Source organism: Bradyrhizobium sp. RDI18, from assembly GCF_043203335.1.
Taxonomy (GTDB): Bacteria; Pseudomonadota; Alphaproteobacteria; order Rhizobiales; family Xanthobacteraceae; genus Bradyrhizobium; species Bradyrhizobium retamae.
The window spans coordinates 3,062,743-3,120,413 of record NZ_JBICRN010000008.1; the positions used below are offsets into that span (position 1 = coordinate 3,062,743).

46 protein-coding genes and 3 pseudogenes (2 of these 49 only partly in view) are annotated in these 57,671 nt (G+C 63.3%); 17 read left to right on the forward strand and 32 right to left on the reverse strand.

Annotated features, from left to right (window positions below; genetic code table 11):
- From alkB to ACFXS9_RS23900, 4 genes are all read right to left on the reverse strand, one after another.
- On the reverse strand, window positions 1-320 hold the 5' portion of the coding sequence (gene alkB / locus ACFXS9_RS23885) for a DNA oxidative demethylase AlkB (RefSeq protein WP_392692625.1). 334 nt of this gene lie to the left of the window's left edge; only the first 320 of its 654 coding nucleotides appear in the window; the start codon lies at window positions 318-320; its stop codon lies off the left edge, out of view.
- Between the two features lie 12 nt (window positions 321-332).
- Complete coding sequence (locus ACFXS9_RS23890; protein WP_392692627.1) at window positions 333-1,079, reverse strand: 2OG-Fe(II) oxygenase; 747 nt, start codon at window positions 1,077-1,079, stop codon at window positions 333-335.
- A gap of 185 nt (window positions 1,080-1,264) precedes the next feature.
- Complete coding sequence (locus ACFXS9_RS23895; RefSeq protein ID WP_392692629.1) at window positions 1,265-1,951, reverse strand: DUF2848 domain-containing protein; 687 nt, start codon at window positions 1,949-1,951, stop codon at window positions 1,265-1,267.
- A complete protein-coding gene (locus tag ACFXS9_RS23900) occupies window positions 1,944-3,293 on the reverse strand; it encodes an amidase (protein ID WP_392692631.1) in 1,350 nt (449 codons plus the stop codon). The genes ACFXS9_RS23895 and ACFXS9_RS23900 overlap by 8 nt, the downstream gene beginning before the upstream one ends.
- Before the next feature lie 248 nt (window positions 3,294-3,541).
- Between ACFXS9_RS23900 and ACFXS9_RS23905 the strand changes: the two genes are divergently transcribed.
- The 4 genes from ACFXS9_RS23905 (at window position 3,542) to ACFXS9_RS23920 (ending at window position 7,514) form a co-directional block, all read left to right on the forward strand.
- Entirely contained in the window at window positions 3,542-3,955 is a 414-nt protein-coding gene (locus ACFXS9_RS23905; protein WP_392692634.1) for a Zn-ribbon domain-containing OB-fold protein, read from the forward strand.
- Window positions 3,956-3,960: 5 nt separating this feature from the next.
- The gene (locus ACFXS9_RS23910; protein WP_392692636.1) at window positions 3,961-5,100 is read left to right on the forward strand and encodes a thiolase; all 1,140 of its coding nucleotides are present in this window, start codon (window positions 3,961-3,963) and stop codon (window positions 5,098-5,100) included.
- Between the two features lie 129 nt (window positions 5,101-5,229).
- Entirely contained in the window at window positions 5,230-6,144 is a 915-nt protein-coding gene (locus ACFXS9_RS23915; RefSeq protein ID WP_213255746.1) for an SDR family oxidoreductase, read from the forward strand.
- A 434-nt stretch (window positions 6,145-6,578) separates the two neighbouring features.
- On the forward strand, window positions 6,579-7,514 hold the full coding sequence (locus ACFXS9_RS23920; RefSeq protein WP_082637907.1) for an SMP-30/gluconolactonase/LRE family protein: 936 nt from the start codon (window positions 6,579-6,581) through the stop codon (window positions 7,512-7,514).
- Window positions 7,515-7,691: 177 nt separating this feature from the next.
- Here ACFXS9_RS23920 and ppc read toward each other — a convergent pair whose 3' ends face one another.
- The 3 genes from ppc to ACFXS9_RS23935 all read right to left on the reverse strand — a co-directional run bounded on the left by ppc (window position 7,692) and on the right by ACFXS9_RS23935 (window position 13,096).
- A complete protein-coding gene (ppc, locus tag ACFXS9_RS23925) occupies window positions 7,692-10,484 on the reverse strand; it encodes a phosphoenolpyruvate carboxylase (protein ID WP_392692639.1) in 2,793 nt (930 codons plus the stop codon).
- Between the two features lie 115 nt (window positions 10,485-10,599).
- On the reverse strand, window positions 10,600-12,144 hold the full coding sequence (locus ACFXS9_RS23930) for an acyl-CoA synthetase (protein ID WP_392692642.1): 1,545 nt from the start codon (window positions 12,142-12,144) through the stop codon (window positions 10,600-10,602).
- A gap of 136 nt (window positions 12,145-12,280) precedes the next feature.
- Window positions 12,281-13,096 (reverse strand): crotonase/enoyl-CoA hydratase family protein, encoded by an 816-nt coding sequence (locus tag ACFXS9_RS23935; protein ID WP_392692644.1) that lies wholly within the window; start codon window positions 13,094-13,096, stop codon window positions 12,281-12,283.
- 90 nt (window positions 13,097-13,186) lie between these two features.
- Between ACFXS9_RS23935 and ACFXS9_RS23940 the strand changes: the two genes are divergently transcribed.
- Both ACFXS9_RS23940 and ACFXS9_RS23945 read left to right on the forward strand, forming a co-directional pair.
- Window positions 13,187-14,059: an SDR family oxidoreductase gene (locus tag ACFXS9_RS23940; RefSeq protein ID WP_392692647.1), complete on the forward strand. Its 873-nt coding sequence runs from the start codon at window positions 13,187-13,189 to the stop codon at window positions 14,057-14,059.
- A gap of 189 nt (window positions 14,060-14,248) precedes the next feature.
- On the forward strand, window positions 14,249-15,829 hold the full coding sequence (locus ACFXS9_RS23945; protein ID WP_392692650.1) for a fatty acid--CoA ligase: 1,581 nt from the start codon (window positions 14,249-14,251) through the stop codon (window positions 15,827-15,829).
- Window positions 15,830-16,004: 175 nt separating this feature from the next.
- Here the strand turns inward: ACFXS9_RS23945 and ACFXS9_RS23950 are convergent, their stop codons facing one another.
- Complete coding sequence (locus ACFXS9_RS23950; protein ID WP_392692653.1) at window positions 16,005-16,478, reverse strand: GFA family protein; 474 nt, start codon at window positions 16,476-16,478, stop codon at window positions 16,005-16,007.
- 23 nt (window positions 16,479-16,501) lie between these two features.
- Window positions 16,502-17,776, reverse strand: coding sequence for an acyl-CoA dehydrogenase family protein (locus ACFXS9_RS23955; protein ID WP_392692655.1), 1,275 nt, complete (start codon window positions 17,774-17,776; stop codon window positions 16,502-16,504).
- A 220-nt stretch (window positions 17,777-17,996) separates the two neighbouring features.
- Between ACFXS9_RS23955 and ACFXS9_RS23960 the strand changes: the two genes are divergently transcribed.
- On the forward strand, window positions 17,997-18,776 hold the full coding sequence (locus ACFXS9_RS23960) for an enoyl-CoA hydratase-related protein (protein ID WP_392692658.1): 780 nt from the start codon (window positions 17,997-17,999) through the stop codon (window positions 18,774-18,776).
- Window positions 18,777-18,943: 167 nt separating this feature from the next.
- On the opposite strand, the gene ACFXS9_RS23965 is transcribed toward ACFXS9_RS23960, so the two are convergent.
- From ACFXS9_RS23965 to ACFXS9_RS23975, 3 genes are read right to left on the reverse strand one after another with little or no spacing between them, the layout of a single operon-like run.
- A complete protein-coding gene (locus tag ACFXS9_RS23965) occupies window positions 18,944-19,324 on the reverse strand; it encodes a DUF6285 domain-containing protein (protein WP_392692661.1) in 381 nt (126 codons plus the stop codon).
- A gap of 57 nt (window positions 19,325-19,381) precedes the next feature.
- A complete protein-coding gene (locus tag ACFXS9_RS23970; RefSeq protein WP_392692663.1) occupies window positions 19,382-20,371 on the reverse strand; it encodes a phosphotransferase family protein in 990 nt (329 codons plus the stop codon).
- Window positions 20,368-21,159 (reverse strand): enoyl-CoA hydratase/isomerase, encoded by a 792-nt coding sequence (locus ACFXS9_RS23975; protein ID WP_392692666.1) that lies wholly within the window; start codon window positions 21,157-21,159, stop codon window positions 20,368-20,370. The genes ACFXS9_RS23970 and ACFXS9_RS23975 overlap by 4 nt, the downstream gene beginning before the upstream one ends.
- Window positions 21,160-21,319: 160 nt before the next feature.
- Here ACFXS9_RS23975 and ACFXS9_RS23980 point away from each other — a divergent pair, with 160 nt between their 5' ends.
- Window positions 21,320-22,099: an SDR family NAD(P)-dependent oxidoreductase gene (locus tag ACFXS9_RS23980; RefSeq protein WP_392692669.1), complete on the forward strand. Its 780-nt coding sequence runs from the start codon at window positions 21,320-21,322 to the stop codon at window positions 22,097-22,099.
- Window positions 22,100-22,438: 339 nt separating this feature from the next.
- Here ACFXS9_RS23980 and htpX read toward each other — a convergent pair whose 3' ends face one another.
- Complete coding sequence (gene htpX, locus ACFXS9_RS23985; protein ID WP_392692672.1) at window positions 22,439-23,374, reverse strand: zinc metalloprotease HtpX; 936 nt, start codon at window positions 23,372-23,374, stop codon at window positions 22,439-22,441.
- Between the two features lie 334 nt (window positions 23,375-23,708).
- On the opposite strand from htpX, the gene ACFXS9_RS23990 reads away from it, so the two are divergent.
- The 4 genes from ACFXS9_RS23990 to ACFXS9_RS24005 all read left to right on the forward strand — a co-directional run bounded on the left by ACFXS9_RS23990 (window position 23,709) and on the right by ACFXS9_RS24005 (window position 27,720).
- Window positions 23,709-24,089, forward strand: a complete 381-nt coding sequence (locus tag ACFXS9_RS23990) for a VOC family protein (protein WP_392692675.1) — start codon at window positions 23,709-23,711, stop codon at window positions 24,087-24,089.
- Window positions 24,090-24,174: 85 nt separating this feature from the next.
- Entirely contained in the window at window positions 24,175-25,509 is a 1,335-nt protein-coding gene (locus tag ACFXS9_RS23995) for an amidohydrolase (RefSeq protein ID WP_392692678.1), read from the forward strand.
- Between the two features lie 175 nt (window positions 25,510-25,684).
- Window positions 25,685-26,959: an acyl-CoA dehydrogenase family protein gene (locus ACFXS9_RS24000; protein WP_028350958.1), complete on the forward strand. Its 1,275-nt coding sequence runs from the start codon at window positions 25,685-25,687 to the stop codon at window positions 26,957-26,959.
- Window positions 26,960-27,099: 140 nt separating this feature from the next.
- Window positions 27,100-27,720 (forward strand): flavin reductase family protein, encoded by a 621-nt coding sequence (locus ACFXS9_RS24005; protein ID WP_392692682.1) that lies wholly within the window; start codon window positions 27,100-27,102, stop codon window positions 27,718-27,720.
- Window positions 27,721-27,802: 82 nt separating this feature from the next.
- On the opposite strand, the gene ACFXS9_RS24010 is transcribed toward ACFXS9_RS24005, so the two are convergent.
- The 3 genes from ACFXS9_RS24010 to ACFXS9_RS24020 all read right to left on the reverse strand — a co-directional run bounded on the left by ACFXS9_RS24010 (window position 27,803) and on the right by ACFXS9_RS24020 (window position 29,725).
- Window positions 27,803-28,564 (reverse strand): alpha/beta fold hydrolase, encoded by a 762-nt coding sequence (locus ACFXS9_RS24010; RefSeq protein WP_392692684.1) that lies wholly within the window; start codon window positions 28,562-28,564, stop codon window positions 27,803-27,805.
- Window positions 28,565-28,580: 16 nt separating this feature from the next.
- Window positions 28,581-29,474, reverse strand: coding sequence for a glutathione-dependent disulfide-bond oxidoreductase (gene yghU, locus ACFXS9_RS24015; RefSeq protein WP_392692687.1), 894 nt, complete (start codon window positions 29,472-29,474; stop codon window positions 28,581-28,583).
- A gap of 86 nt (window positions 29,475-29,560) precedes the next feature.
- On the reverse strand, window positions 29,561-29,725 hold the full coding sequence (locus tag ACFXS9_RS24020; RefSeq protein ID WP_392692690.1) for a hypothetical protein: 165 nt from the start codon (window positions 29,723-29,725) through the stop codon (window positions 29,561-29,563).
- A 33-nt stretch (window positions 29,726-29,758) separates the two neighbouring features.
- Here ACFXS9_RS24020 and ACFXS9_RS24025 point away from each other — a divergent pair, with 33 nt between their 5' ends.
- Window positions 29,759-30,907, forward strand: coding sequence for an aminotransferase class V-fold PLP-dependent enzyme (locus tag ACFXS9_RS24025; RefSeq protein ID WP_392692693.1), 1,149 nt, complete (start codon window positions 29,759-29,761; stop codon window positions 30,905-30,907).
- A gap of 103 nt (window positions 30,908-31,010) precedes the next feature.
- Here the strand turns inward: ACFXS9_RS24025 and ACFXS9_RS24030 are convergent, their stop codons facing one another.
- Window positions 31,011-32,669, reverse strand: a complete 1,659-nt coding sequence (locus ACFXS9_RS24030; RefSeq protein ID WP_392692695.1) for a flavin-containing monooxygenase — start codon at window positions 32,667-32,669, stop codon at window positions 31,011-31,013.
- A 228-nt stretch (window positions 32,670-32,897) separates the two neighbouring features.
- Between ACFXS9_RS24030 and ACFXS9_RS24035 the strand changes: the two are divergent.
- Window positions 32,898-34,030: pseudogene (locus tag ACFXS9_RS24035) on the forward strand (nitronate monooxygenase).
- Between the two features lie 176 nt (window positions 34,031-34,206).
- Window positions 34,207-35,690, forward strand: a pseudogene (locus tag ACFXS9_RS24040) (acetyl-CoA acetyltransferase).
- 156 nt (window positions 35,691-35,846) lie between these two features.
- On the opposite strand, the gene ACFXS9_RS24045 reads toward ACFXS9_RS24040, so the two are convergent.
- The 9 genes and pseudogenes from ACFXS9_RS24045 to ltnD all read right to left on the reverse strand — a co-directional run bounded on the left by ACFXS9_RS24045 (window position 35,847) and on the right by ltnD (window position 50,153).
- Window positions 35,847-37,595 (reverse strand): methyl-accepting chemotaxis protein, encoded by a 1,749-nt coding sequence (locus ACFXS9_RS24045; protein WP_392692698.1) that lies wholly within the window; start codon window positions 37,593-37,595, stop codon window positions 35,847-35,849.
- A gap of 261 nt (window positions 37,596-37,856) precedes the next feature.
- Window positions 37,857-38,825, reverse strand: coding sequence for a helix-turn-helix domain-containing protein (locus ACFXS9_RS24050; protein WP_392692701.1), 969 nt, complete (start codon window positions 38,823-38,825; stop codon window positions 37,857-37,859).
- A gap of 323 nt (window positions 38,826-39,148) precedes the next feature.
- Window positions 39,149-40,849, reverse strand: a complete 1,701-nt coding sequence (locus ACFXS9_RS24055; protein ID WP_392692704.1) for a methyl-accepting chemotaxis protein — start codon at window positions 40,847-40,849, stop codon at window positions 39,149-39,151.
- Window positions 40,850-41,061: 212 nt separating this feature from the next.
- Window positions 41,062-42,751, reverse strand: a pseudogene (locus ACFXS9_RS24060) (methyl-accepting chemotaxis protein).
- 219 nt (window positions 42,752-42,970) lie between these two features.
- The gene (locus ACFXS9_RS24065; protein ID WP_392699981.1) at window positions 42,971-44,998 is read right to left on the reverse strand and encodes a methyl-accepting chemotaxis protein; all 2,028 of its coding nucleotides are present in this window, start codon (window positions 44,996-44,998) and stop codon (window positions 42,971-42,973) included.
- A gap of 250 nt (window positions 44,999-45,248) precedes the next feature.
- Window positions 45,249-46,940, reverse strand: coding sequence for a methyl-accepting chemotaxis protein (locus ACFXS9_RS24070; protein ID WP_392692707.1), 1,692 nt, complete (start codon window positions 46,938-46,940; stop codon window positions 45,249-45,251).
- 179 nt (window positions 46,941-47,119) lie between these two features.
- Window positions 47,120-48,397, reverse strand: a complete 1,278-nt coding sequence (gene otnK, locus ACFXS9_RS24075; protein ID WP_392692710.1) for a 3-oxo-tetronate kinase — start codon at window positions 48,395-48,397, stop codon at window positions 47,120-47,122.
- Window positions 48,394-49,176 (reverse strand): 2-oxo-tetronate isomerase, encoded by a 783-nt coding sequence (gene otnI, locus ACFXS9_RS24080; RefSeq protein ID WP_392692712.1) that lies wholly within the window; start codon window positions 49,174-49,176, stop codon window positions 48,394-48,396. Before otnI ends, otnK begins: the two co-directional genes overlap by 4 nt.
- A 26-nt stretch (window positions 49,177-49,202) precedes the next feature.
- The gene (gene ltnD / locus ACFXS9_RS24085; RefSeq protein WP_392692714.1) at window positions 49,203-50,153 is read right to left on the reverse strand and encodes an L-threonate dehydrogenase; all 951 of its coding nucleotides are present in this window, start codon (window positions 50,151-50,153) and stop codon (window positions 49,203-49,205) included.
- A gap of 80 nt (window positions 50,154-50,233) precedes the next feature.
- Between ltnD and ACFXS9_RS24090 the strand changes: the two genes are divergently transcribed.
- Together ACFXS9_RS24090 and ACFXS9_RS24095 are read left to right on the forward strand one after the other, a co-directional pair.
- Window positions 50,234-50,893, forward strand: coding sequence for an aldolase (locus ACFXS9_RS24090; protein ID WP_392692716.1), 660 nt, complete (start codon window positions 50,234-50,236; stop codon window positions 50,891-50,893).
- A gap of 283 nt (window positions 50,894-51,176) precedes the next feature.
- Complete coding sequence (locus ACFXS9_RS24095) at window positions 51,177-52,130, forward strand: IS110 family transposase (protein ID WP_392692719.1); 954 nt, start codon at window positions 51,177-51,179, stop codon at window positions 52,128-52,130.
- Window positions 52,131-52,384: 254 nt separating this feature from the next.
- Here ACFXS9_RS24095 and ACFXS9_RS24100 read toward each other — a convergent pair whose 3' ends face one another.
- The 6 genes from ACFXS9_RS24100 to ACFXS9_RS24125 form a co-directional block, all read right to left on the reverse strand.
- A complete protein-coding gene (locus ACFXS9_RS24100; RefSeq protein WP_392692722.1) occupies window positions 52,385-53,089 on the reverse strand; it encodes an ABC transporter ATP-binding protein in 705 nt (234 codons plus the stop codon).
- A complete protein-coding gene (locus tag ACFXS9_RS24105; RefSeq protein WP_392692724.1) occupies window positions 53,073-53,804 on the reverse strand; it encodes an ABC transporter ATP-binding protein in 732 nt (243 codons plus the stop codon). The genes ACFXS9_RS24100 and ACFXS9_RS24105 overlap by 17 nt, the downstream gene beginning before the upstream one ends.
- Window positions 53,801-54,808, reverse strand: a complete 1,008-nt coding sequence (locus ACFXS9_RS24110; protein WP_392692727.1) for a branched-chain amino acid ABC transporter permease — start codon at window positions 54,806-54,808, stop codon at window positions 53,801-53,803. Before ACFXS9_RS24110 ends, ACFXS9_RS24105 begins: the two co-directional genes overlap by 4 nt.
- Window positions 54,808-55,686: a branched-chain amino acid ABC transporter permease gene (locus tag ACFXS9_RS24115; protein ID WP_334367758.1), complete on the reverse strand. Its 879-nt coding sequence runs from the start codon at window positions 55,684-55,686 to the stop codon at window positions 54,808-54,810. Before ACFXS9_RS24115 ends, ACFXS9_RS24110 begins: the two co-directional genes overlap by 1 nt.
- 198 nt (window positions 55,687-55,884) lie before the next feature.
- Complete coding sequence (locus tag ACFXS9_RS24120; RefSeq protein ID WP_392692731.1) at window positions 55,885-57,135, reverse strand: ABC transporter substrate-binding protein; 1,251 nt, start codon at window positions 57,133-57,135, stop codon at window positions 55,885-55,887.
- Window positions 57,136-57,217: 82 nt separating this feature from the next.
- Window positions 57,218-57,671 carry the 3' portion of a putative hydro-lyase gene (locus tag ACFXS9_RS24125; RefSeq protein ID WP_392692734.1) on the reverse strand. It continues 368 nt past the right edge of the window, so only the last 454 of its 822 coding nucleotides appear in the window; its start codon lies off the right edge, out of view — the gene reads right to left on this strand; its stop codon occupies window positions 57,218-57,220.

A 57,671-nucleotide genomic window follows, 5' to 3' on the forward strand; every position in this document is an offset into this window, starting at 1 on the left:
GCCTGCTCGGCAATTACGCAGAAGCTCGGCGGCATCTCCGGCCAAGGCTGCCCGGAATCCGGATCAATGCCGTCATAGCGATAGCCGCTGCGGTCGGTTACCCAACCGGCACTGCCGCAATTGGTCATGGCGACCGACATCTGGTGACCACCGGGCGTAAACATACGACGGAATGGCGCTCGCGCGATGATCTCGCGCAACGCCGAGACCACTTCGTTTTCGAAGGGCTTCGCATATCCGCGCAGCAATACCGCCCCCTCCGCCATCGCTTGGCGCGATGGGCGCACATCCGGCACGGCCTCGAACAAATCCGCAGTCAATTCAGTCCGCACTCACTTGGCATCGTGAAAGATCACGCCGACGGTGTGGCGATGGCCGGAGCGGATCCGGCTGACCCCATGGCGCAGATTAACGCGATAGGGCCCACGCGTCCCCTGCACCGGCCGATGATGCACAGCAAAGGCCACCGCATCGCCCTGCCTCAGCGGCACCACCTCGGGCCGCGACTGCATCCGCGGCCGCTGCTCGGTCAGCACGAACTCGCCGCCAGTGAAATCGCGCCCGGGTTCCGACAGCAGGATCGCGACCTGCAGCGGGAACACATGCTCGCCGTAGAGGTCTTGATGCAGGCAATTGTAGTCGCCCTCGCCATATTGCAGCAGCAGCGGCGTCGGCCGCGTCTGCCCGGCGTCGTGGCAGCGCTTCAGGAACGCTGCATGCTTGTCGAGATAGCGGATGTCGATCCCCATCGTTTCGTTCCAGCGATTGGCCACGCCGCAGAGCCGTGCATAGAGCGCGGGCCGCAGCTCCGCGATCAGATCAGGCAGTGGATAGTCGAAATATTTGTACTCGCCGCGACCAAAGCCGTGACGCCCCATCACGATCCGGCTACGGAAATTCTTGTCGTCGGGATAGAGCGCAGCCAGCGCAGCGCATTCGTCCGGCGACAACAATCCCTTCAGCACGGCGCAGCCCTGCGCGTCGAGATCGGCGGTTGCCTGTGTCCAGTCGATGGCATCGACGCGGGCGGCGATGTCGGCGGGCGCGGGATGTTTGAGAATTTTTGCGGTTGCTTTCATGACGGCTAGTCTCGCAAGCCATTGCGCTCTTCGCCACCCGATTTCCGACGGACCCTCGCCACGTCGTCCCTGCGAACGCAGGGACCCATAACCACAGGTCTGGGTGGTTAGCCGAGCGGTGGCTGCAGCTAGCCACAACAACGAATAAAGGTGGATATGGGTCCCTGCGTTCGCAGGGACGACGGCTAGCCCAGCACCGGCAGCGCGGTCACATCATAGCCGTGGCTAATCTTCCGCTTCAGCACGGGGTCCTCCAGTTCAAACTCGAAGCGATCAGCCGGGCGGATGCCGCCCTTGGCCGCAAACGTGCCGCCGAACATGGCGCAGCCGTCGGGCAGGCCTTTGCCGCCAAAACCGCGCTCGATCAGGTCGTTGACCGGCAGCATCGCATCCAGCGTGCCCTCCTGGTAGAGCACCCGCGCGCCGCCGATGATGGCCCAGGAGCGCAGGATCAGCCGGTCCCAGTGACCGATGACTTCCTCCAGTTCCCACAGCACCGAGGCCACCGGCTTGTCGCACATCTGTTTTGAGACGGTGACGCTGTAGCTTTCCACCTTGCGATCGGTGTGGTCGGAGCCGCAGCCGACGAAGATGCGGCCCTGCCAGCCGATCAGCACGAACTCGACCTCGCCGCTGGAATCGCCGCCCGTTACCTCGATACGATCGTCCTGGGTAATCCGCCGCGCCGAGCAGCGGTAGTAGATCGGCGTCGTCGCGGGGCGCGCGATGCCGAGCGCTTCCAGTTCGGCGATATGCTTGTCGCGCGCGACCGGATCGCGCCCGGTCCAGCCGGCGATGACGGCCTGGTCGATCGCGAGCGTCAGCGGCGTCAGCATGCCCTTGTCGTCGACGTTGAAAGTCAGATCAAACACGGATGACATTCTCCATTCCGGCGGCGAGTTCGAAGACGCGGCGATCCGATCCGCCGACGGCTGCGAGCATCAGCCCGACCGGCACCTCGCCTTCGCGATGCGCGGGCAGCGAGATCGCGCAGCCGTCGAGCATGTTGATCAGGGTACAATTGCGCAAGGCGCGCAGATTCTGCGTGGCGAAGGCCTGGTCGTCGGCGAGGTCGGCGATCCTGGGCGGCGTATTCGCGGTGGTCGGCAGCACCAGCGCGTCGTAGGGCGCGATGCGTTGTTCGGTTCGCGCAATGAACGAGCGGCGCGCCTTGAGGATGTCGATATAGTCCGCCGCGCTGATGCCTTCGCCGCGCAGGATACGGACGCGGACGCGAGGGTCGTAGACGTCGCCTTTGCCGGTGAGCAGGTAGCGGTGCCAGGCGTAGCTTTCGGCGGCGGCAAAACCGCCCTTGCTGTTCATGACGCCGACGTCGTGAAACTCCGGCACCTCAATGCGCTCGATCAACGCGCCGTGGCGCGACAGCGTCGCCAGCGCGCGCTCGAAGGTTTTGGCGACTTCCTCGTCGAGGTCATCGAGCGCGATCGTGGTCGGCACCGCGAGTCGCATGCCCTTGACGGTGCGCGGCTGCAACGGCTGCACGGCTTCATCCGCAAGCACAGCATCCAGCACCGCACAGCAAGCCACGCTACGCGCCAGCGGCCCAAAGCTGTCGAGCGAGGAGGACAGCGGCACGCCGCTGTCGAGCGGCACGCGCGCCTGCGTCGGCTTGTAACCGACGATGCCGTTATAGGCCGCCGGAATCCGGCAGGAGCCGCCGGTATCGGTGCCGAGCGCGCCATACGCCATGCGGTCGGCGATCGAGACCGCCGCGCCCGAGGACGAGCCGCCCGGCACGTGCCCGACGCTGCGGTTCCAGACGCTCTTCGGCGTGCCGTAATGCGGATTGATGCCGATGCCGGAATAGGCGAACTCGGTCATGTTGGTGCGGCCGATCACGATGAAGCCGGCCCGGCGCAGCCGCGCCACCACAGGCGCATCGGCGTCTGCCGGCGCAGAATCTTCCAGCGCGCGAGAGCCGGCGCGGGTCACCTGCCCCTTGATGTCGTAGAGATCCTTGATCGAGACGGGAATGCCGGCATAGGGCGATGGCGCGGCGTTGGCTTTACGCAGATGATCCATCGCGTCGGCTGCGGCGATCGCTGCGTCCTTGTCGACGTGGATAAAGGTCCGTGCGCCCTCGCCGGCGGGATCGGCAATCCTGGCGAGGCATTCCTCGACCAGTTTGCGCGCGGTGGTGCGTCCGGAGTCGAGCTCGGCGGCAAGACTGGCAAGCGTCGGATGGTCAGGCATGGCTCTCTTGTTCATTTCCTGTGGCGTCACTCGTGGTCCGAAGCGAGCCCGATGTCGAAAGGTGCATCGGCGATTTGCCGTGGCGCGGACTATTGCCCGAGACACGCTGGCATACAAGCGCTCTCGGGCGCGGGAATGCGGCCATGCATCTCCGTCGCCGCTCGGGCCGTTGACGGGCAATAGACAATGTCGCATCAAGACCGCAACAAGCGGGTAACGCCCGACTTCCCCAAGGAGAAACTGCCGACATGGCCGAGCGTGCGCGCGCCAAACCAAAGCCAACCCCGGAGACCCAGCATTTCTGGGATGGCACGCAAGCCGGCGAGTTGCGCCTGCAGCGCTGCGACGCCTGCGCCAACGTCTATTTCCCGCCGCGCCCGTTCTGCCCGTCCTGCGCCTCGCGCCAGGTTTCCGTCTTCAAGGCCAGCGGCAAGGGCAAGCTCTACAGCTACGTCATCAACCACCGCCCGGCCGCGCCCGGCTTCACCCCGCCTTACGCCATCGCGGTCGTCGAGCTCGACGAAGGTCCGCGCATGATGAGCAACGTCATCGATTGCCCGCAGACGCCGGAGGCGCTGGAGCTCGACATGAAGCTCGAGGTCGCGTTCGAGAAGTTCGACGACAAGATCACCCTTCCGATGTTCCGTCCGGCGAAGGCCTAAGCACCATGCGCAGGAATCAAGTTGCCGTCGTCGGTGCTGCCGAGACTACCGAACTCGGCGTTATCCCGAACATGTCGCAGATCCAGCTCCACGCGGATGCGGCGCTCAATGCGATCGCCGACGCCGGGCTAAAGCTGTCCGACATCGATGGTATCGCAACCGCCGTGGAAACCCCGCAGCAGATCGCCCATTACCTCGGCATTACGCCGACCTGGGTGGACGGCACTTCCGTCGGCGGCTGTTCGTTCATGCTGCATGTCCGCCATGCCGCCGCCGCGATCGAGGCCGGCCTGTGCAAGACCGTGCTGATCACCCACGCCGAGAGCGGAAAATCGATGATCGGCAAATTGCCGCGCTCGATCCCCGCCGACAGCCTGCAGGGCCAGTTCGAGGCGCCGTTCGGCATCTACGGGCCGCCCAGCATGTTCCCGATTCCCGTGCTGCGCTACATGAAGACCTACGGAATCACCCATGAGCAGATCGCCATGGTCGCCGTCGTGCAGCGCGAATGGGCCGCGAAAAACCCGCGCGCGACGATGAAGGACCCGATCACGGTCGCGGACGTGCTGAACTCGCGGATGATCGCCTACCCGTTCCGCCTGCTGCAGTGCTGCCTCGTTACCGACGGCGGCGGCGCGCTCATCTTGACCTCGGCCGACCGCGCCAAGGACTTTCCGAGAAAGCCAGTCTACATCCTCGGCACCGGCGAGAGCGTGGAAACGCCGATGGTCAGCCAGATGGAGACGTTCAACTCCTCGCGCGCCTTCAAGGTCGCAGGCCCCACCGCCTTCAAGGAGGCCGGCATCACCCACAAGGACGTCGACCATTTGATGATCTACGATGCCTTCGCGCATCTGCCGCTCTACGGCCTCGGAGATCTCGGCTTCATGCCGCACGAAGAGACCGGCAGGTTCATCGCCGATGGCAACACCCGCCCCGGCGGTAAGCTACCGCTCAACACCAATGGCGGGGGATTGAGCTACATGCATTCCGGCATGTACGGCATGTACGCGCTGCAGGAGAGCGTGCGGCAAATGCGCGGCATCGCGCCGGCACAGGTCAAAGACGCGAAGATCTCGGTCTGCCACGGCGTCGGCGGCATGTTCGCGGCAAGCGGCACGATCATCTTTACGAACGAGAAGTAACATTCTTCGTCATTCCGGGATGGTCCGAAGGACCAGACCCGGAATCTCGAGATTCTCCGGTGCGCAATTGCGCACCGTAGTTCGACGCTTCGCGTCGCCCCGGAATGACGGACACAACAGGAGAGTCCAATGACAAAATCACTGCAAGACAAAGTCATCATCGTCACCGGCGCCGGCCGCGGCATCGGCCGCGAGATCGCGCTGCTTTGCGCTGCGGAAGGCGCCAAGGTCGTCGTCAACGATCCCGGCGTCGCCGCCGACGGCGCCGGATCGAACGCAGCTCCCGCCGAGGAAGTGGTCGAGGAGATCAAGAAGCGCGGCGGCACTGCGGTCGCCAATTTCGAGTCGGTGGCGGAAGCGATCCCGGCGAGCAAGATCGTCAAGACAGCGACCGATCATTTCGGCCGGCTCGACGGCGTCGTCAACAATGCCGGCATTCTGCGCGACATGATCTTCCACAAAATGAGCGTCGAAGCCTTCGAAGCCGTCATCAAGGTGCACCTGATGGGCTCGTTCTATGTCAGCCACGCCGCAGCACGGCTGTACCGCGAACAGGAGAGCGGCTCCTTCGTGCACTTCACCTCGACCTCGGGCCTGATCGGCAATTTCGGCCAAGCCAACTACGCCGCCGCCAAGCTCGGCATCGTCGGCCTGTCGAAGTCGATCGCACTCGACATGGGCCGCTTCAACGTCCGCTCGAACTGCGTCTCGCCGTTCGCCTGGACCCGCATGATCGGCACCATCCCGACCGAGACCGAGGCCGAGAAGGCGCGCGTCGCGAAAATCCAGCAGATGGGACCGGAGAAGATCGCGCCGCTCTGCGCCTATCTGCTCAGCGACGCCGCCAAGGACGTCACCGGACAAATCTTCGGCGTGCGCATGAACGAGATATTCCTGTTCAGCCAGAATCGTCCGCTGCGCTCGGTGCAGCGGAGCGAAGGCTGGACGCCGCAAACCATAGCCGAGCACGGCATGCCGGCGCTTGCGGGATCGTTCTACAAGCTCGATCGCTCCGCAGACATCTTCACGTGGGATCCGATCTGACAGAAAGGTAGGGTGGGCAAAGGCGCACTTTTGCGCCGTGCCCACCATCCTTCAGAGATCATCAGCTTGAATGGTGGGCACGCTTCGCTTTGCCCACCCTACCAAGCAGCCCGCCGTTTCGGACCGTTTCACCACAGCTCGCCCGCTTTATGCCGGAATGCGGGCTGATGTTTTCCTTCCAACAAAAAACGTGGGAGGAAATCATGACAACTTGGCTGACCTTTCCCGATCCGCAGCACCAGGGCGGTGGCTTCAACCGCCGCAAGCTACTGACAGGCGCAGCCGCGCTTGCCGGCTCAGCCGTGACGATGAAAGCCGCCTCCGCGGCCTCCGTCGCGCCGCTCGGCCAGACCGCTGCGCCAACCACCGCAATGCCGCCTCTGCCGCTCGGCCCGCTTCCCGGCGCCCGCTATCCGGACTCTCGCCTGGAGTCGATGAAGAAACCGAAGGTTTCGTTCGGGCCGACAGGCTTCCCAGCGTTCGCCGGCACGATGGCGGTGGAGCGCGTCGCGACCGGATTCCGCTGGGCCGAAGGTCCGGTCTACTTCGCAGCCGGCCGCTACGTGCTGTTTTCCGACATTCCCAACAATCGCATCATGCGCTTCTCGGAGGATGACGGTCATCTCAGCGTGTATCGCCAGCCGTCGATGAACTCGAACGGCAATACCATCGATCGCGAGGGACGCCTGATCACGTGCGAACATTCCGGCCGCCGCGTCACCCGGACCGAACTCGACGGCTCGATCACCATCATCGCCGACAAATACAACGGCAAGAAACTGAACTCGCCGAACGACGCGGTCGTCGCGGCCGACGGTTCGATCTGGTTCTGCGACCCAGCCTACGGAATCGGCGGCTATTACGAGGGCATCAAGGCCGAGCCCGAGCAGGAAAAGAAAAACGTCTACCGGGTGGATCCGAAATCCGGCGACATCAAGATGGTGGTCGATGACTTCGTGCAGCCGAACGGCCTTTGCTTCTCGCCTGACGAGAAGAAGCTCTATATCTGCGATACCGGCTTTACCGACGGACCGGACAACCCGTCGCATATCCGCGTGTTCGACGTGGACCTCGCGGCCGGCAAACTTTCGAACAGCAAAGTCTTTGCGGACATGCCCAAGCCCAGCATTACCGACGGGCTGCGCTGCGACACCGCGGGGCGCCTTTGGTGCTCCGTTGGTTGGGGCGATCCGAATGAGGACGGCGTGCGCTGCTACACTCCTGACGGCGATCTCCTCGGCAAGATCCACATACCGGAAACTGTCGCGAACCTGTGCTTCGGCGGCCAGCAGCGGAATAGGCTCTACATCTGCGGCTCGTCATCGCTCTATGCGGTCTATACGAGTGCGCAGGGCGCGATGAAGCCGTGAACGCGGAGGGCGCTGATTGTTAGGCGCGATCTCCCACCACGAGTCGTCCCCGCGCACGCGGGGACCCATAACCACAGGGTTCTGTAGCTGAAGGATGATGTCTCCCATCCTCCCCTACTGATAGATCACGCGGTATGGGTCCCTGCGTTCGCAGGGACGACGGCCGAGGTGCTCCCCTCACCCGCTATTCCTCAACCCCGCCGATATCCCGTTGATGGTAAGCTGAATCCCGCGCAGCACCTGCTCGTCCGGACTATGCGAGCGATGCTCCTTCAACAGTTCGACCTGCACGTGGTTGAGCGGATCGAGGTATGGGAAGCGGTTGCGGATTGAGCGTTCCAGCAGCGGGTTGCCCTGCAAGAGGCGCTCATGGCCCATGATGTCGAGCAGGGTCTCGATCGACGTGTGCCATTCGCGCCGGATGCGCCCGAAGATGCTTTCGCGCAACGCCACGTCAGGCACCAGTTCGGCATAGCGCGAGGCGATTGCAATCGAGCTCTTGGCCAGCACCATGTCCATGTTCGACAACAGCATGCGGAAGAACGGCCATTCGCGGTAGAGCTCCTGCAGGAATGGCATGCCCTGCTCGGGGTGCTCCGCGATCCAGGTCTCGACCGCGGAGCCGAAGCCGTACCAGCCCGGCAGCATCAGCCGGCACTGCGCCCAACTGAACACCCAGGGGATGGCGCGCAGGTCCTCGATTTCGCGGGTCTTCTTGCGCGACGCCGGGCGGCTGCCGATGTTGAGCGTCGAGATTTCGGTGATGACGGTGGAGCCCCAGAAATAATCGGCAAAGCCTTCGGTCTCATAGACCAGCCCGCGATAGGCCTTGAATGCCAGCGCCGACAATTGCTCCATTGCCGTGAGATACTCTTTCCGCGGCGCGCTCTGCCGGGGATGCAAGAGGCTCGCCTCCAGCGTCGCCGCAGCCAGGATTTCCAGATTGCTGCGGCCGACTTCCGGATTGGAATATTTGCTGGAGATGATTTCGCCCTGCTCGGTGATGCGGATCTGTCCGTTTACCGCACCTCCCGGCTGCGCGATGATGGCGTCATAGCTCGGCCCGCCGCCGCGGCCGACCGAACCGCCACGGCCGTGGAACAACCGCAAGCGCACGCCGTGACGCTCGAACACGTCGACCAGTTCGATTTCGGCCTTATACAGCTCCCAGCCCGAAGTGACGAAGCCGCCGTCCTTGTTGCTGTCGGAATAGCCGAGCATCACTTCCTGGATGCCGCCGCGGCTGTCGACCAGCCGGCGGTAATCGTGCAGCGCCAGCATCCGGTCCATGATGCCGGATGAAGCCTGCAGATCCTCGATGGTTTCGAACAGCGGCACGATGTTGATGGCGCTACGGCCGGAAGGATTGACGAGGCCGACCTCCTTCAACAGCACCGCCACCTCCAGCATATCCGACATGCCCTTGCACATGGAGATGATGCATTGGTGGATTACGTCGGGGCCGAAGCGCGCATGGGCCTCGGCGGCGGCGCGGAACACCGCGAGCTCGCCAAGTGTTTCTTCGCTGTACTTGACGAACGCCGAGGTCAGCGGCCTGGCGCTGCGCAGCTCGCGCAGCAGCAGATGGATGCGGGCCTCCTCATTCAGTGCCAGATAGGACATGCCGGGGATAGCGGCATCGAACAGTTCAGCCACCGTGCGCTCGTGCACCGCGGAATTCTGCCTGATGTCGAGCCGGGCCAGATGAAAACCGAAGCAATCCACGGCACGACGTAGCAAGCGCAACCGACCGCGCGCGATCACGCCCGAATTGTTGGCGATCAAAGAACGATCCAGCACGTCGAGATCGGCTTTGAACTCCTTCACGCTCGCATAAGGCGCGGCCTCGCCGACCGGACGACGCGTCGTCTCGACCTCGAGCTTTGCAGCGGTCGCGGTCAGCCTTGCATAGATGCCGGATACCGCGAGCCGATAGGGTTCACCGCTCCTGTGCGGCGACGTGTCCGGGGACCGCTCGGCCAGCGCGCGCAATTCGTCGGAGACGTCGGCGAGGTGTGCGGCCAGCGACAATTCGGAGCCGAGGACATGCAACTCCTCCAGATAGAAGTTCATCACCCGGCTCGACTGCAGGCGCAGCGTGCCGCGCATGACGTCGGCAGTGACAAAGGGGTTGCCGTCGCGGTCGCCGCCGATCCAGCTTCCCACGGTCAGGAACGACGCCAGCTCGCCGGGCGCGCCGCCCTCCTCCCGGTTCAGCCGGTCCTCCAGCGCGCAATGCAGCCGCGGCACCTCATGCAGGAAGGTGTAGTCGTAGAATGACAGGCCGTTGGCGACTTCGTCGAGCACGGTCAGTTTGGTCCGGCGCAGCAGGTTGGTCTGCCACAGCGTCAGTACGGCGCGGCGCAACTGCTCGTCGCAAGCCTCGGCCTCCTCCGGCGTAAGCTGGACGCGTTCGCGCCGGTCGAGCAGCCCGGCGATCTCCATCTCGCGGTCGATCGTGCTCTTGCGACGGACTTCCGTGGGATGCGCCGTCAGGACCGGGCTGACCTGGGCCCCCTTGAAGAAGCGACGCAGTTCGGCCGCGCTGATCCCGGCGGTCTTTGCGTGAGCGAGCGTCTGGGTCAGCGCGCTCGGTCGCGGCCCGCCGGGACCGCGGCCACGCATCTGGCGGATGTTGTTCTGGTCCTCGGCGATGTTGGCGAGATGCGAAAAATAGCTGAAGGCGCGGACAATCCGCACGGTATCGCTGATCGACATGCTGTCGAGGATGGTCTCGAGCTCCCGCCGCGCCAGCTTGTCCTCGTCGCGATGGAACCGGATCGAGGTCTGCCGGATACGTTCGACCAGATCGAAGACGTCAGCGCCTTCCTGGTCGCGGACGGTATCACCGAGAATCCGCCCGAGCAGACGAATGTCGGTACGCAGCCGGGCATCTTCCTCCAACGCCAGCGATTCTTCGCTACGGTTGAGCCGGATTTCGATTTCGGAAGGCATGGTCTGGGAAGACATTGGCTGGCCACCTCAAACTGCCCGGCTCATCCGAGTGTGCAATTTTTTTGCCGCAGTGCAAGATAAAGTTGGAGGCGGTGCACACCGGGGTATTCCGGACGCGGTGCAGCGCCGGCTAAATCCTCCGCCCTGCCCGCTCCCAGTAGGGATCGCGCAGGCGGCGCTTGAAGATCTTGCCGGAATCTTCCCGCGGCAGGTTGGACTGGATTTCGATGTGTTTTGGCACCTTGTAGTCGGCCAGCGCGACCTTGAGCTGGTTGCAGATGGAAGCCGGATCTAACGTCACCGCCGGCTGCGGCTCCACCACAGCCATCAGCGCCTCGCCGAATTCCGGGTCGGGGATGCCGAACACGGCGCAGTCATGCACGCCGGGAAGCGCGTGCAGCGCGGCCTCGATCTCGGCCGGATAGATATTGACGCCGCCTGAAATCACCATGTCGCGCTTGCGGTCGCAGATGAAGACATAGCCGTCCGCGTCGATGTAGCCGACGTCACCCGAGGTGATGAAACCGTCGCGATCGATCTCGGCGCGCTTTTCCGGCTTGTTGTGGTAGGTGAAATCGGGATTGCCTGATATGCGCGAATAGATTTCGCCGATCTCGCCCTGCGGCAATTCCCTGCCGTCGTCACCGATGAAACGCAACTCGGCGCCCGGCGCGATCTTGCCGACGGTACCGGGCTTCTTCAGCGCGTCCTCGGACGTCGCAAAGGTAACCGCGCCGGACTCGGTCGAGCCGTAGAATTCGTAGATGATCGGCCCCCACCACTCGATCATCGCACGCTTGACGTCCGCCGGACACGGCGCGGCCGCATGGATGACATGGCGCAAGGACGACATGTCGTACTTCCTGCGGACCTCCTCCGGCAGCTTCATCAGCCGGATGAACATGGTCGGCACCATGAAGATGGTGTCGATCTTCTCGGTCGCGACCACGCGCAAAAATTCTTCCGCGTCGAAGCGCGGCATGATCACCAGGGCGCCGCCGAGGCGGCCGGCGCGCAGGCCGAACGAATTCGGCGCGGAATGATACAGCGGCCCCGGAAGCAATGCGCGGGCCCCCGGCTTGAGGCCGTAGATCAGCGCGCGCATGCGCTCGGCGTTGGCGCTTTGCTCCGGCGTCGGCGCAAAGCGGCGCACACCCTTGGGATGGCCCGTCGTGCCGGAGGTGTAGATCATGTTCTGCGGCTGCGGCACCGCCGGCCCATCATAGCGCTGGTGTTGGTTCAGCCAGGATTCGAAATCGATCGCGAAGTCGGGCGTCGCCAGATGATCCTGATTGATCTTGTAATGGCTGAGAATCTCCGGCGGGGTCGGCACGCTGAGCGCCGTGACGCCTTGCGGGATCGCCTCGCGCAACTGATGCAGCATGTCGGCATGCGCGATAAGCACGGATGTGCCCGAATCCTTCAGCACATAATTGATCTCTTCCGGCTTGAAGTGCCAGTTGACCGGCACGCCATAGGCGCCGAGCCGCATCGCCGCATAAGCCGCTTCGATGAAGGCGATGTCGTTGCGCATCAACATGGCGACACTGTCGCCCTGTTTGACGCCGAGCTTTTGCAGCCCGCTGGCGATGCGCTCAGTACGTTCGGCGACCTCGCCGTGGTCGCGCCGGCGCTCGCCGCTGATGATGCCTTGGAAGAGTTGGGAGGCTGACATTGTCTCTTTCGATCTGCTGTCGGGTTTGGAAGCTGTGCAGTCATTCCGGAGCGATGCGAAGCATCGAATTATGGTGCGCAATTGCGCACCTGAGGTCTGGTGCTAACGCACCATCCCGGAATGACCGGGAGCCTCGTTACCCAACATCCACAAACCGCGGCGCGCGCTTTTCCATATTGGCGCGCACGGCTTCGGTCTGGTTGGGGCTGCCGAGCAGCTTCTGCTGCTCGACGGATTCGGCCAGCAGCGCCGGCGCCGGATCGACGGAGAGTTTGTTCAGCATACGCTTGGCGGCACGGATCGCGTCGGGGCTTTTGCCGGCGATTTCGCGGGCGACCTCGAGAGCCGCCGCGCGCGGATCGTCGCAGATCCGCGTCGCGAGTCCATAACTCATGGCTTCCTGCGCGGAGAAGATGCGGCCGGTATAGGTGAGTTCGCGCAAAATATCGTCGCGAACGAGACTGGCGAGGATCGGCGTGCCGGCCATGTCGGGCACCAGGCCCCATTTGATTTCCATGATCGACATCCGCGCGTCCGGCGTGAGGAATCGCATGTCGGCGCCGAGCGCGAGTTGGAAGCCGCCGCCGAACGCCACGCCCTGGATCGCGGCAATCACCGGCACCGGAAGCTGGCGCCAGCCCCAGACCGCAGCTTGCGGAAAGTTCGCGATGCCATGGGTGCGTGCAGCGAGGTCGCGCTTCTCGCCGCCGGCGATCCCATTACCGCCACTTTCCTTCATGGCCTGAAAGCGCCCCATGTCGAGACCGGCGCAAAACGCCCGCCCCTCCCCGGACAATACTACCACCCGGAGCCCCTTTTCGTTGGCCAGCCGCTCGGTCGTGGCCACCAGTGCCTCAAACATCGCTGCATCGAGCGCATTCATCTTGTCGGCACGCACCAACCGGACATCGGCAATGCCGTCCGAAATCGAGATCGAGACGCGCTGCTCCATGAAAAATCTCCTCAGTTGCTGCTTTACAGAACGGTGTTGTCCGGTTTTAGTCAATCGACCAATTAACAGACAATCCCTTGGGTGGAAACGATGTTCAACGATCAGCTTCTCGCCGGGCGACGCATTCTGGTGACCGGAGGCGGCACCGGCCTCGGCAAATCCATGGCCGCGCGGTTTCTCCAACTGGGAGCCGAGGTCCACATCTGCAGCCGCCGCAAGATCGTCTGCGACGAGACCGCAACCGAATTGATGGATCTGCATGGCGGGCGCGTGGTCAGCCACGGCGTCGACATCCGCAATGCGATGGCCGTCGACGAGATGATCGAACAGATTTGGACTTCGGGTCCCCTCACCGATCTCATCAACAATGCCGCCGGCAATTTTATCTCGCGCTCGGAAGAGCTCTCGCCGCGCGGCTTTGACGCGGTCGCCAACATCGTGATGCATGGCACGTTTTATGTGACGCACGCGGTCGGTCGGCGCTGGATCGCCGCCAAGCAACGCGGCAACGTGGTGTCGATCACGGTGACCTGGGTGCGCAACGGCTCGCCCTATGTGGTGCCGTCGGCGATGAGCAAGTCGGCGATCCACGCCATGACGATGTCGCTCGCGGTCGAATGGGGCAAATACGGCATCCGCCTCAACACCATTGCGCCCGGCGAAATCCCGACCGAAGGCATGAGCAAGCGCATCAAGCCAGGCGACGAGGCCGGCGCGCGCACGCGGGCGCAGAACCCGATGGGCCGCGTCGGCACCATGGAGGAATTGCAGAACCTCGCGGTATTCCTGATCTCCGGCGGTTGCGACTGGATCAACGGCGAGACCATCGCCATGGACGGCGCGCAGGCGCTCGCGATGGGCGGCAATTTCTATCAGTTGCGCGACTGGAGCGACGACGACTGGAACAAGGCGCGCGACTCGATCAAGACGCAGAACGAGAAGGACCGCGCTGCGCGGGGGTAGTTTTCCCTGCGAAAGCAGGGACCCATGGCCACCAGCGCAAGTTGTTACGTAGGCAACTAGCCGCATCTTCTTGCCGATAGGCCGCGGCGTATGGGTCCCTGCGTTCGCAGGGACGACAGAGCCGTATTGTCTTTGTCGTGCGATATCGCCAAACTTCGCGCAACGAAAGCAAAACACTACGGGAGAGACATGTCCGCGCTGGAGCAACTGACGAATCTTGCCGACATGGTGCGCGACCGCGCCAGAACGCGCGGCGACGCGACCGCCTATGAGTTCGAGGGGCGCCAGACCAGCTTCGCCGAGTTCGACATCAAGACCAACCGCGTGGCGAATGCGCTGATTGCGATGGGCGTCAAGCCGGGCGAGCGGATCGCCTACCTCGGCAAGAACAGTGATATCTATTTCGAACTGCTGATGGGCGCGATGAAGGCCAAAGTGGTGATGGCGCCGGTGAACTGGCGGCTCGCCGGTCCCGAGATCGCCTTCATCGTCGGCGACTGCAAGGCGCCGGTGCTGTTCGCAGGACCCGAGTTCATCACGCAGGTTCGCAACATCAAGGCGCAACTGCCTGAGGTCCGCACCATCATCACGACCGAGGGCGGCGCGCCGGAATGGCCGGATTTCGCGGCCTGGCGCGATGCGGCCAGCGGCGACGATCCGAACGTGGCGATCAGCCCGAAGGATATCGCGATCCAGCTTTATACCTCCGGCACCACGGGCAAGCCCAAGGGCGCGATGCTGTCGCACGCCAACTTCCTCAATCTGGTGAACGCCGGCAGCGAGGCCGAGAAGCCCGAATGGAACAAATGGTCGAGCGACGACGTCTCGCTGGTGGCGATGCCGGTCTTCCACATCGGCGGCTCCGGTTGGGGCGTGATGGGGCTGTATCACGGCGCCAAGGGCGTGATCGCCCGCGAGTTCGATCCGAGCAAAGTGCTGGATTTCTTCGAGCAGTCCGGCATTACCAAGCTGTTCATGGTGCCGGCCGCGATGCAGTTCGTGGTGCGGCAGCCGCGGGCGCGGCAGGTGGATTTTTCGCGCCTGAAATACATGCTCTACGGCGCCTCGCCGATTCCTGCTGCGTTGCTCAAAGAGTGCATCGAGGTGTTCAAGTGCGGCTTCGTGCAGTTGTACGGGATGACCGAGACGACCGGCACCATCGTTGCCCTTCCGCCTGAGGATCATGTCGAGGGGCTGGAGCGCATGCGCTCCGCCGGCAAGGCGCTGCCCGGCATCGAGCTTGCGATCCTCGATCCCGACGGCAACCGGTTGCCGCCGCGCCAGGTCGGCGAGATCGCTACCCGTTCGGGCTCCAACATGGTCGGCTATTGGAACCTGCCGGAGGCGACCGCGAAGACGCTCCGCAGCGACGGCTGGCTGCGCACCGGCGATGCCGGCTACATGGACGAAGACGGCTACCTCTATATCCACGACCGCATCAAGGACATGATCATCTCCGGCGGCGAGAACATCTACCCGGCCGAAGTCGAGAGCGCTATCTGCGATCATCCTGATGTCGCCGAAGCCGCAGTGATCGGCATTCCCGACGACAAATGGGGCGAAGCGGTGAAGGCGATCGTGGTGATGAAGCCGGGCAAGCAGGCGAATGCCACCGACATCATCAATTTTACGCGCGAGCGCATCGCCGGATTCAAGACGCCGAAATCCATCGACTTCATGGAGGCGCTGCCGCGCAATCCCTCCGGGAAAATCTTGCGGCGGAGTTTGCGCGAGCCGTATTGGGCGGGGAAGGACCGGCAGGTGAATTGATCCGTGATCTATCAACGATGTCGTCCCTGCGAACGCAGGGACCCATACGCCGCACCATTGCTGATACGAGAAGTGTTCGTTGCCTCCGCTTGACCGCCATGACTCAAACTGCGCCCTGTGGTTATGGGTCCCCGCGTTCGCGGGGACGACGACTTGTTAAGGGCGGAGCAATCCCTCACCTCTTCCCTGCCCGCTCGCGCAGCGCGCGCCGGCGTTCCTTGGCTTCGTCCGACCAGACTTCATCGATGTTGTAGAACTCGGCGAACGCTTTTGCGCCCGGTGGCAGCGTCACCCAGGGCTGCTTGGTGGAGGTGAAGATGTGAACGTCCGGCGGGCACTGTGACGGATCATCCATGGTACCGACGCGGACAAAACGCACGGCTGGCCCGGAGCCCGGATAGTTGCTCCAGACGGCAACCTTGCAAGTCGGGCAACGGGCGATGCGCTGGCCCTTGCCGCTCGCCGACGGCGTCACGATGATCTCGGGTTCGGCCGCGAGATGCTCTACCCTATCGGCTTCGTACATCGCATTGAGTGCATGCACCGTACCGGTCTCGCGCTGGCACCAGGTGCAATGGCAGGCATGCACGATCATAGGCCTGCCGTTCAGGCGGTAGCGGACATGCCGGCATGTGCATCCACCTTCCATGACCTTCTCCTTGGCTTTGCTCCTCAGTGTTTGCCCGCACCCATATATCCGAACAGGAATCCCGCTACCTTGCGCTTCTGGATTTCCTCGCTGCCTTCGGTGATGCGGTAGCGGCGGTGGTGGCGGTAGATGTGTTCGAACGGCTTGTGGCGCGAATAGCCCATGCCGCCGTGCACCTGCATGGCGCGGTCGGCGGCCTCGCAGCACAGGCGGTTTGCCCAGTAGTTGCACATCGACACGCGATCGGACAGGGTGTGCTCGACTTGCGCCTGTGTGAGCTGGTCCATCTCCCACGCGGTCTTGCGGATCAATAGACGCAACATCTCTGCCTGCGTCGCCAGCTCCACCAAGGGCCATTGGATCGCCTGGTTCTCCGCCAGCGCCTTGCCAAACGGCTTTCGCTCGCGCGCGTACTTCACGCTCTCGTTGATGCAGTAGACAGCCGCGCCCAGCGAGCTCGCCGCCTGCCGGATCCGGTTCTCGTGCACAAAACATTGCGCCAGCGATAGTCCGCGGCCGATCTCGCCGAACAGTGCATCCTCAGGGACAAACACATCCGTGAAGCTGACGCGCGGGTGGTCCGTCGGCATGTTGAAGGTCCACATATATTCCTCGACCTTCACGCCCTCGCTCTTGGCCGGCACTAGGAAGCAGGTAATGCCGCGCCCGTCGCCGTCATTGCCTGATGTCCGGGCGAACAGCGCACAATGGGTCGCGACGTGCATGCCGGTCGTCCACATCTTCTGGCCGTTGATGATCCAGCCCTTGACGTTGTCACGTGTCGCCTGCACAGCCCTGGTTTCCATATGCGTCGCGTCGGAACCGTGATCAGGTTCGGTGAGGCCGAAGGTGATGCGGTATTTTCCGGTGATCGAGCCTTCGATCATCGCCTTCTGCTCGTCGGTGCCGTAGCGGTCGAGCATGGTCACGAGCGGCAGGTTGCCGACGATCGAATGCTCGTTCTGCAGATCATTGTGCAGGCCAAGCCCTTTCGAGGCGAAATGCTCGCGGATGACGGCCATCCAGAGGTTCGAACCGTCCTTGCCGCCATAGCGCTTCGGGATCGCGAAGCGCAAATGGCCGGCGGCGTCGGCGAGGTTCTTGGCCTTGCGCAGCAGCGCTTCCCATTCATGCCGAGGCAGGCCGCCGTTTTCGAAATCGGTACGCGCCCATTCGCGACGATGATCGAAGAAGCGGATGTTGTCGTCGGCTTCCTCCAGCGGCTTGATCTCGCGCGCGATGAAGCGGTCGAGTTCGTCGAGATAGGCCGTGAGGTCGGCAGGCAGGTTGAAATCCAAGGCGGTCTCCCGGAAATGTCGTTTATTGCTTTTGCGTTTAGGCGCTACGCGGCGTTCCTGCTCGGATCGATTTAGGTTGGAAGACCACGCCCAAGTCAAGCAACGGAATGGACGTTGGCACGCGCGGGGGCCTTGCGTAATTGGATGGTTTCCGACGGCCGGGCAGCGCTATGATCGCGGTCAATATTCTTCGCCGCAGAAAATCCAGAAAGGAGCAAACATGGACCTGAAATTCTCCAAGGTGACACGCAAGGGGCCGATCACGATTATCACGCTGTCGCGGCCGGAAGTGTACAATGCGTTGCATATCGATGCGCATTTCGAACTCAACAAGGTGTTCGACGATTTTTCCGCGGACCCTGCGCAATGGGTGGCGATCGTCACCGGCGCCGGCGATAAGGCGTTCTGCGCCGGCAACGATTTGAAATGGCAGGCGGCCGGCGGAAAACGCGGCTGGGACAAGGGCGGTTTCGCCGGCCTCACCTCGCGGTTCGACTGCGACAAGCCGATCATCGCCGCCGTCAACGGCGTCGCGATGGGCGGCGGCTTCGAGATCGCGCTGGCCTGCGACCTCATCATCGCCGCGGAGAATGCGACCTTCGCGCTGCCCGAGCCGCGCGTCGGCCTCGCCGCGCTCGCCGGAGGCGTGCACCGGCTGCCGCGGCAGATCGGGCTGAAGCGCGCCATGGGCATGATCCTCACCGCGCGCCACGTCTCGGCAAAAGAAGGCCTCGAACTCGGCTTCGTCAACGAGGTGGTTCCCGCCGGTGAAGCGCTCGCCGCGGCGGAGCGCTGGGCGGAGACGATCTGCAAGAACTCGCCGATGTCGATCCGCGCCTCCAAGCAGGCGATCCAGCGCGGCCTCGAAGTGTCGCTGGAACAGGCGATCGCCGAGCAGCGCGAGTATCCCGCGGTGAAGGCGATGGCGGCCTCGCAGGATTACATCGAAGGACCGAAAGCGTTTGCCGAGAAGCGTCCGCCGAAATGGCTGGGGCGGTAGCAATTGACTCGCCATCGTCGTCCCTGCGAAAGCAGGGACCCCGAGCGTGAGCGCGATTGCGCTCATCGCGGCCGCGTGATCTCTCTTGGCGGTGCGGTGGCAGCGACCTTTCGTCATCACGAACGCCTGTGGTTATGGGTCCCTGCGTTCGCAGGGACGACGCAGAACTAGCTACCCTTGCCCCCCAGCTCCCTCTTGTAGGACGCGTAATTCGGCTGGTCGACGGCGAGCTTGTCCATCGTCGTCTGCCAGAGATGTTCTGCTAGCCCCGGTGTCTGCAGATCGACTTCGCCTCTGGCGATCTTCTCGCACAGCGCGCGATTCAACTCGATCAACGCGCCATCCATGCCGAGCAACTGCTTGAGCCGCGCAACTTCGGCGACATCACTCCCCTGCTCCAGCGCCAGTTGCCGCGTCACCAGGTCGAGCGCGTTGATGCCGACGCGGAGCTTGAAGGCGTTGTGGCCTTTGATCTCTGCAGCAATCTCGTTGCGGAGGAAATCCGCGACCGCCTTGATCAGTTCGGTGGGGGTCGGTTCGTCTTGCATCTCACCCTCCCTTTTGAGGCATGATCCTATCCGAAAACCGGTTTCCACTTTTCGGGATCATGCCTTTCCCCGCGGCGCGAGTAGCCGTAGCAGATCGATTTCCGTCTCCGAGGAACGCCGCCCGATCATGGCGCGTTCCATCGAATGGTCGGGGCCTTGCCGAAAACGCTGCATCATGCCGCAGCACATGATGCCCCAGCGCAGCGTGCCCATCACTTCCCAGAGCATCACACGATCAGGATCGACCGTGCGGCCGGCTTCCTCGTATCCGGCGAACAATTCCTCGCGCGTCCCAAAGCCACCGACCGGCTTGTCAATCTCGCCGAAGCGCCAGGAGTTGACGCAGATCCAGCCGAGGTCTTCCATCGGATCGCCGACATGCGCGAGCTCCCAGTCCAGCACCGCACGGACGCCGTCGGGGCCGATGATCAGGTTGCCGTGGCGAAAATCGCCATGCACCAGCGTCACCTGCTGCGACGGTCCGGGATCGCGCTCGCGCAGCCAGCGCAGCGCCAATTCGAACACCGGCCGCGGCCGGTTGAAGCTGCGGTATTCCCGCTCGAGGTCGGCGATCTCCTTGGTCGCGCTCATCTCGCGCAACTTCGGCAGGTTCGCCGACGGCAAGCCGTGAATGCCCGCGATCACGCGGCCCAACTGCCGCGCCAGGATCGGCCGCGCCTCGGCGAATTGCTCATCGCGCAGGATCTTCCGCGCGATGGTCTCGCCCTCGATCCGCTGCATGATGAAGCCGCGACCGAGTTCGTCCGCCGGCTTCAGCACATGCATCACGCGCGGTGAAGGCAGGCCGGCGTCATGTGCCAATTGCATCAGTGTCGCCTCGGCATCGAGGCCGGCGGCCCGCCCCGGCGACGCGCCATAGCCCGGCGGCGCGCGGCGCAGGATCGCGCCGACATTGCCGTCCGGATGCACGATATCGAACGTCCAGGTCTCCTGGCTGGCGCCGCCGGAAAGTTTTGCGGCGCCGGTGACGCCGGTCGCTCCCGGATACCAGGAGGCGACGCAGCGCCCGAGTTGCTCCTCGATCATTTGCCCCTGAACTTGGCGGGGCGCTTTTCGAGGAAGGCAGCAACGCCTTCCTTGAAATCATCAGCCGCGCCGGCGATGCGTTGCGATTCGAATTCGAGGTTGAGCTGCTCCTCGAAGGAATTTTCCGGGCTGTCCCAGTAGAGCTTTCGGATCAGCGACAGCGCGATCGTCGGCCCATTGGCGAGCTCACGCGCGAGCTTCATCGCCTCCTCCATCAAGTCAGCATCGTCATAGACGCGGTTGACGAGGCCCCATTCCAGCGCCTTCTCTGCCGGCAACCGTTCGCCCATCAGCGACAATTCCACCGAGCGCGCCTTGCCGATCATGCGCGGCAACAGCCAGGTCGAGCCGCAGTCCGGCACCAGGCCGATGCGGCGGAACGCCTGCAGGAAATAGGACGAGCGGGCGCAGAGGATCATGTCGCCCATCAGCGCAAAGCTCATGCCGGCGCCCGCGGCGGGACCGTTGACGGCAGTGACGATCGGGCAATGCAGCCGGCGCAGCCGCCGCAGGAACGGATGAAAGCCGATTTCCAGCGATTGACCGGCATTGCTCTTGCCAGGCTTCTGGTTGTTGCGGCCCTGCAGATTGGCGCCGGTGCAGAAGGCGCGTCCGGCGCCGGTCAGCACGAGGCAGCGCACCTCCTCTCGCTTCTCCTCGATCGCGTCGAGCGCCTCGCCAAGCCCGCCCAGCATGTCCATCGAGACCGCATTCATGACCTCCTGATGGTCGAGCTTGAGAACGGCGACCGCGCCATCGAAATCGAGCGTGACGTGCTTGAACTGCATTGTTTCCTCTTAACTTGTGTTTACGCGCTATTTCGCTGCGCGGAAGACCGGCGTTGTCTCGCCCATATTTGATTTTCTGGGCGGCGTTGTCCATGCTTGCGCCAGAACATCTGCCCGCCGCAGGGCGCAACTCTGTTGCCAAACAAAATGGAAACATCCAATGAGCATCTTTGACCTCACCGGCCGCACGGCGGTCATCACCGGTGGCAATGGCGGCATCGGCCTCGGCATTGCGCAGGCGCTGAACGCCCAAGGCTGCAACGTCTCGATCTGGGGCCGCAATGGCGACAAGAACAGGAGCGCAGCGGCAACCATGTCGGCCGGGCCCGGCAAGGTCCATACGCAGATCTGCGACGTCACCGATCCCGCCTCCGTCAAGGCCGCGATGAAGGCGACGCTCGATACATTCGGCCGCGTCGACGGCTGCTTTGCCAATGCCGGCATCGGCGGCGGCGGCCGGCGCGCCTTCATCGACCGCACCGAGGAGGAATGGCGAAAAATGTTCGCGACCAATCTCGACGGCGTCTTCCACGTGTTTCAGGCCGCCGCCCGCCACATGACCGAACGTGCGGAAGCCGGCGACAAATTCGGCCGGCTGGTTGCGACCTCGAGCCTGGCGTCCTTGTTCGGCACCGCGCGCAACGAGCACTACGCCGGCACCAAGGCGGCGCTGAACGCGCTGTGCCGCGCGCTCGCGGTCGAGCTGGCGCGCTACGGCGTCACCGCGAACGCGATCCTGCCAGGCTGGATCAAGAGCGACATGACGTCGGGGCTGATGGCCAACGACAAATTCGTCGCCAACGTGATGCCGCGCATTCCAGTGCGCCGCTTCGGCGAGCCGAGCGATTTTGGCGGCATCGCCGTGTACATCATGAGCCAGGCATCGTCGTATCATACGGCGGATTGCTTTGTGATCGATGGCGGGTACACGGCGTTTTGAGGTTGGTTGACGTAGGCGATCTCCATCGTCGTCCCTGCGAACGCAGGGATCCATAACCATCGATGCCAATTGTCGGCATCGCTGTAGCGACAACTTCGCAGAACATGAACATTTGTGGTTATGGGTCCCTGCGTTCGCAGGGACGACGCGGATAGGTATGAGTCCATGATCTCGCGGCGCGTTGCGCCCTGCATGAAAACGTCCTTGCGCGCGCGGCAAATCAGTTTGCAGGGTGGGCAAGCGCAAGCGTGCCCACCATTCACAGCGAATAGTGCGAAGAGATGGTGGGCACGGCGCGAAGCGCCTTTGCCCACCCTACGCGGTCCGCATATCCCCGGCTTATCCCCACGGGCCGCGCGAGGTAGAAGTCCGGCCCCACGGGCTGCGGCGCGGATAATTGCCGCGCGCGTTGGCGGAGAAGGTGCCGCCCTGCGCGCCAAGCTCCGCCGCGAGCTGCTGCAAGGCAGCGATGCGGTTCTCGGTCGAGGGGTGCGTCGTGAACAGATTGTCCATGCCCTGACCCGACAACGGGTTGATGATGAACATGTGCGCGGTCGCCGGATTGCGCTCGGCTTCGACATTCGGCACGACATGCGCGGCGTTGGCGATCTTGGCCAGAGCGGACGCAAGCCACATCGGCTGACCGCAAATGCGCGCGCCGAGATCGTCGGCGGCGTATTCGCGCGTCCGGCTGATCGCCATCTGCACCAGCATGGCGCCGAGCGGGGCCAGGATCATCATGGCAATCGATCCGATGATGCCGGGACCCTGGTCGCGGTTGCCGCCAAAGAACATGCCGAACTGCGCCAGCATCGAGATCGCACCGGCAATGGTCGCGGTGATGGTCATCAGCAGCGTATCGTGATTTTTGATGTGCGCGAGCTCGTGCGCGATCACGCCCGCGAGTTCTTCGCGGCTAACCGACTGCACCAGACCCGTGGTCACGGCGACCGCCGCGTTCTGCGGATTGCGGCCCGTGGCGAAGGCGTTCGGTTGCGGCTCGTCCATCAGGAACACGCGCGGCATCGGCAGGCCGGCGCGGCCGGCGAGTTCAGCCACGAGATTGAAGAGGTCGGGCGCCGTTCGCTGGTCGACCTCATGGGCGCCGTACATCGACAGCACCATGCGGTCCGAATTCCAGTAGGCGAAAATATTGGTCGCCGCCGCGATCACGAGCGCGATCGTAGCGCCGGTGGCGCCGCCGATCAGATAGCCGACGCCCATGAAGAGGCCGGTCAGACCGGCCAACAGAATGGCAGTCTTAAAATAGCTCATTTTCGTCTCCTTGCCGCCCGCGGCTGAACGCCGTGGCAGGCATCCCAGAGGTAGGAACTCACCCGAGACCGCTTCAAGATGCCGGGGTGCGTCGAGGCGCCGCGTTTGGCGACAGGAACCAACGCGCCAGCCGGATTAACGATCCGTAATCCGGTGGGATCGCGTGGCTTTTCGGCTACCGGACCGAGCTGCTTGTAGAACGCCCGCGGCGCCGTCTACAGTGCCCGGCAACGAGCAGCGTAATGAGGTGGCCCGGGAAAGTGAAGTGGCAGCAATTTGCGCTTGTTCGTCTGGAAACAAATTCGTCCGGAAAAACTGGGAGGAAATTGAAGAAATGTTTTCGCATGTGATGATCGGCACCAACGACCTCGACAAGGCCAAGGCGTTCTATGACGCATTGCTCGGCACGCTCGGTGTGCGGCCGGCACGGGTCGACGGCCACCGCATTTTCTACATCACCAAGACCGGAATATTCTCGGTGACCAAGCCGATCAACGGCCAGCCCGCGACGCCCGCCAATGGCGGCACCATCGGTTTTGCGGCCGACTCGCCCGAGCAGGCCGACGCATGGCACGCGACCGGCATCGCCAATGGCGGAACGACTTGCGAAAATCCGCCGGGCATCCGCGAAGGCAGCGCGGGCAAACTCTATCTCGCTTATTTGCGTGATCTCGACGGCAACAAGATCTGCGCGATGCACCGGATGCCGGCGTAAACGAAGATTGTAGGGTGGGTTTAGCCGAAGGCGTAACCCACCCTACGCAGCACGGGGTGCGGCACAATCGAAGGGACGTCGGGCCATGAAGCGATCTGTCATCTCATTGGCGGCGTCCGCCGCGCTATTCGCAACCATCACGCTGCCCGCCCACGCCGAGCTCGATGTCGCCACCCTGCAGAAGGCGATCGAAGCCTCGTTCGCAAGCGACTATCCGAAGCTCGACGCGCTCTACAAGGAAATCCACGCCCATCCTGAGCTTGCGTTTCAGGAGGTAAAAACCGCCGCGAGGCTCGCCGCGGAAATGCGCGCGCTCGGCTTCGAGGTCACCGAGAAGGTCGGCAAGACCGGGCTGGTCGCCATTTACCGAAACGGCGACGGCCCCACCATCATGGTGCGCACCGAGCTCGATGCGCTGCCGATGGAGGAGAAGACCGGCCTCGACTATGCGAGCCGCGACAAGGCCAACTGGAACGGGCGGGAGGTGTTCGTCGCCCATAGCTGCGGCCACGACATCCACATGGCGAGCTGGGTCGGGACGGCGAAGACGCTGCTTGGCCTGAAAGAGCAGTGGCGCGGCACGCTGATGTTCATCGCCCAACCGGCGGAAGAAATCGTGGCGGGTGCCAAGGCCATGCTGGCGGATGGCCTGTTTACGCGCTTTGCCAAACCCGATATCGCCCTCGCCCTGCATGCCGGTCCGTTCTCTCATGGCACGGGCTTCTATCGCACAGGAGTAGGTTCGTCCGCCGCCGACGGCCTCGATATAACATTCCACGGCCGCGGCGGTCACGGTTCGGCACCGCACACGACCGTCGATCCCGTTGCGATTGCGGCGCGGTTCATCGTCGACGTACAAACTGTGATCAGCCGCGAGAAGGATCCAACTGAATTCGGTGTCGTGAGCATCGGCGCCATTCATGGCGGCACCGCTCCAAATATCATCCCCGACTCGGTGCGGCTCTCCGGCACCATTCGCTCCTACAAGCCCGAGGTTCGCGCCAAACTACATGCCGGGATCGAACGGACGGCAAAGGCGGCCGCGGCGATGTCGGATGCGCCCGCTCCCGACATCAAGATCGTCGAGGGCACCAAGCCCGTCATGAACGATCCAGATGTGGTCGCGGCCACCGCCGACGTGCTGAAGGCGGCATTCGGCGACAAGTTCAAGCTATCGCCGCCGACGACCGCAAGCGAGGATTTCTCCGAATTCGCCGGCGCAGGCGTGCCATCGATGATGTTCAACATCGGCGTCTATGACCAGGAACGTATCGACGCAGCACGCAGCGGCGGGCCACCGATACCGTCCAATCATTCGCCGCTGTTTGCGCCGGTGCCGAAACCGACCATCGAAACCGGCGTCACCGCGATGACGCTCGCGGTGCTCGGCGCCTTCGATCAGAGGGCCCGGCGCAAATGAGCGAGGCGGAAACGTAATTCGCCAATATCGGGGCACCGACCCGGCTTGCCATGCGGCGGAAAATCGCCTCGCCCAGGCGCGCTTGTACAAGCCCTGCCCGCCCGTCTACATTGCCGGCCAACGAGCCGAGTGCGCGCCCGCAGATGAATGGTCTGCGCAATGGGAGGAACAATCCATGAAACACGCCTACATCCCGCGGACGACCACCTACAATCTCAACCCGGGCGAAGAACTCAACGATTTGCGCATGTCGGACGAGGTTCGTCCGCTGTACGAGCACGTCAAAAAATTCATCCGCGAGACCGTCGATCCGATGTCGGTCGAGTTCATGCGGCTCGGCGAAGGCAAGAAGGACCGCTGGAGCTTTACGCCGGAGCAACTGGCGGTGCTGCAGAAGGCCAAGGACAAGGCCAAGGAAGAAGGCCTGTGGAATTTCTTTTTGCCCGATGCCGAGACCGGCGAAGGCCTGAAGAATCTCGACTACGCCTATATCGCGGTTGAACTGGCGAAGAATCCGCTGGCGTCGGAGACCATGAACTGTTCGGCGCCCGACACCGGCAACATGGAAGTGCTGGAGCGCGTCGGCACCAAGGAGCAGAAGGAGAAGTGGCTGAAGCCGCTGCTGGCAGGCGAAATCCGCTCGGCCTACGCGATGACCGAACCCAACGTTGCCTCCTCCGACGCCAAGAATATTTCCACCACGGCAAAACTCGTCGGCGACGAATGGGTGATCAACGGCGAGAAGTATTACATCTCCGGCGCCGGCGATCCGCGCTGCAAGATCATGATCGTGATGGTGAAGACCAATCCCGATGCGCCGCCGAGCAAGCAGCAGTCGCAGATCCTGGTGCCGATCGACACCCCCGGCGTCGAGATTTTGGGCCCGATGCACGTGTTCGGCCACGACCACGCGCCGCGCGGCCACATGCATCTGCGCTTCAACAACTGCCGGGTGCCGAAGGAGAACATTTTGCTCGGCGAAGGCCGCGGCTTTGAAATCTCGCAGGTTCGCCTCGGACCGGGGCGCATCCATCACTGCATGCGCACGATTGGCAAGGCGGAAAAGGCGCTCGACCTGATGGTGTCGCGCGGGCTCACCCGCGAAGCCTTCGGCAAGAAGATCGCCCATCTCGGCGGAAACTTGCAGATCATTGCCCAGGCGCGCTGCGAGATCGAGGCGATGCGCCTGATGGTGCTGAAAGCCGCGAAAGCGATGGACGTGCTCGGCAACAAGGAGGCGCGGATCTGGGTCAGCATGGTCAAGGCCATGGTGCCTGAGCGCACCTGCAAGATCATCGACCAGGCGATCCAGATGCACGGCGCGACCGGCATTTCGCAGTGGAGCCCGCTCGGCGAGATGTACCAGGATGTCCGCCACCTCCGCTTCGCCGACGGTCCGGACGAGGTGCACTGGATGGTGGTCGGAAGGCATGAACTGAGCATGCCGTAACCCCAAGAAACCGTCATTGCGAGGAGCGATGCGACGAAGCAATCCATGCCACCACATGGGGCGCTATGGATTGCTTCGCTTCGCTCGCAAGGACGGAGAAGTTGGGCCCGCTTTGTTCTTCCTACCGCGAGTTCTCCGTCATGCAATACGCCCCCAGCGACTTAAAACCCCGCGAGCGCTACAAGGTGCTCACCTCCTTCGTGCTGCCGCGGCCGATCGCCTGGGTGACGACGATCGGTCCGACCGGCGTGGTCAACGCGGCGCCGTTCAGCTTCTTCAACGTGTTCTGCGAGGATCCGCCGCTTTGCATGTTTGCCGCCAATCTGCGGCCCGACGGCCGCGTCAAGGATACCGTAATCAACATCCGCCGAACGGCCGAGTTCGTCGTCAACATGACCGACGAGCCGTTGGCGCGGGCCATGCATGAAAGCAGCGGCGACTTTCCGCCCGAGATCGGCGAGCCGGACTATCTCGATCTCAAACTGGCGCCCTCGACCAAAATCGCCGTACCGCGGCTGGCGGATGCGCCGTTTGCGATGGAGTGCAAGACCTGGAAGGAGATCGACGTCAATGGCGACCGGCTGCTGGTGATGGGCGAAGGCATCCACTTCCATATCCGCGACGAACTATGGGACCACGCCGCGATGCGCGTGCACATGGAGCGCTATCACCCGATCGGCCGCATGTTCGCGGATCGTTACTGCCGGACCGACGACCGCGTGGTGTTTCCGCCGGCGGAAGGGGCGAAGGCGGCGGTCTAGAAGTAGGATGGGTGGAGCGAAGCGATACCCATCAGCATCACGAACGGTATTAATGGGTATCGCTTCCCCATCCTACAGGCTACTACGAATTAGACACCGGCCTATGCGCACGCAGGAAAGACCGGATCTGCCGCACCGCGAGTGGCACCCGCTCTTTCGGCTCCTTCCACGGAAACAGGCTGACTTCCGCGTTCGGCGCCAGCATCGCGCTCTCCATCGCGACCGCGTAAGGATGCGCCGGGATGTCGTCGGGCAGGATCAGCACCGGCGTCTGGCAGCTTCGCACAAAATCGCGCGTCACGGTGAAGACGAAATCGGGATCGGTGCGATACATCTTCGTCAGGAATTTTTCCGCCTGCTCCATCGTGATGTCAGGCCGGCATTTTGTCAGTTCGGGCGCCCAGCCGGTCATGTTGTTATTGTAAAACAGATCGCGCATTTCGGGACGCGAGCCTGACGGCATCGCCAGTACGGCGGCGACGACGCGATCCGGCGCGCGCTTGATCAGATTCCAGATCAAGGGACCGCCGATGCAGAAACCCAGCACCATGAATTTTTCAAAACCGAGGTGATCCATCAGCGCGAGCTGGTCGTCGGTGTGGGAATCCCAGGGGCGCTCGATCTCGAGCGGGCCGGTGGATTGGCCGGGCGGCGCGTTGCGCAGGTCATAGGCGATGCAGCGGTATTCGTTGCCGAATTCCCTGATGGCGTTGAAGGGCGGATAGTCGCCGGTGATGCCCGAGATGTTCGAATTCAATCCGCCGCCGGCGATCAGGAGCAACGGAAAGCCGGAGCCGGCTTCCTCGTAGTGGATGCGAACGGCGCCTTTTTCGAAAAAGCTCATCGCGTTCCCCCTCGCCTCACTCTTGCGCCGGCTCGCCGATCTTGTCCTGCGTCCTGGTATCGAAATCGCTGGCATCGTGCCGCTCGTGCAACTGGCTTGCCGGATCGCCGGAGATGCGGTTGACCATGCGGCCACGCTTCACCGCCGGGCGCTTGGCGATCGCGTCGGTCCAGCGCTGCACGTTCTTGTATTCGTGCACCGAGAGGAATTCCCCGGCGCCGTAGACCAGGCCCTTGGCCAGCGCGCCGTACCACGGCCAGGTGGCCATATCGGCGATCGTGTATTCGCTCCCTGCGAGATATTCGTTATCGGCCAAACGCCGATTGAGCACGTCGAGCTGGCGCTTCACCTCCATGGCGTAGCGGTCGATGGCGTATTCGATCTTGGTCGGCGCGTAGGCGTAGAAATGGCCAAAGCCGCCGCCGAGAAACGGCGCGCTGCCCATCTGCCAGAACAGCCACGACAGGCATTCGGCCCGCGCCGGCCCGCTGGTCGGCAAAAACGCACCGAACTTTTCGGCGAGATGCATCAGGATCGCACCGGACTCAAACACCCGGATCGGCGTCGGTCCGCTGCGATCCATCAGTGCGGGGATCTTCGAATTCGGATTAACAGCGACAAAGCCGCTGCCGAACTGATTGCCGTCGATCTTGATCAGCCAGGCGTCGTACTCCGCACCGCTGTGGCCGGCCGCAAGCAGCTCCTCGAACATCACGGTGACCTTGACGCCGTTGGGAGTAGCAAGCGAGTAGAGCTGGAACGGATGGCGGCCGACCGGCAGCTCCGCCTCATGCGTTGGGCCTGCGATCGGGCGATTGATCGCGGCGAACCGGCCGCCGCTCTCCTTGTTCCAGGTCCAGACTTTCGGCGGGACGTATTCGGCGGGATCGTTAACGGGGGCATCGGTCATTGGTTTGGCTCCAGGCTCCTACGAGCCGTCTCGCGATTGCGTGATCTGTCGCGCGGCGGCCGCCGCAATCCATGTAAGGTTTCGTATCAGCACTGCAACCAAACAAAAAGCGCGCAAAACTCAGGGGAGGAATGCGCATGTTGCGAAGCAAGTGTAGAGCAAGCGCCCGCCATTGCGCTGAAAATCTCCCGCCAGTTGGCAAGTGTACTCGGAGCAATGCTCTTGTGGCTGGCATAGTCGAGATCGGTCATAGTGGATGTATCACCAGCAAAGAGACCATCCACATGCTCTCATCACAGCGCCCCCTGTTCGAGATACCGCGCCAGATCTGCTACCTGAATGCCGCCTCCTACAGCCCGCTGCCGCTTCGAACGCTAGAGGCCGGCCGCGCCGCGGTTCTCCGCAAGGGCTCGCCGTGGACGATCGAGGCCTCCTTCGCCAACCAACAGCATGAACGCGCGCGCCTTGCTGCCGCCCGGCTGATCAATGCCGAGGCTGCGGATATCGCGCTGATTCCCTCGGTCAGTTACGGCGTCGCGACCGCCGCGAAGATGCTGCCGATCGCCCGCGGCACGCGCGTGATCGTGCTGGAGAACGACCACTCCTCGCCGGTGCTCGAATGGCATACGCGGGCCGAGGAAGGGTTCGAAGTCGAGACGGTTCGGCAACCCGACGATGGCGATTGGACGTCGGCGGTGCTTGCCGCGATCGAACGATCCGGCGCACCACCGGTCAGCCTGGCCTCGATCTCATCCGTGCACTGGTCGGATGGTGGGTTGATCGACGTCTACGAGGTCGGCACGGCACTCCGGCAACGAGGCGCTGCCTTTCTCGTCGACGCGACGCAAAGCGCTGGCGTGCTGACGACCGACGTGAAGCGTCTCGACCCGGATTTTGTGATCTTCCCGACCTACAAATGGCTGCTCGGACCCTACGGCCGCGCCTTTCTCTATGTTGCAAAGCGCCATCAAGGCGGTATCCCGCTCGAGCAGACCGCGTCTGGCCGTCGCAACGTGCGCGCCGAGAACGCGGTCTATTTCACGGATGTCAGTTACGTTGGCGATGCGCGGCGCTTCGACATGGGCGAGCGCGATCATTTCATCTCGATGGAGATGGCCTCGATCGGCATGGAGATGATGGTCGAATGGGGAGCACCGGCTATTGTGCAGCGTCTCACGATGTTGACGGAGCGGATCGCGCAAGCCGTGCGCAGCATCGGCGTCCACGTCCCCGAACCTCATCTGCGGGCGCCGCATATCGTGAGCCTCGCCTTCAAGGGCGGAATGCCGGCGGGCCTCGTCGAAGGACTGGCAAGCGAAGGCGTCTATGTCGCAACGCGGCTGGGGCGCATGCGTGTGTCGCCGCACGTCTATAATGACGAAGCCGATGCCGACCGGTTTGTTGAGGTGTTAACGCGGCGGCTGCGGGGCTGACCTGTAGGGTGGGCAAAGCGAAGCGCGCCCACCATTCGTGCTATCAGATCGGAAGATGGTGGGCACGGCGCTTGCGCGCCTTTGCCCACCCTACGGCAGCCGCTTAGGACGCCGCCGCCTTGCGCGGCGCCTCTGCCCGCTCCATCACAAACCCCTCATACCCCTTGGCGGCGACGTCGTTGCAGATCTGCCGGTACGGCCCGACGCCGCCGATATAGGGCATGAAGATGCGCGGCTTACCCGGGACGTTGGCGCCCATGTACCAGGAATTCGCCTGCGGATACAGCGTGGTGTAGGCGACCTCGTTGACGTGGGCGACCCATTTGTCCTCGGCTTCGGTGGCGGCCTCCATCGTGTCGAGCCCGCGATCGCGCATGTAAGCGAGACAGTCGGTGATCCAGTCGACATGCTGCTCGATCGACACGACCATGTTGGACAGCACCGACGGGCTGCCGGGGCCGGTGATGACGAAGAGATTGGGAAATCCCGCGCTCATCAGGCCGAGATAGGTGCGTGGGCCCGCGACCCATTTCTGGTTCAGCGTCTGGCCGTCGCGGCCCTTGATATCGATCTTCGCCACCGATCCCGTCATGGCGTCAAAACCGGTCGCCAACACCAGAGCGTCGACTTCGTAGTTCTTGCCGGCCACGCGCACGGCGCTTTCGGTGATCTCTTCGATCGGGCTAGACTTGATGTCGACCAGCGTCACGTTTGGGCGGTTGAAGGTCGCGAAATAATCGGTGTCGATGCAAATGCGTTTTGAGCCGATCGGATGGTTGTTCGGCTGCAATAGTTTTGCCGTTTCCGGGTTCTTGACGATGCCGGCGATCTTCTCGCGGACGAAATTCGCAGCGGTGTCGTTGGCGGCCTTGTCGAGCGCAAGATTGTTGTAGACCGACATGAAGGTAAGCCCGCCGTGATTCCAGCGCGCCTCGTACTTCGCGCGGCGCTCGTTGTCGCCGTCATCGAGCGCGCCGCGGTCGGGCATCTCGGTATAGATGCCGTTCTTCGCCACCTCGCGCGCGAAGCGCCGGATCTCGGGATAGTTGGCGCGGAATTTCTGCCGCTCCTGTTCCGTCAGCGGCGCATTGCGGGCGGGAATCGAGAAATTCGCGGTGCGTTGGAATACCGTCAGATGGCTGGCCTGTTCGGCGATAACCGGCACCGACTGAATCCCCGACGATCCCGTGCCGATGACGCCGACGCGCTGGCCGGTGAAATCGACTTCCTCATGCGGCCAGTGGCCGGTGTGGTAGACCTTGCCCTTGAACCGCTCGAGACCCTTGATGTCGGGCATTCGCGCGTTCGACAGGCAGCCGGTAGCGAGCACGACGAATTTTGCTGATACCGTTTTGCCGGCCGAAGTCGTTACCGACCAGAGGGAGGTCGCCTCGTTGAACTCGGCACGATCGACGCGGGTGTCGAACTGGATGTCCCTTCGCAGATCAAAGCGGTCGGCGAAGTGGTTGGCGTATTTCAAAATCTCCGGCTGCGGTGCATAGCGCTCGCTCCAGTCCCACTCCTGCTGCAGCTCTTCCGAGAACGAATAGGAATACTGCATGCTCTCGACGTCGCAGCGCGCGCCGGGATAGCGGTTCCAATACCAGGTGCCGCCGACGCCCGAGCCCTGCTCGTAGACCCGCGCCGTCATTCCCTGTCCGCGCAAGCGGTGGAGCATGTACATGCCGGCAAAACCCGCGCCGACCACGACGACGTCGTAGGCCTCGGGCAATTTGGCGGTAACGGAAGACGTGGCGGACATAAAGGCGGGCTCCCTTGGGTTATCGCTTGATTTGGTTGCCAGCATTCTCTCCACAGCGTGAAAGCGCAAGACGCAAATCGGCGGCATGGCATTGCATATTTTGCGCGGTGGAATGTTCACTCCTCATGTCGAGAGGAGCAAGGCCGCTTGGCATGCAAGCCTCCGATGGGCTAGCGTCACGTGGAAGCGAGCAGCAACCACCGAATGCTGCCGCCGGGAGGACTAACCATGAAATCGCCAATCTGCGACATGCTGGGAATTGAATTCCCCCTGCTCGCTTTCAGCCATTGCCGCGACGTCGTTGCCGCCGTCAGCCGCGCCGGCGGGTTTGGCGTATTGGGAGCGACCGCGCATTCGCCCGAGACGATCGAACAGGAACTGAAATGGATCGACGATCAAACCGATGGCAAGCCTTACGGGCTCGACGTGCTGATCCCCGAAAACATTTCTACCGCGGGCGAGAAGGACGTCACCTGGAAGAGCCTGGAGGCGCGGATTTCGCCGCAGCATCGCGATTTCACCCGCAACCTGCTGAAGAAGTACGGCGTCGAGTTGACAACGACCAATGTCGCCGACAACCAGCCGCAGCCGTTCGACGCGCAGCGCGCGCTTGACGTGCTCGAGGTCTCGTTTCGCCATCCGATCAAGCTGATTGCGAACGCGCTCGGCGTGCCGCCGAAACAGATGATCGACATGGGCCGCAAGCATGGCGTGCCGGTGGCGGCGCTCGTTGGTTCGAAAGAGCACGCGCTGCGGCAGGTCGCCGCCGGCGTCGATATTTTGGTTGCGCAAGGCACCGAGGCCGGCGGCCATTGCGGCGAGGTCTCGACCATGGTGCTGGTGCCCGAGGTGATCAAGGCGATCAAGCCGGTCCGCGACGTGCCGGTGCTGGCCGCAGGCGGCATCATGACAGGTAGGCAGATGGCGGCCTGCATGGCGATGGGTGCGGCCGGCGCCTGGACCGGCTCGGTGTGGCTGGCGACGGTGGAATCGGAGACCACGGAAATTTTCCGCGAGAAGATGATCGCCGCATCCTCGCGCGACGCGGTCCGCTCAAGGGCCGCACCGGCAAGCCGGCACGACAATTGCGGTCGGTGTGGACCGATGCATGGGACCGCGGGCCGGATAGCCCCGGCGCCTTGCCGATGCCGCTGCAAAGCATCATCAGCCGCGATGCCTTCAACTCGATCGACCGCGCGGCCGCCGCCGGCAACGTGCAGGCGCGCGATCTGGTGACCTACTTTGTCGGCCAGGGCGTCGGCCTGATCGACAGCGTGAAGTCGGCCGGCGCCGTGGTGCAGGAATTCAAGGAAGATTTTGCCGACGCGGTGGAGCATATGAACATGCTGATGGAGGAGTGACGGCCTCTCCCGCGTCATTGCGAGCGAAGCGAAGCAATCCATCTCGCCGAGCCGACGGTATGGATTGCTTCGTCGCTACGCTCCTCGCAATGACGGCGAAACAAGGTGCGATTTGATTGTCCCGAAATTGAAGAAGAAGAAAAAATGTCGAACAACTCCCCCTCCCCGAAGATCGCATTCCCGTCATCGTCGGCGTCGGCGAAATCGTCGACCGGCCAAAGGACATCGCCGCCGGCCTCGAACCGCTGGCACTGCTCGAGCAGGCGGTGCGGCGCGCGGAGGCCGATAGCGGCGCAAAGCTGCTCGGCGAGCTCTGCTCGCTCGATGTCGTCAATTTCCTGAGCTGGCGCTACCGCGATCCCGAGAAGCAGCTCGCAGCAAAGCTTGGTGCCGCGCCAGCGCATTGTTACTACGGCCCGGTCGGCGGCGAGAGCCCGATCCGCTACATTCACGAAGCCGCACAGCGCATCGCGCGCGGCGAGTGCAGCGTGGCGGTGGTCTGCGGCGCGGAAGCCCAATCCACCGCAACCAAGGCCGAGCGCGGCGGCATCTCGCTGCCATGGACGCCGTTTGCCCATGACGTCGAGGAGCCGAAGCGCGGTGCGGCGTTTCAGAAGCCGATGGCGGTGAAGCTCGGGGTGTCCCGCCCCATCACCGTCTATCCGCTCTATGAATCCGCCACGTCAGCGCATTGGGGCCAGACGCCGCGCGAGGCGCTCGCCGAATCCGGCGCGCTGTGGTCGACCTATTCGAAAGTGGCGGCCGAGAATCCAAACTCGTGGCTGAAGAAGCGTTTTGCACCTGAAGAGATCATCACGCCGACGCCAGAAAACCGATTGATCGCCTGGCCCTATACAAAACTGATGGTGGCCAACCCGACCGTGAACATGGGCGGGGCCGTCTTGCTGACCTCCCTGGCGAAAGCGCGCGCGGCCGGCGTGGCCGAGGAGCGGCTGGTCTATCCGATCGGCGGCGCGTCGGCGGAGGAGCCGCGCGACTATCTGGTGCGCGACCAGTTTTATGAAAGCCATCCGCAGAACGCGGTGCTGAAGGCAGTGATGGACCTGGTCGAAGGCGACGGCAGGAAATTCGACGCCATCGAGCTCTATAGCTGCTTCCCCTGTGTGCCCAAGATGGCGCGGCGGACGTTGGGCTTGGGCCCCGACGTGCAACCGACGGTGACCGGCGGCCTCACCTTCTTCGGCGCGCCGCTCAACACTTATATGACGCACGCGGCTATTGCGATGGTGCGGAAACTGCGCGAAGGCGGCAAGCTCGGCCTGCTCTACGGCCAGGGCGGCTTCGTCACCAAGCATCACGGACTGGTGCTGTCGCGCGAGGCGCCGAAGGGGCCGCTCGCGCAGGACACCAGCGTGCAGGCCGAGGCCGACCGCCATCGGCGCCCGGTGCCGGACTTCGTCACCGAGGCCTCAGGCAAGGGCAAAGTCGGAGTTTTACCGTGATCTACAAGGGCAAGGGCGAGGTCGAGCACGGCGTCGTAATGCTGCGCACCGAGCAGGATGCGCGGGCGCTGGCGCGTGTGCCCGCTGGTGACGCAGCGACGCTCAAGCATCTGCTGAACATGGATCGGACGCCGGTGGGGTCGGTCGGCGATATCGTTGCCGCGGATGATGGCGTGCTGGAGTGGCGGGTGGGATAGTTCCAGTGTCCCGGACGCGGTGCAGCGCGACAGCGCTGCTCCGCAGGGCCGGGACCCATTGAGAACGTCTTGCGCTCTGGTGAGATCGGCCCCGGCTCTGCAGCGCATCACTCGCGTGCTGCGCTGCGTCCGGGGCACAAAAACGCGGCAGCCCCTTCACGCCGCCCGCACCGTATCCAGAAACTTGCCGACCTCGAGCTTGAGGCGGTTCGAGTCGGCAGAGAGCGACTGTGCCGCCGATAGCACCTGCGCGGAAGCCGACCCGGTCTCGCTCGCGCCGCGCTGCACGTCGGTGATGTTGGCGGAAACCTGCTGCGTCCCGTCGGCTGCCTGCTGCACGTTGCGGGAGATTTCCTGGGTCGCCGCGCCCTGCTCTTCCACCGCGGCGGCGATGGTCGAGGCGATCTCGGCCAACCGTTCGATGGTGCCGCTGATCCCCTTGATGGCGCCGACGGATTCGTGAGTCGCGCCCTGGATGCCTGATATCTGCTGGCTGATCTCGCCGGTGGCCTTGGCGGTCTGTTCGGCGAGCGCCTTCACTTCCGACGCCACCACCGCAAAGCCGCGGCCGGCTTCGCCCGCGCGCGCCGCCTCGATGGTCGCGTTGAGCGCCAGCAGGTTGGTCTGGCCTGCAATGGTGTTGATGAGTTCGACGACGTCGCCGATGCGCGCTGCCGCCTTCGACAATTCGCTGACGCGATCGTTGGTGACGCGCGCCTGGTCGACGGCTTCACCCGCCATCCGCGCCGATGCCTGCACCTGGCGGCTGATCTCGTTGACCGAAGACGACAGTTCCTCGGTCGCCGCTGCAACCGACTGCACGTTGGTGGTCGCCTCCTCGGAGGCAGCAGCCACTGTGGTCGTCACCTGCTGCGCGCGCTCGGCCGTCGCGGTCAGCGTTTTGGCCGAAGCTTCCAATTCGGTCGAAGCCGAGGATACGGTTTCGACGATCTCGCCGACCGCCGTCTCGAAGGAATCCGCAAGGCGGACCATTTCGGCCTTGCGCTGCTGGGCGGCGATCTGGTCCTGCCTGATCTTGGCTTCCGCCTCGTCGCGGGCCTTCTGCTCGGACACGACCTTGAATTTCTCAACCGCGCCGGCGACTGCGCCGAGCTCGTCCTTGCGGCCAAGTCCCGGCAGCACCACTCCGAAATTGCCGCCGGCGAGCTCGTCCATCGACACGCTCAGCGCGCGCATCGGACGGGCGATCGAGAAGTAGGAGAACATACTGGTTCCGATCAGCAACAGGATCGTGCAGAGACTGATTGTCATCGACATCTGTTCGGCCGCCGCCATTTCGCGGGCGGCCTGGGCCTTTTCCTTCTCTACGCTCTGCTTGGCGAACTCGGCGATCTGGTTGGCAAGCTGCTCGAGTTCGGCCGCGATCGGCAGCGTGGCCTCGCGCGCGATGCGGACTGCCTCCTCATTCAGCTTCGCGATCCGGGCCGCGGCGTCGGGAGCGCCCTCTGCCGAAATCGCTTCGCCCCGCACCTTCACGATCTGCTGGGCTTCCTTGACGTAATCAGAAGCCCTCGTCTTGAGCTTCTCGATGCGTGTGCGATTCTCGGCGGCGTGCGACAGCTTCAGCATCTCCTCGGTGAGGTGACTAGCCGATTTCAGCGTGGCGGCCAGATAGTCGTTGGCTCTTTGCAAATGCGCCGAATTGTTAGCGAGACGAATATCGCGAACGCCGATCTGCATACCGTTAATCGACGCCTTCGCATCCACCGCATCCCGTGCGACCGCCTGCTGCGCCGACACGCGAGCGTCGAGTTCGCGCATTGCCCCGTTTGCCCGCATTTGGTTCATCACCATCGCTGCAACGAGCAGAACGCCGAGGCCCGAGGCGATGCCGAGCTTGGCTCCGATGGACAGATTCAGGATAAGGCGGGAGATGCGCGACATGGGTAGCGTCCTTTGAAAGCAGCAGAGGTCAATGAGGTCGCGACGATACCGTCTGTCTCCCGCTTCGGCGGGATCACGGTGAAGAGGTGCCGGGCCAATTTGGGACGAGCCGGTTCGTTGCGAACGAAAGGCTCCTGCGGCGGCATAGCCACAGAGCGGCACCCATGACCGTCAGGCTTTCATACGATGGTTAACCAGCGTCTAAGGCGGCACGGTCCGGGAATTGGTAGTATTACGGAAGCGCGGCGCGCTTCATCGCCATCATGACGGCTCGCTCGTCTGCTTGCGCGCTGCCAACAGCGTCTGCTGCGGTGTTTCGCCAAACAACTCGCGATACAGCGCGGTGAACTCGCCCATGTGCCAGAAGCCGTTCACGAGCGCCACCGCCTTCACCGACTGTACCGAAGTTCCGCGCACCAGTTGTTGTCGTACATTCCACAGCCGCCGCAGCCGCATGTAGCGGTGCATGCTCATGCCGCGAATGGCAACCACGGCGTTATGCAGCGTCCGCACCGAGACCCCGAGTTGCCGCGCTATGTCGGCGCTGTACAACGTCTTGCCGGCGCTGTCGGCCACGAACTCGTCGAGCTTTCGGACCAGCGCCAGATAGTGGCTCAGACTGAGGCGCTTGGCTTCGGGTGTGGGCGATGCCGCAGCCATCGCCAGATCGACCGCCTGCAGTATCGATTCTTCAACGTGCTCGATCACGTTCGGCTGTGCAAAGCTATCGGGCGAATGCGAAGCGAGCGTCAGGACATCGCGAACCGTCACCCGGAGTGCCTCGCATCTATCCGGCAGCGTCGCGATCAATTGAGCGCTATCGGCATCGCCCGGCCAGCCGCGATCGTCGATCGAAGCAAAATTCACAAGCGCCACCAGATTGGCGCGCTGCTCCACGATCTCACACATCGCGGTACCCTTGACCACGAGCAAGTCCGGCGCGCGGGCTTCAACGCCGTTGATGATCAACGAAGCCGCATCGTCCATCGTGAAGCCGACGATCGCGCCGGTCGTGGAATACTGCATCTGCAGAATTCGAGGGAACGTCCGCTGCAGATGGACCGAACAGGACTTCAGCTTCAACGAGGCGAAGGCGGCGGCGAAGTCCTTGGCGTCGATCGGAATGCTCTTGGCATCGCCCAGCCCTTCGATGCTCCGGAAACGATCGACGTCCAGAGACCGGTTAATCTTTACGAATTCAGATTCAACTAGTTCGTCAAGCAACGACACGCAGCGGTCATCCGAGCCATCGGTAGCGATCCATGGGAGATCTTCTGGCACCAGACCTTTTGACATCAAATCGTCACGATGCCTTTGCGTCTTACCACTTTTTCCCGATTACGGAAGTTCGTTCGCCGCATTTGCTCCCAGTTTCGCTCAAGGCGATTGATCGGCACGTGCCGCAATCGCAATTTTGCGATCTACGGATGTCTCCCGTTCCTCTTGCAGCCGAAAGCGGGCTGCTTCCGGCAGTTCGCGTTTCCGATTCGAAGCGTCTGCGATCGCGAAGCCGGCATGAGGAGCCAGCTTCGGATCAAATGGTCAGTGCGAGATCAGGCCGCCCGCACGGAGTCGAGGAACCGGCCGACCTCGAGCTTGAGGCGGTTCGAGTCGCCTGACAGCGATTGCGCCGCCGCAAGCACCTGCGAAGACGCCGATCCGGTTTCGCTGGCGCCCCGCTGCACGTCGGTAATGTTGGAGGACACCTGCTGGGTGCCCATGGCCGCCTGCTGCACGTTGCGGGAGATTTCCTGCGTCGCGGCGCCTTGCTCTTCCACGGCCGCCGCAATCGTCGACGAAATCTCCGACAGCTTCTCGATGGTGCCGCTGATCGCCTGGATCGCGTTCACGGATTCCTGGGTAGCGGCCTGGATGCCGGTGATCTGCTGGCCGATTTCGCCGGTGGCTTTTGCGGTCTGCTCGGCCAGTGCCTTTACCTCGGAGGCCACGACCGCGAAGCCGCGGCCGGCCTCGCCGGCGCGCGCCGCCTCGATGGTGGCGTTGAGCGCAAGCAGGTTGGTTTGGCCGGCGATGGTGTTGATCAGTTCGACGACGTCGCCGATGCGGGTTGCCGCCTTCGACAATTCGCTGACGCGGTCATTGGTCGTGCGCGCCTGCTCCACGGCGTCGTTGGCCATCCGTGCCGATTCCTGCACCTGGCGGCTGATCTCGGTGACGGATGACGCCATCTCTTCGGTGGCCGACGCCACCGACTGCACGTTGGTCGAGGCTTCCTCGGAGGCCGAGGCGACCGTTGTCGCAAGTACCTGGGCGCGTTCCGCGGTCGACGTGAGCGTACCCGCAGACACCTCGAGTTGGCTGGATGCCGACGACACGGCTTCGACGATCCGGCCGACTGCTGCCTCGAAATCATCGGCCATCTTGCTCATATCCGCCTTGCGGCTCGCCACGGCGCGGGTCTCGGCCGCGTGCTGCTCGGCCTCCAGCGACTGACGGGCGACGGCATTGCTCTTGAACACTTCGACGGCCTTGGCCATCTCGCCAACCTCGTCGCCGCGCCCGATGCCGGGCACCTCGACGGCAAGGTTGCCGCTGGCGAGATCGTTCATCGCAACCGTCATCCGCTGCAGCGGACCGGTGACGCTACGCGCCACGAAGATCGACACCACGAGCGTAAATAGCAGGATTGCGCCGGCAACGATCAGCGAGCGCTGGGTCGAGGTCCAGGTCTGCGCCGTCAGGTCGTCGATGTAGACACCGGTGCCGACGACCCAGTTCCACGGGGCGAAGCCGACCACGTAGGACAATTTCGGCTGAGGCTTGTCGAAGCCGGGCTTCGGCCATTCATAGGGAACAAAGCCGGAGCCGTTCTTTCTGACGGTATTGACGAAGTCGACGAACAACAGCTTGCCGTTGGGGTCCTTGTAGGTCGAAAGATCGTTGCCATTCATCTCCGACCTGATCGGATGCATCACCATTTTCGGATGCATGTCGTTGATCCAGTAATAGTCGTTGTTGCCGTACCTGAGCGTCGCGATCCGCGCCATCGCCCGCTTCTGGGCATCGGCGTCGGAAACGCCGCCCTTCTGCGCCGCGGCATGCTCTTCCTTGATGATGCCGAGTGCGAGATCGCCGAGGTGGCGCAGCTCGATCTGCTTCTGCTGGTTCAAGCCCGATGCCAGTTCGCGCGAATCGAGAAAGGCGATGCCGAGGAACCCGGCAAAGCTCAGGCAGATGAGGGCATAGATTTTTCGGCCAACCGTCAGCTTGGCCCGGCCTATCATTCCAAACATGCTTGATCTCCCGCGCGACGACGGTGGTCGTCAGCCCCACTGCGCGGAATCGTATATGTCAGGCGCTTTCTACCCGTTAATTTTGCACTCAGTAGATATACGGGGTCTGTTAACCAGAACCGCGGCCAGCGCGTCCCGCCGGTTCCGAACGGCAGAAGGCCCGCCCCTGGTTGAGGGGCGGGCCTTCTGGGTCTCTGCGGTGTGTCGGCTGCTTACGCCGCCCGCACCGAATTCAGGAACTTGCCGACTTCGAGCTTGAGGCGGTTGGAGTCCGACGACAGCGACTGGGCCGAAGAGAGTACCTGCGTCGAGGCCGATCCGGTCTCGCCGGCCCCGCGCTGCACGTCGGTGATGTTGGCGGAGACCTGCTGGGTGCCGCGGGCCGCCTGTTGCACGTTGCGGGAGATTTCCTGCGTTGCTGCGCCCTGCTCTTCCACGGCGGCGGCAATGGTCGAAGCAACCTCGGCCAACCTTTCGATGGTGCTGCTGATCTCCTTGATCGCGCCTACCGACTCCTGGGTGGCGCCCTGAATGCCTGATATCTGCTGGCCGATCTCGCCGGTCGCCTTCGCGGTTTGTTCGGCGAGCGCCTTCACCTCGGAGGCCACGACCGCAAAGCCGCGGCCGGCTTCACCCGCACGGGCCGCCTCGATGGTGGCGTTGAGCGCTAGTAGGTTGGTCTGGCCTGCGATGGTATTGATGAGCTCGACGACGTCGCCGATGCGGGCGGCCGCCTTCGACAATTCGCTGACGCGATCATTGGTAATCCGTGCCTGGTCGACGGCCTCGCCGGCCATCCGTGCCGATTCCTGCACTTGGCGGCTGATCTCGTTGACCGAGGAGGACAACTCTTCGGTCGCCGACGAGACGGACTGCACGTTGGTCGAAGCTTCCTCGGAAGCAGCCGCCACCGCGGTCGCCAGCTTCTGCGAACGCTCCGCCGTCAGGGTCAGGGTCTTCGCCGAAGCTTCAAGCTCAGTCGAAGCCGAAGATACCGTTTCGACGATCTCGCCGACCGCTGCCTCGAAACCGTCAGCCAGCTTCATCATATCGGCCTTGCGCCGTTCGGCGGCCTGCCTTTCCGTAACCTGCTGCTCGCCCTTCAGCCGCTCGACCTCAAGCCCGTTCGCCTTGAACACTTCCACGCTGCGGGCCATTTCGCCAATCTCGTCCCGACGGTTCCTGCCCGGGACGTCAGCCGAGAAATCGTTGCGCGCCAGGATTTCCATAACAGCCTTCAATCGGACGATCGGCTGCGACATCCCCTTGATGCCCAGCCACATCGCAGCAAGCAGGCCGAGCAAGAGACCAACGCCCGCCGAAATCAGCACCACCCGGATCGACGAGTCAGCCTCGGCGGTCATGGCGTCCGATACCTTCTGGGAGTGAGCCAGGAGATCATCAACCATCGTTGTTTGCGCGAGGATCGCAGCCTCCACCAGCGGCACGCACTGCGCTTTCAGCCTTCATATTTTCTTCGGGCGTCGAGGTCGTTGCCGCGTATTCGATCGCGGGATCGCAGACCACGAAGGCCTTTTCAAAGCTCGCAAGTACCGGATTGATGGCCGCAGCCTTTTCGGGCAAGTGCTTCACCACTTCGGCCATTCTGGTCTGATAGGTCTTCTTGCTGTCTTTGGTCTGGGCGAGATATTTGGCGTTTCCTTCGTCGGTCGTTTCAACCGCCAATTGGAACGCTCCGGAAATATAGGCTTCAGCAAAGCGGCTCGCACGGGTTGCCAGCGTGGTGTACTTGTCCACGCGCGTGACGATGTCGGTGTTGGCGTCGTTCATCGCCCGCAAGCGGCTTGTCGCGAACAACGTCTCTCCAATCATCACGACGCCGAGAAGCACCACAATCAGACCGACCTTGACGACGATCTTGAGATTATCGAGCCATGACATTTTCACGCTCCAACAAGTTTGGTGATGATCGGCTGCGTGCTGACGACCGAGCGTCGCAGCCGGTGCTATCTGCAAGAAATAATTCGAAAGACTTACGATGTTTTAACTTTATGTATTCGTAGGAATACGGAGAACCGCAGATTCCATCTCGAATCTCGAACGGCAAAAAGCCCGCTCCTTATTCAGGAGCGGGCTATCTGGCTACGGTCTGTCGGCTGCTTACGCCGCCCGCACCGAATTCAGGAACTTGCCGACTTCGAGCTTGAGGCGGTTGGAGTCCGACGACAGCGACTGGGCCGAAGAGAGCACCTGCGTCGAGGCCGATCCGGTCTCGCCGGCCCCGCGCTGCACGTCGGTGATGTTGGCGGAGACCTGCTGGGTGCCGCGGGCCGCCTGTTGCACGTTGCGGGAGATTTCCTGCGTTGCTGCGCCCTGCTCTTCCACCGCGGCCGCAATGGTCGAGGATATTTCCGACAGCTTCTCGATCGTGGAGCTGATGGCCTGGATCGCACCGACGGACTCCTCCGTCGCGGCCTGAATGCCTGATATCTGCTGGCCGATCTCGCCGGTCGCCTTCGAGGTTTGTTCCGCCAGCGCCTTCACCTCAGATGCCACGACGGCGAAGCCGCGGCCGGCGTCGCCGGCACGGGCGGCCTCGATGGTGGCGTTGAGCGCCAGCAAATTGGTCTGTTCGGCGATGGTGTTGATGAGTTCGACCACCGCGCCGATGCGGGCCGCCGCCTTCGACAATTCGCTGACCCGATCATTGGTGGTGCGGGCCTGATCGACGGCCTCATTGGCCATCCGCGCCGATTCCTGAACCTGGCGGCCGATCTCGGTGATCGACGACGCCATCTCCTCGGTGGAAGAGGCCACCGACTGGACGTTGGTGGAGGCTTCCTCGGAAGCCGCCGCAACCATCGTGGTCAATTCCTGGGCACGTTCGGCAGTCGTCGTCAGCGTGCCGGCGGCGGCTTCGAGTTGGGTCGACGCCGACGACACGGTCTCGACGATATTGCCGACCGCACCTTCGAAATCGTCGGCGAGCTTGATCATCTCGGCCTTGCGCCGCTGCGCCGCGATCAGATCCTGCTGAACCTTGGCTTCGGCTTCCTCGCGCGCCTTGTGCTCCGCATTCTCGCGAATGACGGTCACCGTCTTGGCGAGATCGCCGATTTCGTCGCCACGGTCGGCGCCGGGAATCTCGACGTCGAGATTGCCGCCGGCCATCTCGCCCAGCGCACCGTTCAGCCGCGTCATCGGACGCGCGACCCCGAGGAAGGAGAATGCCACCGAGGCGATCAGCGACGCGACGACGATGATCGCCATGATCAGGTTGATGCGGTTGGCGCGCTCGGTATCGGCCATCACCGCGTCCTTGGATAGCTTCGCATCCTTTTGCGCGCCATCGACCGTCTCCTCCATCAGGCCTGCGACTTCCGCGGCGGCCTTGACGGTGCGGTTCATGATGATGTCGTTCTTGACCTGCTCGGTCTTTACCGCTTCCTCATTGGCGGCCAGGAAACGCTTGACGGTCGAGGAAAGGTTGCTGACCACGACCAGCAATTCCCGGTCATCGGCCTCGCCGCGCAACTTGTTGAACACATCCTTCAGCGAGGCCTCGGTCTTGGCCATCTCCGAGACCAGGTTGGCATCGCCGGTTGCGCCGAGCTTCCAGGCGGCAGCCCGCAACGCGTTCACCTTTCCATCGGCCTGAAATAGCAAACGCTCGATCTCGAGGCGGTTGTCCAACTTCGCCATGGCCGGCAACTTCAACTGGGCGTCGACCGCCTTGGTCCATTCTTCCGAGATGACCGAGCGCTTGTCGATCTGCGCCAGCAGCGTGATCTGCGCCTTGGCGAGATCTTCCACAGCGGCCGTAAAGCCATCCATCAACGTCTTGATCTTCTGCAGCCGTTCCCTGGCATCCGGCCGCTGCGCCATCGCCAGCGCGGCCTCCAACTCCTTCGCTCCGCTCGCCTTGTAGCGCTGCAAATCGGCAACGGTCTTCTCGACTTCGGCGGAAGTCCTCGCCAGCCTGACATTGCCGGCGGCAAGCTGAATCTTGCGCAGGTCGATATGGGCGGAGAGCGAGTTGTCGGCCACCTGCTGCGACCGGGCGGCGCGCTCGCTGGCTTCCTCGATCCTCGATTCGGTGACCATCTGGTTGGCCACCATGCCGATCGCCAGCAGGACGCCGACCGCCCCGGCCAAGCCCAGTTTGTATCCGATACGGTTGAGCTTGATCATGTCGACGACCCCAATTTCTTCTGAATCAGTTTTTCCGGATGTGGAATTTACGACGCAAAGGAACCGGCAACCTTTGCGGGCGAATCCCGGAAGATACGGCGCAGCGTAGCGAGGACCGGTTAATTTCCGCTTGCGTGAAACTACGGGTATCCAGCCGGGTTGTAGACACTCCATCCTCGCGCCTGACGCGAAAAGGCCCGGCGCGCTTTCTGCGAGCCGGGCCCTTCGTCAACGGGTCGGCCGGTTGTCAGGCTGCCCGGACCGACTCCAGAAACTTGCCGACCTCGAGCCTGAGGCGCTGGCTATCGCCCGACAGCGACTGCGCCGCCGACAGCACCTGCGAGGAGGCCGCACCGGTCTCGCTGGCGCCGCGCTGCACGTCGGTGATGTTGGTGGAGACCTGATGGGTGCCGCGGGCGGCCTGCTGCACATTGCGGGAGATTTCCTGGGTCGCGGCGCCCTGCTCTTCTACGGCGGCCGCAATCGCCGAGGAGATCTCCGCCAGCCTTTCGATGGTGCCGCTGATTTCCTTGATCGCGCTTACAGAATCCTGGGTCGCGCCCTGGATGCCGGCAATTTGCTGGCTGATCTCGCCGGTGGCTTTTGCCGTCTGTTCGGCCAGCGCCTTGACCTCCGACGCCACAACCGCAAAGCCGCGGCCGGCCTCACCGGCGCGCGCCGCCTCGATGGTGGCGTTGAGCGCCAGCAAGTTGGTCTGGCCGGCGATGGTGTTGATGAGTTCGACGACGTCGCCGATCCGGCCCGCCGCCTTGGACAATTCGCTGACCCGGTCGTTGGTGACGCGGGCCTGACCGACTGCGTCGGTCGCCATCCGCGCCGAAGCCTGCACCTGGCGGCCGATCTCGGTGACCGAGGAAGAAAGCTCTTCGGTCGCCGAGGCCACCGACTGCACGTTTGCAGAGGCTTCGCCGGAAGCCGAGGCCACGGCCGAGGTCAGCGTCTGCGAGCGCTCGGCGGTCGCCGACAGGGTGCCGGCCGACGCTTCGAGCTGCGTCGAAGCCGAGGATACCGTCTGCACGATCTCGCCGATCAGGCTTTCGAAGTTGCGGGTGATGCCGTCGACCCGTCGGCCGCGCTCGATCTTGGCTTCGGCATCGGCGGCGGCAGCCTCGTCGGCGGCTTTCTTGGCAATCAGCGCTTCCTTGAATACCTGCAAGGTATCGGCCATCGCGCCGATTTCGGTCTTCTCGCCCTGATGCGGCACCTCCGCACTCAGATCGCCCTTACCCAGCGCCTGCATCGGCGTGACGATGGAGGCAATGCCGCGCGAGACGTCGCGAACCAGATAGGCGCTGATGCCGACGCCGATGATGACGGCGGCGCCGAGAATTGAGGCCAGCATCATGAGAGCGGCGGTGTAACTGTCGGCCGCCTCCCTTGCCGCCTTGTCCGCGCCGGCATTGTTCAGGTCGATGCTCTTCTTCAGGACGGCGTCGGCATCGAGGCTGATCTTGTTGACGGTCGTGGTATTCAGGTCGTGGGCCTCGGTCGGGATATTCCCAGCCGCCTTGCGCGACAGTTCCATGACCTCCTGCGTGCCGTTCCGGTATTTGTCCCACAGCCTCGACCATTCGGCATACAGCGCACGTTCCTCCGCCGAGGTAATCAGCGGTTCGTACGCCGCGCGGATCTTGGTGTTGCTTTCGATGACGGTGGCGAGCGTCTTTTCCATCGCCAGCTTCTCTTCCAACGTCTCGGACAGCATGTGCTCGCGGATCACGTTGCGGTAGGTGATGGTGCCGGCGCGCAGGTCGCCCAGCACGCGGATACTTGGCATCCAGTTGGTCACGATATCGACCGTGTTGGCGTTGATGGCGCGCATGTTCTTCACCGCGAGCAGCCCCATGCCCGCCATCGCGACGAGAAGGAAGGCGACCACAGTGATGATCTTGGTGCGGATCGAATAGCGGGCGAGCATGGGTAGAATCTCTTGGTTTTGGGCGCGCGGGACGCCGTCTGGGAAAAGGCCCGGAATTTGGAAAGGAAGGATGCTTGGCGGATATCAAACCCGACGCTTCCTCAGGTTGAGTTAATTCGCGTCCGTACAAATACCTACGCGACAGTTCTCACCAGGAAATGAATGTCGGCTTGAGGCGATCAGCGCATCAGCTTCAACGCATCGGAGAAAAATTCCGGCCCGCCGAAATTCCCTGATTTCAGCGCAAGCAGCATCTCGCCGTCCTCGGCGCCGACCGCGCGCAAAACCGGCACGCCCGCAGCGATTTCTTCGCCGACGAGAAAGCCCGGAATCCTCAGCCGATCGACGACGGCGCCCGAAGTTTCACCACCGGCGACCACCAATCGCCGCACGCCTGATCGCACCAGGCCTTCGGCGATATCGGCCATCGCCTGCTCGATGGCATGTCCGGCTGCATCGCGGCCATGCCGAGATTGCAGAGCTGCCACCTGGTCCGGAGTCGAGCTGCTGGCGATCAGGATTGGACCATCGCCGATCCGGTCGCTCGCCCACGCCAGCGCCCGGCGCGCCTCTGCCGGTCCCGCGATGATCTGCTCGGGATCGAGATGCAGCACAGCCATGGTCTTTTCGGCATTGGCAATCTGCGCCAACGTCGCCTGCGAACAGCTCCCCGCAAGACACGCCGCCGGTCCCCCGACCGGCGCGCCGGAGACCGCGCCCGCGGAAGCCGCTTTGACCTTGCCGGAGGTGACCAGTGCCCGGGCAAGGCCAAGTCCGATGCCGGATGCGCCGACGGACAGGCGGTGATTCAGCGCGACGTCGCCGATGGTTTCCAGATCGCGGTCAAAGACCGCATCGATGATGGCCGCGCCGATACCCTTTCCCGCCAGCTCCGCAAGACGTCCGTGAACCGCCTCCGCGCCGCGCGTGAGGGTAGCGAGATCGACCAGCCCGACCTGGGTCCGGCTCTGGCGCGCCAGTACCCGCACCAGATTGGAATCACGCATCGGGTTGAGCGGATGATCCTTCAGCGGGCTTTCGTTCAGCGGCACGGAGCCGACGAACAGGTTGCCCTGATAGACGGTGCGGCCGGTTTCCGGAAAAGCCGGCGTCACCAGCACGATCGCCTCGCCGCAGTCGGCGCGCAGCGCATCCATCACCGGGCCGATATTGCCGGCGTCGGTGGAATCGAAGGTCGAGCAGATCTTGAACAGCACGTGACCGGCGCCGCGGCCGCGCAGCCATTTTTCGGCGGCGCGCGAACGCTCGACCGCGACGCCGGCCTCGATCGAGCGGCTCTTGAGCGACACCACCACCGCATCGACTTCAGGCAGCGCCAGATCGTCCGGCGGCACGCCGATGGTCTGCACCGTGCGCAGCCCCTGACGCGTCAGCGTATTGGCGAGGTCGGAGGCGCCGGTATAGTCGTCGGCGATACAGCCAAGGGACAGTTTCACGGCTTTGCTCCGGCATAGGGCTTGAACCAGCCAAGGCCATCGGTGGTCTTGCCGCGCGGGTTGTATTCGCAGCCGACGAAGCCGCCATAGCCGAGCCGATCGAGCTCGGTGAACAGGAACGGATAGTTCAGCTCTTCGCCGTCGGGCTCGTTGCGCGAGGGAATGCTGGCGATCTGGACATGGCCGATGATGGGCATCACCTCGCGCAGCCGCATGGTGACGTCGCCGTGAATGATCTGGCAGTGATAGATGTCGAACTGCAGCTTCAGGTTCGCAATCTTCAGCTCGGTAATCAGGTCGCGTGCGAAGCCAAAATCATTGAGAAAATAGCCGGGCACGTTGCGCGGATTGATCGGCTCGATCACGACGTCCAGCCCATGGGGCGCGTAGAACTCGGCTGCCCATGCCACCGACTTGTAGAATTGTTCGACGGCCTTGGCGCTGCTGCGATCGGCGATACCCGCCATCAGATGCAGCCGCTTGACGCCGGTCGCCTTCGCGTAAGGCAACGCCGTCTCCAGGCTTCGCTTGAGATCGTCAAAGCGCTCCGGCAGCGCGGCAAAGCCCTTTTCGCCGGCGTCCCAATTACCCGGCGGCAGATTGAACAGTGCCTGCGTCAGGCCATTCTTTTTAAGCCGTTCGCCAACAGACTCGGCCGGATGGTCATAGGGAAACAGAAATTCAACCGCGGTGAAGCCCGCGCTTGCCGCCGCATCGAAACGGTCGAGGAACGGGACCTCGGTGAACATCATGGAGAGATTGGCGGCGAAACGCGGCATCTACGGTCCCCTTCTTGATCTTGCTCTTACTTCGGCTCGCCCGGCAGATGCGTGCCGGTGACTTTTGCATACATCCGTGCTACCGACGCGTCATCATCGCGGCCCATGCCGGCGGCTGACGTCATCAGGAACATCTGCAATGCCGCAGCCGAAACCGGCACCGGGAATTTCTGCGAGCGCGCCATGTCCTGGATGATGCCGAGATCCTTGACGAAGATATCGACCGCGCTGCGCGGCGCATAGTCGCCGTCGAGCACATGCGGCATGCGGTTCTCGAACATCCAGGAATTGCCGGCGGAGGCCGTGATCACCTCGTAGACTTTTCGGATGTCGAGGCCCTGCTTGGCGGCGAATGCGATCGCTTCCGAGGCGGCGGCGATATGCACACCGGCGAGCAACTGGTTGATCATCTTGAACGCGGCGCCCTGGCCGGCGGCGTCGCCGAGTTCGTAGAGCTTTGCCGCCATCGCGTCTAGCGCCGGACGCGCTTTGGCAAACGCGGCCGGACTGCCGGATGCGAGGATGGTGAGTTCGCCCTGGGCTGCGCGCTGCGCGCCGCCGGAAATCGGCGCGTCGAGGTAGTGCCGGCCGGTTTCTTCCAACTGTTTGGCGAGGCGCCGCGCGACATCGGGGTCCATGGTGGCGGAGGAAATGAATACCGCGCCTTTGGCCAGCGTTTCAGCAACGCCGTTAGGGCCAAACAGGATGGCCTCGGTTTGCGCGGCGTTGACGACGACGCTGACGACGATGTCGGCCGATTTCGCGGCTTCCGCCGGCGTCACCGCGCCCTTGCCGCCATCGGCGACGAACCGCTTGACCGTGTCAGCCGAGACGTCGCACCCGGTGACCTCCAGCCCCGCACGGCGCAGCGAGGTCGCCATGCCATAGCCCATCGAGCCCAGCCCGATGACGGCGACGCGCGGTTTGGCGGATTCTGGCATGCGGCGGTTCCTCGATGGTTTCTGTTCAGCGGCCATTCGGCCGGCGGCTTGGCCCTGCGTATCACGGCTTGGCCGCGCTGCCAAAGCGTGAGACAAGGCGGAAAAGAGGTCGGTCCATGAGCGAAACAAGGCTCCGCGAGGAAATCTGCCGCTTCGGCCGCTCGCTGTTCGAGCGCGGGCTGACGCCGGGCTCCTCCGGCAATATCAGCGTGAAACTCGACGACGGCGGCTGGCTGGTGACGCCGACCAACGCCTCGCTCGGCTTCCTCGACCCGGCCCGAATGTCGCGGCTCGGGCCCGATGGACGGCTGGTATCCGGCGACGCCCCGACCAAGGAAGTGCCGCTGCACACCGCGCTTTACCAGACCCGCAGCGCCGCGCGCGCCGTCGTGCATCTGCATTCGACCCATTCGGTCGCGCTGTCGATGCTGCCCGAGATCGACCCCCGCGCCGCGCTGCCGCCGATGACGGCCTATTACGTGATGAAATGCGGGCACACCGCGCTTGTGCCCTACTATCGCCCCGGTGATCCGGCCGTCGCCGACGCCATCAAGGGACTGGCCGGGAAGTACTCCTCCGTGTTGCTCGCCAATCACGGGCCGGTGGTGTCGGGCGATACGCTCGAAGCGGCGGTGTTCGCGGTAGAGGAGCTGGAAGAGACGGCAAAGCTCTATCTTCTGCTGCGCGGGCTGAACCCGCGGTATTTGTCACCGACGCAGGTGGAGGATTTGACGAAGACGTTTGGGCTGACGCTGCCGGAGCATGGGCACTCGTAGGATGGGTAGAGCGCAGCGAAACCCATCATCTCTGCGCGCAATGAATCGATGGGTTTCGCTGCGCTCTACCCATCCTTGTATCAGCACGACCTGCTAAGGTGTGAGCGTTCCGCAAGGAATGGCCCGGCCTGGGTGGCCACCCGGACCGGGCCGCCGATCGTTGGATCGTAACCCATCGAAGCATTGTGAGCTGATCTTCGTAGCAGGATCACGATCGGCATCTTCGTCGAGGCCCGCATTGTTGAATGAGCATCAGGCTCGCATTCAAGGGAGGATCGAGAAGATGAGCAAGCGTAGCATAATTTGCGCCGGCATCGATACTGGCAAGCACAAGCTCGATGTGGCGCTGCATGGAAGGCCGGAACGGTTGCAGGTGGCCAATACGGCCGAGGGGCACGAGGAGTTGTTCGTCTGGTTGCGGCAGCACCGGGTCGAACGAGTCGGAATCGAAGCCACTGGCGGCTACGAGCAAACGGTCGTCCGGCGGCTGCGGCAGGGCCGTTTCGTGGTCGTCGTGTTCCAGCCCGCGCAGGTGCGCGCCTATGGGCGCTTTCATCTGAGGCTGGCGAAGAATGACAAGATCGATGCGGCCTTGATTGCGGCCTGCACGTCGGACGTCAGGATCATCCATGCCCCACCAGATCGGCGTCTGGCAGAACTGGCCGAGTTGCAGACCCAGATCGACCAGGTCGTCCGCGCGCTGGCCCGGTTCAAGAACCATCGTGAGTCCTGCCGCGATGCCGCTCTGCGGCAGCTCTGGGACGACGAGATCCGGCGGTTCCGTGGGCTTTTCCGGCAACGGCTCAAGCAACTGGTGGCGGCGATCCGTCAGCATCCCGATCTCGCCGAGCGGCTCGACCTGATCCTCAGCGTCGACGGCATTGCGTTGCGCACCGCAAGCGCCATCGTGGTGCGCATGCCGGAGATCGGCCAGCTCAGCCGCGGCCAGGCCGGCGCGTTGGCTGGGCTTGTCCCCTACGACGACGACAGTGGTGAGCACGCCGGCGATCGCCACATCGCGGGTGGCCGCGAGCGGTTGCGCAATAATCTCTACGTCGCGGCATGGATCGCCGCGCTGCGCTGGAACCCGCAACTGACGGCGCTCTACAAGCGGCTGCGCGCCGCTGGAAAGGAGCACAAGGTTGCCGTCGTCGCCTGCGCTCGCAAGTTGCTGATCTTCGCCAACGCGGTCGTCGCCCGCGGCACGCCATGGGAGGTCCGCACGATCGCCCATTGAGCTTCCGGCGAGTTCGGCAGAGCAACCACTCTCCAGTCCCTTCGCTTCTTGGTTCGACCGGAGAGCCGCTTCTTCGTCCCGACCTGCTTCAATCCGTGACGCCGCGCGCAGATGTCGTCAAGGATGGCCGTCGCGCATTGCTCAAAGCACGCTCCGCAGCTGCCAGGCCACTCCTTGACGACGTCGAGCGCGGTGTCACACTGCAGCCGGTCGGGTAGTACTCGTTCTCGTCCAACCTGATACTTGCTACGGCATCATAGCCCCAGATACGCCTTCCGCACGTCGGGATCGACGCTGATCTCGGCGGCGCTGCCCTGCATCAGCACGCGGCCGGTTTGCAGGATGTAAGCGCGGTCGGCGATTTCGAGGCATTCGGACATGCGTTGTTCGACGATCAGCACGGTCATGCCGGCGTCGCGGATGCGTTTCACGGCCTGGAAGATTTCATCGACCAGCTTTGGCATGATGCCCTGCGACGGCTCATCCAGCATGAGTAGCCGCGGGCGCGTCATCAGCGCGCGGCCGATGGCCAGCATCTGCTGCTCGCCGCCGCTTAGCGTTTCGGCGCGCTGCTCGAGGCGTTCCTGCAGGCGAGGAAACAGCTTGAACACGAGATCGAGCGGTGCCTCGCGATCGGACTGGCTACGAAAAAGATAACTGCCGAGCCTTAAGTTGTCGCGCACCGAGAGGCGCGGAAACAGCCGGCGGTTTTCCGGCACATAGGCGATGCCGCGCGAGGTGATGATGTGCTGCGCCATGCCGTCGATGCGGGCGCCGTCGAACGTTACGGTGCCGGAGCGAGGTCGCTCGGCGCCCGCAATCGATTTCAGCAGCGTCGACTTGCCGGCGCCGTTGGCGCCGGCGACGCAAACGATTTCGCCCTTTGCCACCTCGATCGAAACCGCCGAGATCGCGACCAGGCCCTGATAGGCCGTGGTGACTTCATGCACCGACAGCATGACGGTCTCCCAGATAGGCGGTGATGACTTTCGGGTCGCGAACCACGTCCGCAGGCTTGCCCTCGACCAGCACCTTGCCGAGGTCGAGCACGATGGCGCGGTCGACCAGCGGCATCACGATTTCCATGACATGCTCGACCATCAGCACGGTGACGCCGGTATCGCGCACCTTGCGCACCAGTTCGACGCCGGTCTTGGCTTCGACCGGCGTCAGGCCGGTGAGCACCTCATCCAGCAGCAGCAATTTTGGTTCGGTCGCGAGCGCACGGGCAACTTCGAGCCGGCGCTTTTCGGACGGGACCAGATCGCTGGCGAGCACGTTGGCGCGCGGGCCAAGGCCACAGAATTCCAGCACCTCATATGCCTTGCGGCGGGCATCGCGCATCACGGTGGTACGGACCAGCGCGCCGACGATGACGTTGTCGATCACGGTCATGGTCTCAAAGCTTTTAACGACCTGGAAGGTGCGGCCAATGCCGCGCTGGCAGCGCTCCGCCGCCGGTAGCGCGGTGACGTCCTCGCCGTCAAAGATGATCGAGCCTTGCGTCGGCGGCAGTACCCCCGCGATCAGGTTGAACAGCGTCGACTTGCCGGCGCCGTTCGGGCCGATCAGGCCGACGATCTCGCCGCGTCCAACCGAGATCGAGACGTCACTGTTGGCGATCAGGCCGCCAAAACGCTGCGAGACGCCGCGGGTTTCCAGAAGAGGCGTCATCGGACAGCCTCCTTGCGCTTGGGTGCGAACAGCCCTGCAAGGCCTTTGAACGAGAACAGGCCGATCAGCCCCTGCGGCCGCGCCAGCGAGATCGCGATGATCAGGCCGCCATAGACGATCAGGTCGACACCGCGGCCGGAGCCACCGACATAAGAGCGCGTCAATTCGGTGAGCGGGATCAGGATCACCGCGCCCAGCATCGGGCCCCACAGCGTGCCGATGCCGCCGAGCACCGCGGGCAACGCCATCAGCAGCGAGAACTGAAAGCCCATCACGCTCTCGGGATCGATAAAATAGACGAACTGCGCATAGAAGCTGCCGCCGACTGCGACCAGGAACGCCGATACCGCCGCCGCGCCCATCTTGGAATTGAACACGACCACGCCGAGGCTTTCAGCCGCCTCCGGATTGTCCTTCACCGCGCGCCACCAATAGCCCCATTTGGAATCCTCCAGCCACCAGGTGACGAACCAGGCGACACAAGCCAGCGCCAGCGCGAAGTAAAAGTATGGCAGCTTGCTGCGTGGGAACTGGAATTTCAGCCAGCTATCACCACGCGCCGGGATCTCGATCCCCATCGCGGCGCCAGCCCAATCCCAGTTGTGGAACAGCAGCAAACCGATTTCGGCAATGACGATGGTGGCGATGACGAAGTAGTGTCCGCGCAGCCGGAAACAGGGATAGCCGAGCGCCATCGCAATCAGCGCGGAGATCACCCCGCCGCCGAGCATGCCGAACCATGGCAACACACCGAATTTGGTAAACAGCAGCGCGGTGGTATAGGCGCCAAGCCCGAAGTAGAGCGCGTGGCCGAGCGAGATCTGTCCGCAATAGCCGGAAAGGATATTCCAGCTTTGCGACAACGCACCCCACATCAGCGTCAGCACCATGATGTTCTGGACGTAAACGTCCTTGACGAACAGCGGGACGGTGGCCGCAATCGCGGCGAGAACGAAGGCGACGATGAGGTCGCGGCGGCGGCGTTCTGCGAAAGCGGTATCCATCACATCGATCCGAACAGGCCGCGCGGCCGGACAAAAACCACAAGGAGATAGACGGCATAGATGCCGACCGCTTTCAGCGACGGCGGCAGCAACATTGCGGTCGTGGCCTCGACGAGGCCGACGATGATGCCGCCGGCGAAGGCGCCGAACACGCTGCCGAAGCCGCCGAGCGCCACCGTCACATAGGCAATCAGCGCAAACGAGGCGCCGACATCGGGATAGATGTAAAAGAAGATCGCCATGACCGCGCCGGCGAGGCCCACCAGCGCCGCGCCAAGGCCCCAGCCCAGCGCAAACACCTTGTTCTTGTCGATGCCGACCAGCGCCACCGCGCCGGCATCCTCGCGGGTCGCTTCCAGCGCGCGGCCGAAATCGGTGCGGTTGATGAAGAGATAGAGCGCGCCGAACGCTGCAATCGCCACCAGGGCGCCGACCAGTTGCGGCACCGGCAGGTAGATCCCGGCGATCGAGACAGTTTTGCCGCCGAGCCAGGAATGGGTGACGCTGCGATAGTCCGGCGTGAAAAAATATTGCGCCAGGCCGCGCATGACGATGGCCAAACCGAATGTCGAGAAGATCTGCACCATGCCGGCATTGGCTTTCGCACGCACCGCAAAGCGCACAATTAATAGATAGACGACGGCCCCGAACACGAACAGGGCGGCGGCGACCAGCGGCGCCGACAGCAAGGGATCGACCGCAAAGAACACGAACAGGAAGAACGTCGCGTACATCGCGATCATCAGGAATTCGCCATGGGCGAAGTTCACGACGTCCATCAACCCGAAGATCAGCGCGAGGCCAACGGCGATAAGGCCGTAAAGCAGGCCCATGAGCAGGCCGCTCGCCAGGCTTTGAATGATGGTTTCAGCGGTCATCGGGATATCCCCATCGCAGGTCGTCCTGCCTGGTGCGCAATCGCGCACAGGCGCAGGGACCATAACCACCGGAGTCGCATTTAAAAGCAGGACGTGAGACCACGATGAAACTGATGCTCCTCGGCGTATGGGTCCCTGCGTTCGCAGGGACGACGCTGCGTTTGTGACGCTGCGCTTGTGATGTCTCTCCGGAAGGCGTCAGCCTTGTTTCATCGGCCAGACGGCTTCGGCGATGGCGGCCTGCGGCGGGAAGATGGTGACGAACTTGCCGCCGATATATTGCAGCAGCACCGGGTCGGCGTCGTTGTTCTGGCCCAGCTCGTCGAACTTGACGCGCTTCCAGGGCATGATGGTCTGCTCGCCCGGGATGTCGGTGGCGACCAGCGCCTCGCGGATCTTCTCGCCGTCGGTCGACTTGGCGCGGTTGATGGCGTCGGCCATCACCAACAGCCCCATGAACTGACGCGAGGTGAGGTCGTTAAAATCCTTGCCCGACTTTTCCTTGAACATGGCGTTGATCTTGCCGACCATCGGCCGCTTGGCGGCGAGATCGAGCGAGAAGCTGCCGCGCGAGATCACGCCTTCGAGCTTGTCGCCGACCGCATCATATAACGCCTTTTCAGAGAAACCGGCGTTCTGCGCCACGATCGCGTTCGGCTTGTAGCCGAGCTCGGCCATGGTCTTGACCAGCAAGATACCGTCGGTGGTGTAGCTCGAGGGCATCAGCACGTCGGCATTTGCCGTCTTGAGCTGCTGTACTTCCGCCGACAAGGACGGCGAGTTGGAGCGGTACTTGATGTCGGAGATGACCTTGTAGCCACGCTCGGAGGCCAGCTTGAGCTGGGTGTTGGCGGAGTCGGTGCCGAAAATGGTGTCCTCATGGAACAGCGCCAGCGTGTCGATCTTGGTGCCCTTCTTCTTCATCGCATCGAAAAAGTTGAACATCGCGGCCGAGAACATCTCGTCATGCGGCGCGGCGCGGAAATAGAATTTGAGGCCGCGCTTGTGCAGGCTCGGCGAGGAATTGTCCGCCGAGATGAACGGGACCTGGTAACGCTCGCAGATCTGGCTGACGGTGACGGCAACCGCGCTCTGATAGGTGCCGATGACGGCGCAGACCTTTTCCTGGGTGATCAGGCGCTCGGTCTCGGCGCGGCCCTTCTGCGGGTCGGCCTGATGGTCGGCGAAGACGAGGCGGATCTTGGCGCCGCCGAGGCCGGGCAAGCCCTCGCCCTTCGCCAGCGGCAAATCGAAATCGCGGTTCTTGTTGATGATGTCGAGCGCAGTCTCGAACGACTTCTGCGCGTCGACGCCCATCTGTGCACTGGCGCCGGAGAACGGATAGATCACGCCGATCACGACTTCGGACGTTTGGGCGCGCGCGGCGATCGGGCCGAGCGCAGCGGCAGCAGTAGCTCCAAGCAAGACGTTGCGGCGCGTGATGTTCATGGCGATATCCTTTGTGGGTCGGCAACTATCGATGAAACGGGCGAAGGGTACGGTAAAGCCTCAATGAGCAGCACGGGCTGCATCAAAGCACGGCAAGCGCTTTGTTCCTGAGATCGGTCACCAGCATCAATCCGGGCGCATGCGTAATCGCAAACGGCACCTTGGCAGCTGCGATCACCGATTGCGGCGTCACGCCGCAAGCCCAGAACACCGGAATTTCGTCGGCCTCCACCGGCACCGGATCCCCGTAGTCGGGTTTGGCGAGGTCGGCGATGCCAATCGATTGCGGAAGACCGATGTGGACCGGCGCACCATGCACCGACGGAAAACGCGAGGTGATCTGTATTGCCCGTATCGCATCCGCCGGCTTGAACGGCCGCATCGTCACCACCATCGGCCCAGCAAACGGACCCGCGGGGCTGCAGGCGATATTGGTGCGGAACATCGGCACGCGCACGTCGCGCTCGATATGGCGGATCGGGAGACCTTCCTCCAGCAGCGCCTCTTCGAAGGAGAACGAGCAGCCGAGCACGAAG

Coding starts and splice junctions, on each gene's coding strand:
- ACFXS9_RS23890 (WP_392692627.1), bottom strand. CDS start 1,079: ATGAAAGCAACCGCAAAAATTCTCAAACATCCCGCGCCCGCCGACATC.
- ACFXS9_RS23900 (WP_392692631.1), bottom strand. CDS start 3,293: ATGCCTGACCATCCGACGCTTGCCAGTCTTGCCGCCGAGCTCGACTCC.
- ACFXS9_RS23905 (WP_392692634.1), top strand. CDS start 3,542: ATGGCCGAGCGTGCGCGCGCCAAACCAAAGCCAACCCCGGAGACCCAG.
- ACFXS9_RS23910 (WP_392692636.1), top strand. CDS start 3,961: ATGCGCAGGAATCAAGTTGCCGTCGTCGGTGCTGCCGAGACTACCGAA.
- ACFXS9_RS23915 (WP_213255746.1), top strand. CDS start 5,230: ATGACAAAATCACTGCAAGACAAAGTCATCATCGTCACCGGCGCCGGC.
- ACFXS9_RS23920 (WP_082637907.1), top strand. CDS start 6,579: ATGAAGAAACCGAAGGTTTCGTTCGGGCCGACAGGCTTCCCAGCGTTC.
- ppc (WP_392692639.1), bottom strand. CDS start 10,484: ATGTCTTCCCAGACCATGCCTTCCGAAATCGAAATCCGGCTCAACCGT.
- ACFXS9_RS23930 (WP_392692642.1), bottom strand. CDS start 12,144: ATGTCAGCCTCCCAACTCTTCCAAGGCATCATCAGCGGCGAGCGCCGG.
- ACFXS9_RS23935 (WP_392692644.1), bottom strand. CDS start 13,096: ATGGAGCAGCGCGTCTCGATCTCGATTTCGGACGGCATTGCCGATGTC.
- ACFXS9_RS23940 (WP_392692647.1), top strand. CDS start 13,187: ATGTTCAACGATCAGCTTCTCGCCGGGCGACGCATTCTGGTGACCGGA.
- ACFXS9_RS23945 (WP_392692650.1), top strand. CDS start 14,249: ATGTCCGCGCTGGAGCAACTGACGAATCTTGCCGACATGGTGCGCGAC.
- ACFXS9_RS23950 (WP_392692653.1), bottom strand. CDS start 16,478: ATGGAAGGTGGATGCACATGCCGGCATGTCCGCTACCGCCTGAACGGC.
- ACFXS9_RS23960 (WP_392692658.1), top strand. CDS start 17,997: ATGGACCTGAAATTCTCCAAGGTGACACGCAAGGGGCCGATCACGATT.
- ACFXS9_RS23965 (WP_392692661.1), bottom strand. CDS start 19,324: ATGCAAGACGAACCGACCCCCACCGAACTGATCAAGGCGGTCGCGGAT.
- ACFXS9_RS23970 (WP_392692663.1), bottom strand. CDS start 20,371: ATGATCGAGGAGCAACTCGGGCGCTGCGTCGCCTCCTGGTATCCGGGA.
- ACFXS9_RS23975 (WP_392692666.1), bottom strand. CDS start 21,159: ATGCAGTTCAAGCACGTCACGCTCGATTTCGATGGCGCGGTCGCCGTT.
- ACFXS9_RS23980 (WP_392692669.1), top strand. CDS start 21,320: ATGAGCATCTTTGACCTCACCGGCCGCACGGCGGTCATCACCGGTGGC.
- htpX (WP_392692672.1), bottom strand. CDS start 23,374: ATGAGCTATTTTAAGACTGCCATTCTGTTGGCCGGTCTGACCGGCCTC.
- ACFXS9_RS23990 (WP_392692675.1), top strand. CDS start 23,709: ATGTTTTCGCATGTGATGATCGGCACCAACGACCTCGACAAGGCCAAG.
- ACFXS9_RS23995 (WP_392692678.1), top strand. CDS start 24,175: ATGAAGCGATCTGTCATCTCATTGGCGGCGTCCGCCGCGCTATTCGCA.
- ACFXS9_RS24000 (WP_028350958.1), top strand. CDS start 25,685: ATGAAACACGCCTACATCCCGCGGACGACCACCTACAATCTCAACCCG.
- ACFXS9_RS24005 (WP_392692682.1), top strand. CDS start 27,100: ATGCAATACGCCCCCAGCGACTTAAAACCCCGCGAGCGCTACAAGGTG.
- ACFXS9_RS24010 (WP_392692684.1), bottom strand. CDS start 28,564: ATGAGCTTTTTCGAAAAAGGCGCCGTTCGCATCCACTACGAGGAAGCC.
- yghU (WP_392692687.1), bottom strand. CDS start 29,474: ATGACCGATGCCCCCGTTAACGATCCCGCCGAATACGTCCCGCCGAAA.
- ACFXS9_RS24020 (WP_392692690.1), bottom strand. CDS start 29,725: ATGACCGATCTCGACTATGCCAGCCACAAGAGCATTGCTCCGAGTACA.
- ACFXS9_RS24025 (WP_392692693.1), top strand. CDS start 29,759: ATGCTCTCATCACAGCGCCCCCTGTTCGAGATACCGCGCCAGATCTGC.
- ACFXS9_RS24030 (WP_392692695.1), bottom strand. CDS start 32,669: ATGTCCGCCACGTCTTCCGTTACCGCCAAATTGCCCGAGGCCTACGAC.
- ACFXS9_RS24045 (WP_392692698.1), bottom strand. CDS start 37,595: ATGTCGCGCATCTCCCGCCTTATCCTGAATCTGTCCATCGGAGCCAAG.
- ACFXS9_RS24055 (WP_392692704.1), bottom strand. CDS start 40,849: ATGTTTGGAATGATAGGCCGGGCCAAGCTGACGGTTGGCCGAAAAATC.
- ACFXS9_RS24070 (WP_392692707.1), bottom strand. CDS start 46,940: ATGCTCGCCCGCTATTCGATCCGCACCAAGATCATCACTGTGGTCGCC.
- otnI (WP_392692712.1), bottom strand. CDS start 49,176: ATGCCGCGTTTCGCCGCCAATCTCTCCATGATGTTCACCGAGGTCCCG.
- ltnD (WP_392692714.1), bottom strand. CDS start 50,153: ATGGCCGCTGAACAGAAACCATCGAGGAACCGCCGCATGCCAGAATCC.
- ACFXS9_RS24090 (WP_392692716.1), top strand. CDS start 50,234: ATGAGCGAAACAAGGCTCCGCGAGGAAATCTGCCGCTTCGGCCGCTCG.
- ACFXS9_RS24095 (WP_392692719.1), top strand. CDS start 51,177: ATGAGCAAGCGTAGCATAATTTGCGCCGGCATCGATACTGGCAAGCAC.
- ACFXS9_RS24100 (WP_392692722.1), bottom strand. CDS start 53,089: ATGCTGTCGGTGCATGAAGTCACCACGGCCTATCAGGGCCTGGTCGCG.
- ACFXS9_RS24105 (WP_392692724.1), bottom strand. CDS start 53,804: ATGACGCCTCTTCTGGAAACCCGCGGCGTCTCGCAGCGTTTTGGCGGC.
- ACFXS9_RS24110 (WP_392692727.1), bottom strand. CDS start 54,808: ATGGATACCGCTTTCGCAGAACGCCGCCGCCGCGACCTCATCGTCGCC.
- ACFXS9_RS24115 (WP_334367758.1), bottom strand. CDS start 55,686: ATGACCGCTGAAACCATCATTCAAAGCCTGGCGAGCGGCCTGCTCATG.
- ACFXS9_RS24120 (WP_392692731.1), bottom strand. CDS start 57,135: ATGAACATCACGCGCCGCAACGTCTTGCTTGGAGCTACTGCTGCCGCT.